Genomic DNA, 57671 nt, shown 5'->3' on the forward strand with positions numbered 1-57671 from the left:
TTAATCGAATTCGTGATGTGACCGGTAAACCGGTTGGCTTTAAAGCAGTACTTGGTGATGACAAGTGGCTTGAAAAGTTTCTTGATCTGGTTGTCAGGCGGGGAGAAGAAGAAGCACCGGATTTTATTACTATCGATAGCGCTGACGGCGGCACGGGAGCTGCACCCCAGCCGCTCATGGATTACGTAGGGCTAGCTTTGAAAGAAAGCCTGCCTTTGCTGGTTGATATGTTAATTGAGCGTGGTCTGAAGAAACGTATAAAGGTGATCGCCTCCGGTAAGCTGATTGTGCCATCTAAAGTGGCCTGGGCGTTGGCTTCGGGGGCTGACTTTGTGACCTCTGCGCGCGGTTTTATGTTCTCTCTGGGTTGTATTCAGGCGTTGCAGTGTAATAAAGATACATGTCCCACAGGTATCACCACACATAATCCGCGCCTGCAGCAGGGATTGGATTCAACTGACAAAGCTGAGCGGGTTGGTTGCTATCACAAGTACATTAGTTATGGTGTTGGACTGATTTCCCACTCCTGTGGCGTGAAGGAGCCTCGAAAACTGCGTCGCCATCATGTGAAGATAGTATCTGAAAATGGGCTCTCTATTGCGATGGATAAGCTACATCCTGTGCCGGAAGAAGGCTCACATCCTTTATCCAGAGGGGATACCGACAGGGCTGCAAAGTAGGCATTCTGTAAGGGCTTTACTGGTATGTAGAAAGCGCTTTGGCTTAGTTTTGCCGATTCTTGCATACGTATTGCAGCAGTCTGTAATAACCTTATATGAGGGGGGGAATCAAAATAGCAGTATTTCGTTCATTAATACGACAACACAAACGCTTCAAATCGGTAATAGCTTGCCGTCCGGTAAAGTACAAGGTTCTCAACCTGCTCAGGAAAGACCGTCTTTACGGGGGCAAAGTCAGTTGATCCTACCAATATGAGTTGAAATGATGCGGCTGCTCTGGGTGATGCACTAACTCGTTCCGGTAATACCGATAGGTTCCCTATCCTGACGGCAATTTTGACCATGCAGGACACCGAAAAAGGTATAGGTGTGCTGGTAAGTATGGTCTGAGTGGCCAGGCCGCCGAACAGGTTCTGCTAGTTAGATCGTGCGCAAGCGCCGCTGCTAGTGGCTGGAAGAAGCAAAAAAAACGCGCCGTTGGGCGCGTTTTTATTTGTAATGCCGGAATTTGCGGCGAAAGCTGGCGAGTCCGTTGCGCCCGATCTTTTTTAATGCTTATTTAGACTCGGCACGACCGGTAAATTTACGTTCTTCTACGTTTACTTTAATCCTGTCGCCGGTTGAAATGTGCTCAGGCACTTGTACTGTTAAGCCGGTTGAAAGCAGGGCTGGTTTAGTTCTGGCTGTTGCAGACCCGCCTTTAATTGATGGGTCGGTCTCAACAATCTCGAGTTCAACGGCTGCAGGCAGGTCAAGTGCAACCGGGGCGTCATTGACGAGAATGACATGCAATCCTGGAGTGTTTTCAGTAATGAACAATAACTCATCCGCAATGCTGTCTTTGTTGAGGCTGTATGACGAATAATCTTCGCTGTCCATAAACACATATTCATCGCCATCGGAGTACGAGAACGTCACCGCGCGTCGGATCAGGTCGGCAAGGGTTAACATATCTGAATCTTTATAGGTTTCATCTATCTTGCCGTTGGTTGCAACGTTGTACATGCGCATGCGGTAGAGACTGCCACCTGCGCGGCCTTGTGGCACTGAGCGCTCAATGTCGCGAACAATATAAGCTTCACCGTTAATTTCGATAGCTGCGTTTTTCTTTATTTCACTTGCTTTCGGCATGTTAACTCGCTCTGGGATAGAAGTTCAGAAGTAATATCATTAGCGCTTAGTCTATAGGAAATCGCAAATGGATAGTTAGGATTTCTGCTTCATGATCTGAACTAGTGATATGTATTCGTCCCGTGAGCTCTGCCGATTGGGGTTATACCACCCACACCGTCCTTAAGTGTGGGCTGTTTTAAATGGAAAAAGGTTTTGACTCGGTTATATCAGGTTAATTGATATTCACTTCGCCATGGGTCGAGATAACTGCTTCACCGCCTATACGAACGGTTAGCTGCTCCTCTTCTTTATGGTCAAACTCTACGTTCAGGATACTTTGACGGGAGTCTGAATAGCCGCGTTCTACTGAGTACATATTGGTGCCTTTGCGTGCTTTTTTGTCTGCGCATAAATATGCACTAAACGCTGGTATTACTCCGCCTACTGCTGGGTTGGAGTTGTTGGCGATTTCAGGGCCGATCAGGCGGAAGTGGAAGTCGGCGGTATTAAGTTCTGTTTCAACGCAGAATATTAGTATTTCTTCTACCAGAGAAGAAGCGGCAGAAGTGCGACCCCAGGCTGCGAGATTAAATTTTGCTTGTTTCAGTGCATCTAAGCTACGCAGTGGTACGATCAGGTAGCGGGTATCGGTAGCCACTTGCATCGATTTGTATTTCAGTTGTTCGATATCATTAATGGTTAGCATCAGCATATCGGCAATTTCTGCAATCGTCGGAGTGTAATGATCAACGAAAGGCTGCACTGTCAGAGATACTTGTGAAAAAACAGGCTCTTGCTGTTTTTTATCGACATGGGCTTCGATATAACCGGAATTATGTTCGAATACAAAGGCATCGCATTCGGCAGCAGTGGCGTCCAGTTTTGCCAATACATGTGCAGCAGCGACGGTTGTATGGCTACCGACAGGTACTTCTCCGTGTGGGGTGAAGACTCTCAGTCTGGGCTTATTAACCTCTTCAGATGGATGAACAAATACGGTTTGTAGATGATTCATCTCCTGTGCCAGTTGCAGCATTTTCCGATCTGACAAGCCTGTAGCCTTGGGGAAGACCACTATTGGTGCGCCGCTGAACTTTTTATTGGTAAAAACATCGGTTGTAAAATACTGGTAATCCATCGCTCGGCCCTTGGTTTTATTTCGTAGAAACAGTTCGTCAATACTCTTTATAAAAATCACTATCTTGGTGCACCAGAAAGCAGCACCGCCCGATTTCGAGCAAAAAATAGTCAAAGTTGTAGGAATCATTCACTATTTTGTTACATATGAACAAAGCAAGACCTGTTCCAACTACCGTTTAATGGAGTTAAAGAGCCTTGAGTGCCTGGTTTAGGGCGGGTGGTTGGGCTGCAGGTTTTTGCCGAAAACCGTATGCTGTAGTGCTGGATCGGAGGGTAGCCTCCTGTTGCCAGGCCTCACAATCTTACGGAGTATAAGGTGGCCACCAGGGAATGGGTTAAAGGTTTTTTCAGTTACAACTTGTTGGGCTTCGCTTCTCTCAGGCCGCCTACCATTCTTACAGGGAGCAAACCTGTCATCTGGATATCTATCTGCATAAAGAAGGTTTTTAATGCTTTTTCTAGCCACTAGCAGAAGGCATGCCTTCCGATCTGGCAAGCGGCGAAGCCGCGTTCTGGCAGCTTTTATGTTTTGATACCGCTGCAGTTTTAAGGATATACAACTGTGGCGTTATTCATTCAGTTTGCTCATGAAGAGCCCCGGGGTGATGCCTATTACTGACTTGAACTCCCTAATGAAGTGCGCCTGGTCGTAGTAGCCGCTGATGAGTGCTATGTCACTCAGACTGCTGTTATGGCGTTGCGTGCGGATCAGTTCACGGCTGTTCCTGACCCGTTGCAGTTTGTTGTACTGCTTTGCAGTCATGCCAACTTCGCGTTGAAAGAGCCTCTCCAACTGGCGCTGGCTGATTGAGCATGCTCTGGTCAGTTCTTCAATACTGGCCTGTCCTTTGTGCAGGTTGAGCCAGTTTAGTGGTTGTCTGATATCGATGGCGCTGTTTGTGGTATATCTCAGGCAATCAGATAAATGCTGTTCAATAACTGAAATCCGGTCGATCGTCTGATCCTGATTAGAAGGCTGGTCGAAAAGCTGATCGGCCAGATCGACGGTTGAAAATCGGGTGGCGAAAGAGAGTGGGTCGCTGAGGTGGGAGCGAAGTTCAGCCAGGGGTTGTTCCATGAATGGGTAAGCCATTCCCGGGTGGAAACGTATGCCGATCGCATCAACATCGTTGTATAGGTTCAGTGCGGAAGTCTGCTGTGTCGGGCCACTGAACAGGTAAGGGGTTTTAAATGCTTCGCCATTCAGTGACCAGACAGAGCCAAAATTGAAAACCAGGCCCGCACCGCCATCGGGATGCAGAAAAAAAGTAGGCAGTGCTGTACCACCAGCCGGCCGCTTTATGCTCCAGTAGCTCTGGACATAGGGGCGAAGCAAGCGGCCAGGCTGAAATTGCCTGAAGTTTATCTGTGAAAGCTGTGAAATAGCGTGATGAGGCATGGAGGTTTTTTGCATAGAGTCAAAGTAGCACCTTTTATGCTGGTTGTACTAGCGGCATTGAATGGGTTGTGATCAGGGCAACTACGAATAGTTGCCGCTTGTTAGATAAAGGGTGTTAATCGCTTAATGGCCGCCCGGTTGATAGCTGCCCGGCTCGGAACGGAAGCTAATGGCTAAACGGTTCCAGCTGTTTATTGTGCAAATCACTAATGTCAGGTCGACCATCTGTGATTCGCTGAACTGCTGGTGAGTAGCTTGATACAGATCATCGTCGATATTGTTTTCTGCGATAAGGGTGTTTGCTTCAGCCCATGCCAGCGCGGCGCGTTCCTGCTGAGAATAAAAAGAGGTCTCGCGCCATGCGCAAAGCAGGTGGAGCCGTTGTTCGGTTTCACCGGCAGCTTTAGCTTCCTTGGTATGCATATCGATGCAATAAGCACAGCCGTTTATTTGAGATACCCTCAGTTTGATTAGCGTGATGAGAGTGTTGTTAAGGCTTCCCCGCTCAGCGCAGCTACCAATATATTGTTCAAGGTTTAACATCTGCTGCAGCCCTTGCGGTGCGGCGCTAAAAAAGTCGATACGTTGGCTCATCATATTGCTCCTGATCTGTTTAGGTTGAGCAGTAGATTAGCTGTGTCATTAGTTGGCGTATTGTATCTTTTCGACATGCAGGGCTGTTTTTCGAGCTTAATATTCAACGCTTGACTCATTTATTTATTAGACCAAGGTCTATACCTGAATGGTTCTGATGGGTTATTCTAAAAACGACTATTCAGGAGTAGGTTTAGGTTATTTGGATCTAAAAGATCGGTGGGGCTGTTGCAAGGGCGTTACCGTTTCCCAAAAAGTTACCGAAACTATGTGTTCGAGATAGGTCAGGTTAGTGCTTCTCCTGAGGGGTGAAGGGGCGAGTATTAACCTGACATTATTTTGAGGATTACCAATGAAAACTATCGTTATCGTAGGAGGAGGCGCCGGTGGGCTTGAGCTTGCAACGCGACTCGGGCATAAGCTAGGCAAGAAGAAGCAGGCCAATATTATTCTGGTTGATCGTAACCGTACCCATATCTGGAAGCCGTTGTTGCATGAAGTTGCCACCGGTTCTTTAGACATTAACAGTGATGGTGTTGTCTATCGCGCGCATTCCAGTGCCCATCACTATCAGTTTCAGTTGGGCGCTATGCTCGGTTTAGATAGGCAACAAAAGACTATCAGGTTGCAAGCGTTGAATGACGAGCAGGGCAGGGAATTGCTGCCTGAGCGCGATCTGGCGTATGATACGCTGGTGATGGCGGTGGGAAGTGTGAGTAACGATTTCGGTACGCCCGGCGTTGCCGAACATAGTTACTTCCTTGATTCGCACCAGCAGGCTGAGAACTTTCATCAGGCGCTGCTGAATCAGTTTCTGAAGATCAATCAGCAGTCCTCCGAAGCCGAGTTGCGTCTGGCAATCGTCGGTGGTGGCGCTACCGGGGTTGAATTGGCGGCAGAGCTTAATCATGTGGCTGACCTGTTACAAGTTTACGGTATGCCGGATATGTCGGCTAAACGTCTCAGAATCGATCTGATAGAGGCGGGGCCAAGAATACTGCCAGCGTTGCCGGAGCGTATTGCCGCAGCAGCTAAGCGCGAGCTTAATAAGCTGGGTGTAACTATCCATGAGCGGGTGCGAGTAACCAGTGCCGATGAACATGGCTTTATAGCCAATGAGGGTGAGTTGATCGCAGCAGACCTTAAGGTTTGGGCTGCCGGTGTAAAGGCGCCTGATTTTATTCAGCGGATAGATGCATTTGAAACAAACCGTAATGGCCAGATCGTGGTAAAGCCAAGTTTGCAGAGTACGGTAGATGATGATGTTTTTGTGATCGGTGACTGCTGTTCCTGTGAGCAACCGGATGGAAGTTGGGTCCCGCCGCGGGCGCAATCGGCCCATCAGATGGCGAGTCAGGTGTATAAGAATATTATGCTGGGTCGGCAAGGCAAGTCACTGCAGAGTTATGTTTATAAAGACCACGGTTCGCTGGTTAATCTGAGCCGTTATAGCACTGTGGGAAGTCTGATGGGGAATCTGACCAAGGGCTCGATGTTTGTCGAAGGGCGTCTGGCAAGGTTGGTGTACATCTCTCTCTATCGGATGCATCAGGTGGCGATACACGGTTGGTTGAAAGCCTCGGCGGTGTATTTTGCACAGAAGATCGGCAGTAGTGTTAAGCCTAAGATGAAATTGCACTGATCTATTATTCTTTCATTTATCACGTCCAATAAAAAACCCGGAGCAGGTAACTGTTCCGGGTTTTTTAGTTTAGCTCAAAGCTAAGTATTAAGCGTTAGCCGCTGCCAGTGCTGCGTTCAGGGTAGCGCTAGGGCGCATAACCTTCTTCACATTGTTACGGTCAGCGTGGTAATAACCGCCCAGTTCAGCAGGAGTACCCTGGACTTCACTCAGCTCAGCAAGGATCTTATCCTTGTTTTCAGCCAGTGTTTTAGCCAGAGGAGCAATCTGTGCTGCAAGTTCTGCATCTTCAGTCTGCTCAGCGATCGCTTGTGCCCAGTACAGTCCCAGGTAGAAGTGACTGCCACGGTTATCCAGCTCGCCGGTTTTACGTGATGGAGATTTGTTATTCTCCAGCAGTTTGCCGGTTGCAGCATCAAGTGTTTTAGACAGGATAGCGGCGCGTGGATTGTTCTGTTTGATACCCATGTCTTCCAGCGATACCGCCAGAGCCATGAACTCACCCAGAGAATCCCAGCGCAGGTGGTTCTCTTCTTCAACCTGTTGTACGTGCTTAGGTGCAGAACCGCCGGCGCCTGTTTCGTACATACCGCCGCCTTTCAGCATCGGTACGATGGACAGCATCTTAGCAGATGTGCCCAGCTCCATGATTGGGAACAGGTCGGTCAGGTAGTCACGCAGTACGTTACCGGTTACAGAGATAGTGTCGTTACCATGGAACATACGGTCCATGCTGTAACGGATCGCCTGGTTGTAAGTCTTGATGTAGATTTCCAGACCGTCAGTGTCGTGATCCTGCAGGTAGGTATTAACCTTCTTGATCAGCTGTGAGTCGTGGGCACGTTTGTGATCCAGCCAGAATACTGCAGGCGTGTCGGACTGACGGGCGCGGGTAACCGCCAGCTTAACCCAGTCACGTACCGGCTCATCTTTGGTCTGACATGCACGCCAGATATCGCCTTTCTCAACTTCGTGCTGCATCAGAACGGTACCGTCTGCTGCTACAACACGCATGGTGCCGGCTTCAGTTTCGAAAGTCTTATCGTGAGAACCGTACTCTTCCGCTTTTTTAGCCATCAGGCCGACGTTTGGTACTGTACCCATCGTAGTAGGATCGAACGCACCGTTGGTCTTACAGTAGTTGATCATCTCCTGGTAGATACGGGCGTAAGTGCTTTCCGGCATTACCGCTTTAGTATCTTTTGGCTTGCCGTCAGGACCCCACATCTTACCGCCGTTACGGATCATGGCAGGCATAGAAGCATCGACGATTACGTCAGAAGGAACGTGCAGGTTGGTGATGCCTTTAACGGAATCTACCATCGCCATTTCCGGACGGTGCTCGTGGCAGGCGTGGATCGCTTCTTCGATCTCTTCGCGCTTAGAGCGTGGCAGGCTGGCGATCTTGTCGTAAACGCTACCGATACCGTTGTTCGGGTTTACGCCCAGCTTGTCAAACAGTTCACCGTACTGCTCAAACAGCTCTTTGTAGAATACGGTAACCGCGTGACCGAAAACGATCGGGTGGGAAACCTTCATCATGGTCGCTTTAACGTGCAGGGACCACATTACGCCGGTTTCTTTAGCGTCATTCATGGATTCTTCAAAGAACTCACGGAGTTCCTTGCAGCTCATGCGCATGCTGTCCAGAATCTCGCCTTTTTCCAGAGGCAGTTCTTTCTTTACTTCAACGTTGCCTGCCTGATCGACGAACTCAATGCGAACATTTCCAGCTTCTTCAGTAGTGATTGACTGTTCACTGGAGAAGAAGTCACCGCCGCGCATGTAATCGGCGTGGGTGCGGGAAGCTTTGCTCCACTTACCCATTGAATGTGGGAATTTACGTACAAAGGCTTTAACTGCGCCTGGTGCACGACGATCAGAGTTGCCTTCACGCAGAACAGGGTTTACTGCGCTACCAAGGATCTTACCGTAACGATTCTGAATCTCAGTGTCGGATTCTGACTGAGGTGCTTCTGGGTAGTCAGGGATATCATAGCCCTGAGCTTGCAATTCAGCGATACAGGCTTTCAGCTGCGGAATAGATGCAGAGATGTTTGGCAGCTTGATGATGTTTGCACTTGGGTCCTGGGTCAGTTTGCCGAGGAAGGCAAGGCCGTCATCTGCTTTCTGGTCGTCTTTCAGATTATCGGGGAATGTGGACAGTATCCGACTTGCCAGAGAGATGTCACTAATCTTAACGTCGATGCCTGCAGCAGCAGTAAATGTTCTTACAATAGGTAGCAGAGAACAGGTTGCCAGAGAAGGTGCTTCGTCGGTAAGGGTGTAGTAAATCGTTTGATTATTTGTAGTCATTGTATCCCCTTTTGTTTCGGCTGGTAGCCAGAGGCTTAAGAAAGACAACTTGTGATTGTCTTATACACGAGAGTTTAAGCCTTTGGATTATTTTTTCCGCGCGCATATTATACGTTAAAAAACTACCAATACTGAAGTGCAATAGCGCTGCTACCGGGGAATTATCGACTAAATGATAGTATGGTTGTAGTTTTACAACGCTGGTGCAGCAAAGCCTTTCTATTATGGAAATAAAAAAGGGACCTGAAGAGGCCCCTTTTTATAGATGGATATCTGATCAGCGGTTAGCCAGTACCGGCTTCAGCTTCTCATTCATCTCGAGCAAGGTCTTTTCGGTGCTTTCCCAGTCGATGCAGGCATCGGTAATAGAAACTCCGTACTGCAGGTCTTCAGGGTTTTCGGTCATCTTCTGGTTGCCCCAGCCCAGATTACTTTCCACCATCAGGCCGACAATAGACTTGTTGCCATCGATAATCTGGTTGGTCACGTTTTCCATAACCAGCGGCTGCAGTGCAGGATCTTTGTTAGAGTTAGCGTGGCTGCAGTCGATCATGATGTTCTTGGTCAGACCAGCTTTGTCCAGTTCCTGTTCGCACAGGGTAACGTTGACTGAATCGTAGTTTGGCTTACCGTTACCGCCACGCAGTACTACGTGGCCGTATTTATTGCCTTTTGTCTTAACGATAGAGCACTGGCCCTCTTCGTTAATACCCAAAAAGTTGTGTGGATGAGACACAGATTCCAGCGCGTTAATAGCAACAGTAAGACCGCCATCAGTACCGTTCTTGAAGCCAACGGCACCAGACAGGCCGCTGGACATCTCGCGGTGGGTCTGTGATTCAGTGGTGCGGGCACCGATCGCCGACCATGAGATCAGATCATGCATGTATTGTGGTGAGATCGGATCCAACGCTTCAGTGGCCAGTGGCAGGCCTGCTTCGGAGAGTTGCAACAGCAATTCACGGCCGATATGCAGACCTTCTTCGATCTCAAAAGAGTCGTTCATGTGCGGATCGTTGATCAGGCCTTTCCAGCCAACCGTCGTACGGGGCTTCTCAAAATAGACGCGCATAACCAGATAGAGAGTGTCTTGTACTTTGGCGGAAAGCTCTTTCAGACGCTGGCCATATTCGATAGCGGCTTTAGTATCGTGAATAGAGCATGGGCCAACGACAACAAACAGACGCTTGTCTTCGCCCTTCAGAATATTTTTGATGACCTGGCGACCATCCATAACGGCTGCAGCGGCTGCTTCACTCAGAGGCAGTTTGGCTTTCAGCTGGTCCGGTGTTACCAGTACTGTATTACTCTCAATATTGAGGTTTTCGACTCGTTTATCAGACATCGTTCTTTCCTATAGCGTCTGCGACAGATGCTTGCCGGAACGCCGTTAGCGCGTAGTTATATATAAAGTTACATAAAGGACATCCTTTTTAACACATATACCGGGCAGGGTTAAGTGCTGCTGTGCAGCATGAGGTGATACAATCGTCGTAAATCGATTGACTGCACATGGTATAAAAGGTTATTGGCTTATTCTAATAAGTTTTATAGCGTTGAATTTTGCTAACAGATCGAACTCCGGGGCCGTTATGATGTCAATTGGCTCACAGATCTGACTTATAAATTAAGGGCTTACAGTGTTCGTAACATATAAGAACTCCATTATCAGCTATTTTGCGACGCTCTTGTCGCTGCTATTAATAACCCTTTCGCCAGTTGCGCAGGCCGGGTTGTTTGATAATGCTAATCCATTCAGTTCCGGTGATGGCCCGGTTGATGTTGAACAGGCCTTTGTTTTTGAATATGAACAGCCGACGCCGGGGCAGCTGAAACTTATCTGGCAAGTGAAGGACGGATATTACCTGTACCGCGATAAGATCCAGCTGAGTGAGAGTGATCAGCTGACAGAGTCAGGACGTCAGTATTCGCCATCCAAACCTAAGGACGATCCACTGTTTGGTCAGGTCGAGGTTTATTACAACCAGGCGCTGGTTGATATTAATTTCTCGAGCAGTAGTGACAAGGCGGTTGATGAGCAACTGACGGTCACTTACCAGGGCTGCTGGGATGGCGGTATCTGTTACCCTCCGGTGACTAAGCAGATCAACCTGGCGGCGGTGCCTCCGGCCGGAAGTGTGACGATAGTGCCAGCTGTTGTTGATTCCACCGATGTTGATACAACTACGCCGACCAATGCTGGCGGCAGTTCAGTTACGCGTGATCAGCCAATCGTCAGCGAGCAGGACCAGTTTGCCCGGATGTTATCTTCAAGCAGTGTGTTACTGACTCTGGGGGCATTTTTTGTGGCGGGTTTAGCGTTAGCGCTGACCCCCTGTGTCTTTCCTATGATTCCGATTCTTTCCAGTATCATTGCAGGGCAGGGGCACAGAGTGACCGCGGGCCATGGTTTTTTCCTCTCTCTGGTTTATGTGCTGGCGGTTTCGGTTACCTATACCATTGCCGGTGTGATCGCCGGCCTATTCGGTGAAAACCTGCAGGCGGCTTTCCAGAACGCCTGGATTATCGGCTTCTTCAGTTTGATCTTTGTTTTGCTTTCGCTTTCTATGTTCGGTTTTTACGACTTGCAGCTACCAAACAGTTGGCAGAGCCGCCTGAATAAGATGAGCAACCATCAGAAAGGCGGCACCCTGATGGGGGTTGCGGTGATGGGCTTCCTGTCAGCGCTGATTGTTGGACCTTGTATGGCAGCACCATTAGCTGGGGCTTTGATCTATATCGGTCAGACCGGTGATCCGCTACTAGGTGGCGCGGCACTGTTCAGTCTCAGCCTGGGTATGGGCGTGCCACTGCTTATTGTCGGTGCCTCTGCGGGTAAATTACTGCCAAAAGCTGGCGGCTGGATGGATAGCGTCAAAGCCGGTTTTGGTGTGATGATGCTATTGCTGGCGGTGTGGATGCTTGATCGGGTTATTGCAGACAATGTTGCACTGCTGCTGTATGCGGTGATTCTGTTGGTAGCCTCTGTACATATGAAAGCGCTGGATCGTTTGAAAGATGGAGCGTCCGGCTGGAGTTTCTTTTGGAAAGGCATTGGCGTGGTGTTAATGCTGTATGGCGGTACGCTGTTTATTGGTGGCCTGACCGGCGGCAAGAGTTTGCTAACCCCGTTGCAGGGGGTGACTGCCAGTTCCGGTGTGCAGGCTGCTGCAGATAAAATGTCTTTCATTACGGTGACCCGGCAGCAGGAGCTTGATCAGTATCTGGCCAACGCTACGGCCAAAGGTCAGCCGGTGATGCTGGATTTCTATGCTGACTGGTGTATCTCCTGTGTTGAGCTTGATCTGGTTACCTTTGCTGATAGTGGCGTTCAACAGTCGTTGCAGGATTTTCTACGCATTAAAGTCGATGTTACTGCGAATGATAAAGAGTCGAAGCTGCTGAACAAAAACTACAGTGTAATCGGGCCGCCGGCCCTGATCTTCTTCGATAAGACTGGCCAGCTGAAGCCGGATATGACACTGATCGGCGTCATCGATCCTCAGGTTTTTGTTAAACATGTCGCTATATTAAACCGCTAGGGAGTTTTGGTTGTGCAGCGGCTGTAGCTGTCTGATGATCCTCCCTGAAAATAAGATAATTCATGGAGGATGTTATGTATAAGAACCTGTTTGCTGTAACTGCGTTGTTAATTGGCTTGTCAGGCAGTGCCCTGGCTGTTGATCCGGATAGCGGCAAAGAGTTGTACGATGAGGTGCAGATAGAACGCACTTATCAGGGGGAGCATCGTACGGATATAACCTGTGAAACTTGCCACGATACCGCCTTTTACGAGCGTTCCGATCGTAAGGTAACCACTTACGCCAAGCTGGAAGCCCAGGTTGAGGGATGCAATACTAACCTGGATGTTGGCTGGTTCCCGGAAGATGTCGCCGACGTGGCGGTATATATGAACCAAGAGTTTTATAAGTTTACTGTGCCTGCCGAGTGATTTGTAGGTTGGTCTGAGCGGAGCGATGCCCAACAACAGTCTTATGTAATGCTGGGTTTCGTTGCACTCAAACCAACCTACGGCCCTCCTGACTGTGGGAGGCACGCCCTCGTGCCGATACTGTCGCTCTCACAAATACAAAAAAGGCCTCTTAAAAGAGGCCTTTTTTATGTCTGTCGTTTTAAGCAAAAGTCATTTCTGGCACGTGATCCGGAACAATCAGCTTGCCTTCAGTCTTTTCGATGATCTCTTCCACAGAAACGCCGGGAGCGCGTTCGATCAGGTGGAATGCGCCATCTTTGATTTCCAGATAGGCCAGATCGGTCAGTACCTTCTTGATGCAGCCCTGGCCGGTCAGTGGCAGGGAGCAATTAGTCAGCAACTTAGACTCGCCATGCTTAGATGCATGGGTCATGGTAACGATGATATTGTCAGCGCCGGCAACCAGATCCATCGCGCCGCCCATGCCTTTGATCAGCTTGCCAGGGATCATCCAGGAAGCGATGTTACCGTTAACGTCGCATTCGAATGCGCCCAGTACGGTCAGGTCGACGTGACCACCACGGATCATGGCGAAAGACTCAGCAGATGAGAAGATAGATGCGCCGGTGACGGCGGTTACTGTCTGCTTACCGGCGTTGATCATATCAGCGTCGATCTCATCTTCAGTCGGGAATTGACCCATACCCAGCAGGCCGTTTTCAGACTGCAACATCACTTCCATACCTTCAGGAATGAAGTTAGCGACCAGGGTAGGGATACCGATACCCAGATTTACATAAAAACCATCTTGCAGTTCGCGGGCAACACGTTGTGCCATCTGTTCACGAGAGAGTGACATAATTTTCCTCATCTCCATATCGGGTGCGCAGTAGGGCGCAGCCATTATGTTAGTTAGTAATTTACCGTTATTGAGAGGTTCAGGGATTAACCCTGACGCACAGTGCGCTGCTCGATGCGCTTCTCAAATGAGCCTTTGATTACCCGGTTAACGTAGATGCCTGGCGTTTGAATCTCTGTTGGATTCAGCTCACCTGGTTCTACGATCTCTTCTACTTCAACCACGGTGATCTTGCCGGCAGTTGCTGCCATCGGGTTAAAGTTCTGGGCAGTGTCGCGGTAAACTACGTTGCCGTAGGTGTCTGCTTTCCAGCCTTTTACAATGGCAAAATCGCCAGTAATGGATTCTTCAAGAATGTAGTTACGGCCATTGAATTCGCGAACTTCTTTACCCTCGCCAACAGGGGTGCCATAACCGGTAGCGGTGAAAAATGCCGGGATGCCAGCGCCGCCGGCGCGCATCTTTTCTGCCAGTGTGCCCTGAGGCGTAAGTTCAACTTCCAGTTCGCCAGCAAGTAGCTGCTTTTCGAACAGGGCGTTCTCACCGACATAAGAAGAGACCATTTTCTTGATCTGGCGATCAACCAGCAGTACGCCGAGACCGAAACCATCGACACCGCAGTTATTCGATACAACAGTAAGACCTGTAGTACCCTTCTTTTTGATCTCTGCGATCAGGTTCTCAGGAATACCGCAAAGGCCGAATCCGCCAGCGATAACAGTCATGCCATCTTCCAGGCCTGCCATCGCTTCTTCGTAGCTGTTTACAACTTTGTTGAAACCAGACATTAGTGCCACTCCACTTTAGGTGCTTTCTTGTTATAAGGCGGTATCTGGCAGGGACTGCTCCGTAAAACGGAACACCAGATACCTGTTTAAAGAATGACTTAAGTCTCATATACTGCATCTTATTTATCAAATTTAATGATTTTACAGTTTTATAAAATTTTTAAATAAATAGATAAGGGTCATACTGTTGTTGTGGCTGTTGTTAGAGACAAAGGAGCTCTATGAATATCACTCTGAAACAGGTCAGGGCGTTTGTGGCAGTCGCCCGTACTCAAAGCTTTACTGAGGCTTGTGCTCAGGTGTATCTGTCCCAGCCAGCGTTGAGTATCGCCATAAAAAACCTTGAAGAGGAGGTGGGTGGCGCGTTGCTAAGTCGAACGACCCGGGCGATCGCGCTAACCCCTGAGGGTGAGGAGTTCTACCCTGTAGCGCAGCGCATGCTGATGGAGTGGGACGTAGCGCTGGAAGATCTGCAGCAGCGTTTCGCCCTGAATCGTGGTCGGGTAATGCTGGCGGCGATGCCCTCATTTGCCAGCAGTATGTTGCCGAATATAATTCGTGATTATCGTCAGCTTTACCCAAATGTCAGTGTCACTGTGAATGATGTAATCGCCGAAGATGTAGTTGATATGGTGCGCAACGGTGTAGTAGAACTCGGTATAACCTTTGATCCCGGTCGCTCGGAAGACCTGAGTTTTAGTCCGCTGTTTGATGATCGTTTCGTCGCTGTTGTGTCACCGCTGGATGAGCTGGCAGAGTTAAAGGTCATTCCCTGGGAGTTGCTGCTCAAAGGGGACTTCATCGCGTTGCAAAGGCCCTCTAGCATCAGGCTTTTGATTGAGAATAAACTGCGTCAGCTCGGGCTACAGGTTGCGCCAGAGTTTGAAACCCATCAGTTGGCGACCATTGGACGCATGGTGGCAACCGGGCTTGGTGTCAGTGCGGTACCTTCGCTTTGTCTGCGGCAGATGCGTGAGTTGGGAGCCGAGTGCCGAGAGCTGAATACACCGGTGATGTCGCGACAGGTGGGTATCGTCACCCGCAGACGCTATCCGTTGTCGACAGCAGCGCAGAGTCTGCAGGATATTGTTCAGCGTTCAGCAATGGATCTGACCGAGCATATTCAGCTGTAGGGGTTGTGCCGGTATAGCCTCCTTGGGAGTCTGGGGGTATAGATTTCCTGATTACAGTTCACTTTTTAATAACGATAAAAAAAGAGCCATAAAGGCTCTTTTTTTTGTAGCTGTGATATCAGCGCAGGAAATTCATGCTGAACTCTTTGAATTCAGGTGTACCCGACTGCTGCATCCACTCAAAGCCAACCATCTCTTTAGTGACAATATGGATACCGCAGGTGCGCATACGCTCCAGTGCCATCGCTTTGTCTTCCGGATTGCGGGATGACACGCAATCGGCAACTACGTAGACTTCGCGGGCTTGCTGTTTTAGCTGAATGGCGGTCTGCAGGACACAGATATGGGCTTCCATACCGGCGATAACCACCTGATTGGGGCGGATGCTATTAATCTTTTCATTACAGGAAGGATCAGACATACAAGAGAAGTGCAGCTTTTCCATATAGCCATCCTCCGGTAGCACATCGCGCAGTTGCTCTACTGTACGACCCAGTCCCCGTGGATATTGCTCTGAAGTCAGCACCGGAACTTTAGCCAGTTTAGCGACTTCAGCCAGCCAGCGGGTGTTGGCGACCAGAGTCTCATTGTCATGAACTGCAGGCACCAGCTTTTCCTGAATATCGATAACCAGCAGGCAGGATGAGTTAGGGTAGATCAGCATAGAGGTTCTCCAGCACTTATGGATTCCAGTTTAGGGGCGTCAGGATATACCCTGATCTTTAGTTTGGCTATCTCTCTGGTATTGGATATCAGGATTTAGCTGTAGCCGTAGCCGGTTTAACCAGCACGGCAAAACTCAGTAAGGAAAAACAGCCCATTACTGCGATGGTGACGGCCATAGTAGTTGGCGTTCCACTGTGATAGTGGCCAACCACAAGGCCTGCGGTTGCCGCAATAAGCGACTGAATAAAGCCAAGCAGTGATGAGGCCGTGCCGGCAATCGCGGGAAATGGTGCCATCGCGCCGGCCATAGACAAAGGCATAACGATTCCCATAGCAATCATAAACAGCACTTGCGTTGCTATCGTCAGCCAAAGGTTATGAATATCAAGCAGGGCCGGGATTAGCATAGCCAATCCAGCGACTGCACCCAGTAGCGTGCCACGCTGCAGTAAAGTGTTGATACCAATAACCGGGCCTATTCGCTGGGCAATCTGGGTGCCGGTCATATATCCACCGGTAACCAAGGCATAAAACCAGCCATAGTGTTCTGGTTGAATCTTAAAATAATCGATAAGAACAAAAGAGGAGCCGGACAAAAAAGCAAACAGTCCGGCGTATACGCAACTGCAACTTAAGCTATAGCCCAGGTATATCCGGTTTTTAAACAGGGTACTGTAATTGCTGAGGATTGTGGCTGGTTTAAGTGAGCTTCGGTTTTCCGGGCTGAGAGATTCGGGTATTTTCAGAGTAATCAGCAGTATAGCTGCGATGCCATAGCAGGTGAGGAATATAAAGGTAGAGCTCCAGTCGAACCAGATCACCATATAACCACCGATAATCGGTGCGATGGCAGGCGCCAGTGCCATTATTGTGCCCATCATCGAAAGTACTTTGGCGGAATTAACCGGGCCGTGAATATCCCGCACCATGGTTCGGCCCAGTACCGGGCCACCACAAGCCCCCAATGCTTGCAGGAAGCGGAACAGGATCAGTTGTTCAATGGTTGTTGCCTGGGAGCAGCCGTATGAGGCTAGTGTAAATAAAATCAGCCCCGCCAGTAACACCGGCTTACGACCCAGGCGATCTGCCAAAGGTCCATAAATTAATTGCGCTACTGCAAAACCATAGAGAAAAACCGATAGAGTGACCTGTACCCGTTCAGTGCTGGTATTAAATACAGAGGTCAGATCCGGCAGGGTCGGCAGGTACATATCAGTCGATAGCGGGCCCAGCGCAACCACGGCGGCCAAAGTGACGATAACAGCGGTTGATTGCGGTTTAAACATTCTGGCTCCGTGGCTGATGAAATACTGCAGGCTGGGCATTGTGTCAGTTTTTACACTTTTGGCAATTATTCATCAGTGGCATAGCCGGTACAAAGTTACCGTTGGAACAACAGTATTTCACATAAGAAAAAAAATGGCAGGCCAACGGCCTGCCAAAAGGGCATAGTCTTTAAATTAGCTTCTGTATAGAAGCGCCTTAAAAACCAAGTGAAGATTGGTTGTGGAAACCAAACGGTAAAAACCAAATTTTAAAACATGTTTCTAAAGCATAAAGCTCCGGCTGATTAAGCCGGAACCATTAGCCTTAAGCAGGAACAGCCAGCCCCATACGACCCAGCAGGTCATTGACCTGGCCTTCCCAGGCGGTCAGGCGGGTATCGTTGCTCTGTTTGATCAGGCCATACTGCTTAAAGCGGGCAGTGTGTTCAGAGTCAGCACGACCAAAGGTCGCAGCAACACGAGGGTACCAGTAATCGACAGCGGCTTGTGCTGCGGCAGTGCCGTTATGGTCGATCGCATCCTGCAAGCCTTTTTCACCCATTTCGATATGTGCTTGCTCAGACTTAACGATCTCAACCATCGCTTCAGCTAGTGGTGCGTAAGATGCGTGGCGCAACTCACCAAGCTGCACACTGGATGCGGTGCCCATCAGGGTGTTCAGTACCAGCGCGTCGACCCAGCCTTCCAGCGGGTAGTGGAATACGTTCAGACGCTTGTCTCCACCGATGCGGCGGTTGCCAAGATCGACGGTGCGATCCAGGCGGGACGCCCAGGCATGCGAGGAAACATACAGGCGCGGCTCGACATTAAAGTCCTTAAGCAGATCAAGTACTTTTTCAGCATGATCAAAACGGTCAGCAACGATCTGGGCTGCGGTACGACGCTCACGCAGGCCCGGACCATGGTTGATCATGTTGGCGAATCCTGCGGCACCAGCCAGCTGGGAGTCAACAAAGACCACCATCAATCGCATCAGCTCGGAACGATAGCCTTTAGGCAGTTCCTCACCACGTTGAATCATTTCATCATTGCTGATGCGTTCCATCAGAGCTTTGTCATCCATCGCCATAGAAGCCTCTCACATTATTCGCAGTGCGATCAGATTAGAGCAGAAATCTGTTCTATCTGATGTTATTTAGCAGTCTGTGCTGTATGCAGTGACAGACTGGTTATGTTCGATGCCTACAAGATTAACGCAAAACCACAAAGAGATACAATAACAATGTTTATAAATATTCTTTCCGTATCACTTTGTTTGGTGTATCTTTAGTTCCAATCGAATAAAAGTTATCTGGCTATACTGCTGAACTGCTCACTTGAGGGGCTCAATAAGGCAGGTTGCACAGAATAGAAGATGCGAGAGGAACTATGGCTGATATCGCAATCCTGGTAGGAACTGAATCCGGAAACGCCCAGATGGTCGCGGATACCCTGAGCGATGAGCTGGGTATCGATCATGATGTAGTGGTACATGAAGAGCCGGAACTGGACGAGCTTGATCTGGCCAGCCGTGAGATTCTGATTATCTGTTGCTCCACCCACGGCGACGGCGAGCTGCCGGATAATATCATCCCATTGCATGACGCCCTGAAAGAGGGGGATATGGACCTGTCCCACCTTAAGTACGGTATCGTAGCCCTGGGCGACCAGACCTACCACCAGACTTTCTGTCAGGCCGGTAAGGACATGGATGCGGTATTTGCCGCCCGCGGTGCACTGCGTGTCGGCGAGCGTTTAGAGATCGATGCCTGTACCCAGCCGCTGCCAGATGAAGACGCATTAGACTGGGCGAAAGAATTTATGTCGGAACTTTAATGCTCAGAACTTTTTGAGATGAAGTAATCGAAAAAATACGCTACAAATATACTTATAAAATACAGTGAGGCTGTGTCATCGACACGGCCTTTTGCTTAGAAAGCCGGTAGGCAAGCGTGAAGCCGGTTTTCGCAACATAGAAAAAGAGAATTATTATGAGCCAGTCATTGTTTGAGCAGCATCAGGAAACATTACAAGGTGCACTGAAGGCGATCCGTACCCGTGATTACTGGAGCCCGTACCCGGAGAGCCCGAGCCCGCGCAAGTACGGCGAGACCGCCGACAAAGATGGTCAGGCGGCGTTTAAAGCGCACCTCAATGGCTCATTTGAACTGAAAATGCCGGGTATCACCGGCGAAGCGGGCAGCGAAGTATCGCCTTACGGTTTCGATCTGGGCGTGAAGTACCCGACCGTTGATATCGATGTGCTGCTGCCAGCGATGAAAGACGCCCAGAAAGCCTGGCGCGATATCGGTGTCGATGCCCGTGCCGCGATCTGCCTTGAGATCCTGAAGCGCATCAACGCCCGCAGCTTTGAAATTGGCTACGGTGTGATGCACACCTCCGGTCAGGGCTTCATGATGGCCTTCCAGGCCGGTGGCCCGCATGCCCAGGACCGTGGTCTTGAAGCAGTGGCTTACGGCTACGAAGCGATGACCAGCGCACCGGGTAGCGCTACCTGGACTAAGCCACAGGGTAAGCATGATCCACTGGTGCTGGATAAGAAATTTACTGTCGTTGGTCGCGGTGTCGGTCTGGTAATCGGTTGCTCGACCTTCCCGACCTGGAATACCTATCCGGGTATGTTTGCTTCCCTGGTTACGGGTAATCCTGTTGTCGTTAAGCCACACCCAGCCGGTATCCTGCCAGCCGCGATCTCTATCCAGATCGCACAGCAGGTACTGGAAGAGCAGGGCCTGCCGCCACATATCGTATCCATGGTAATCGATGCTGATCCGGCACAGCCATGCACCAAAGAACTGGCTCAGCACGCTGCTGTGAAGCTGATCGACTTTACCGGTAACACCGCCTTTGGTGACTGGCTGGAGCAGAACTGCCCGCAGGCACAGGTGTATACCGAGAAAGCCGGTGTGAACACCATCATCGTCGATTCCACCGACAACTTTAAGGGCATGATCCAGAACCTGTCGTTTACCCTGAGCCTGTACTCCGGGCAGATGTGTACCACGCCGCAGGATATCTTCATTCCGGCGGGCGGTATCGAGACGGATCAGGGGCACAAGAGCTTTGATGATGTTGCTTCTGCACTGGCAACCGGTCTGGACAAGTTCTTGTCTGATCCGGAACGTGCGGGCATGGTACTGGGCTGTATCCAGGCTGACGTCACCGATAAGCGGGTCGACAATGCCAAAGCACTGGGCAATGTAGTACGTGACTCTGACCGTCCGGTGAATCCATGGTTCAAAGAGGCGCGTATGCGCAGCCCGCTGCTCCTGAGTATCGATGCGGACAAAGAAGATACCTATATGGAAGAGCTGTTCGGCCCGATCACTTTCCTGATCAGGACCGAAAGCACGGACCACTCAGTACAGCTGGCGCATAAAGCAGTCAGCAACCACGGTGCGATCACCATGGGCTGCTACTCCACGACTGATGCGGTACTGGATCAGATCGAAGAAGCAGCGCTGGATTGCGGTGTAGCCCTGTCCAGCAACCTGACCGGCGGAGTGTTCGTCAACCAGAGTGCGGCATTCAGTGACTTCCATGCCACTGGCTGCAACCCGGCGGCGAACGCTTGTCTGTCAGACCTTGCCTATGTAGCAAATCGTTTTCGCGTAGTTCAGAGCCGTAAGCATTCTGCTTAGTTGAATTAGCGTCGAATAGGGGTATTCCTGTATATTAAAATCAGCTAAAGTAATGGCTGAAGCAGAGATACCAGAATATTGAAAAGGGAGCTTCGGCTCCCTTTTTTTGTTAAAAAGCTGGGTATATTTACCAGAAGCAGGGATAAAATCATGAAAGTCTATTCAATCGATGGCATTACCCCGGTCGTTGACCCGACCGCATTCGTACACCCGACAGCGGTGTTGATCGGTGATGTAATAGTCGGTCCCGGTTGCTACGTTGGTCCGGCGGCTTGTCTGCGGGGTGACTTCGGTCGTCTGGTACTCAAGAAAGGCGCAAACCTGCAGGACACCTGCGTAATGCATGGTTTTCCAGGAGCAGATACTATCGTCGAAGAAGATGGCCATATCGGCCACGGCGCAGTGCTGCATGGCTGTGTAATAGGTAAAAACGCACTGGTCGGTATGAACTCTGTAATCATGGACGGTGCGGTGATTGGTGAATCCTCAATTGTCGCTGCAATGTCTTTCGTCAAAGCCTCAATGGACGTAGCGCCACGTACACTGGTTGCCGGCTCTCCGGCCAAAGTAATCAAACAGCTGACCGACAAAGAGATCGACTGGAAATCTGCCGGTACCCGTCAGTACCAGGATCTTGCGGTACGCAGCATGAATACTATGCAGCAAGTCGATGCGCTGACAGAAGTCGAGGCGGACCGGCCACGATTGCAGGTAGGGATGGACGGCGTAATTCCGAAGTATAAATCTGACAAGTAGCCAGAACGCTGCAAAGCAGCTGCTAGAAGGCAGTGGCTAGAACGCTGCAAAGCAGCTGCTAGAACGTGCTGCGCGCTTGTTAGTGGCTAGAAAAAGCGAAAAGCCTTCTTCATTACTCTGGGGAAGGCTTTATATTTTAGGCTTCGTAAGGGACGGCGGATTAACTGTACTCCAGCCCTGATTAGCGCTTCTCTATATTGTTACGTGTATAGGTTAATCTCAGGAGTTACTCCTGCCAGTTGAAATTTCTTCAGAAATTCAAGGGCTCCCTCTAATGTATCCGTCGATAACGCTTTCGTTCTGGCAAATTCGATCTGGCTTTTTAATGAATCGAACATATTAAATGGCTCATTCATGATTGGATCGGTTTCAGTGGCCGTGCGCAAGTTACCGTTTTCATTTACCAAAATCATTGATTGCGCCATAAAGAACATACCAAGCTCGGTATCACCGGAACGAGCTAAGGCATCACCTAAAGCGGCGGCATCATTTCGACTCATGTTTGTAGGGTCAATGGTTTTTGCCAGTTCTCGTGTCGATGGCCTTTCTTGTGCGGGCTGTGACGATTGCACTTTATTGGGCGACAAACTGTTGTCCTTTTTAAGTGCTTGTGTCGCCAGAGCTGTGTACGAAGCGCTATTAATTTGCATGTTTGCTCCTGATGATCCAGTTGGAGTACCTGACAATGGACGATACAGCCGTGCCTTAAGCGCTTATTCGTCGGTTCTTTATGTGTGAGTGTTAATTGGCGGTTGCGGTCTGTAACCATGTTTTTGTTCAAATATGTCTGCTTCAGTGGGGCCTGTTCCGGCAGGGAAGATGCTGATATCCAGTGCAGCGCCATATTTGCTTTTTAATGCCGCTATCACTTCATATTGACTCGAGCCTGGTTGAACAAGTCGTCCATCACTGCCCTTGAAAAAAGTCTGGAAACCGTTATCGCCAAAGGTTGCAATTATCTCGCCTTGCAACTCAATAACTGTATTTTGCGGGGTGTTAATCTGCTTTTCCCACAGTTCACGCGATACCTGCCGGTTTTCATCCAGCTTATGAAGGGAAAGGGAGGTCGGAAGTTTGTCTGATAAATCGATCGGCCCTTCAGGGGGAGTAATCAAACGTACGTTCGGACTGCTGATGGCGATAGGTCCCATTATTGGCATGTCTAAATCCTGATCTGTAATTGCTTTTGCTTTCAACCACAAGGCGATATCCGTGCCAGATTAGTATCGTGATGTTAGAGATGCAGCAACAGGGGGCTGAGAGGGATTGTACCGATAGATTTGCTCTTTTGACGGCAGCAGCTTGCCCTATTGGCGGCAGGGGTTTTCCTCTGCAAAAGAAGCTTTTGAGTGGCTAGACCAAAAGGGCAGTGGCTAGAACGCTGCAAAGCAGCTTCTAGAACGCGCTTCGCGCTTGCTAGTGGCTAGAAAAAGCGAAAAGCCTTCTTCATTACTGTGGGGAAGGCTTTTTTGGTTAGAGCTTCGTAAGAAGGGCGGGTGGTATCGATCAGGATGAAGTTATTATTGCTCAGTCAGTTTTTTCTCGGTGCCGCGCATGCGGTCGTAATTGAGTAATACCCAGAAGCTCAGGCCTACCATGAAACCACAGAAAGAGAATAGTTGGAAAGTGGTGTAGAAGCCGGTTGAGCCAGTTACTTCCGCTGCTGGCCAGATAAGAAGCATTGGGATATCAGCAACAAAAATTCCGCCAATAGTCAGGGTGAAAAAGTTAACCTTCTTCTTTTTCAGAATCAGACGGTAAAAGCGATAGCCGATGAAAAACATATACAGGTACGCCACCGGAATACTGGCAAACGCCACCCCTAAGAAATAGCCGATAAAGGTCAGAATACCGGCATCCATGTTGAAACCAGAGATATCTGCAAAGTAAGCGTAGATTGTAAACGCAAAAGGCGTTATCAGCGGCGAAAGGGCCAGGGCTTTACTATCGTTCATTATTCACGTCTTCTTTGTCAGGCTTGTTCAAGCGAAATTTTTTTCGTAAGCGCATTTATAAAAGTGAATTACATATTACCGGAAGGGAGGTTGCCTGTCGCTGCTATTAAGAGGTACCTCTTGATCTGGGTCGTTGAAAGTAGCGGAGGCCAGACCGCCGCGACGCGTCTTGCTGGATGAAGAGCAGTGGCTAGACTGGAAAACAAGTTTTCCTCGCTAGAACGTTACTGCGCAACTTGCTGGTGGTTAGAAAAAGCGAAATCTAACTCAGACTGCTATTAACCAGGTGTTCGATAAACTGGGGTAAAACCAGTGCGTTGATGATGTCGGATAAATCCGTCACCCCCATGCTGTCTTTGCGTTTGAGGCCGCTTCCACCTATGGCATGAACTGTACCGCAAAGGGGGAAGCGGGTGTCAGGCTGCAACCCTTAAGTATCGATCCTAGTTGGCTTGAACCGACGCGGAGCAGTCAGAGGCGGTTCCTGTTTCACAAAGGATATATGTATCGCCAGCACTTCCTGTGTTGTCCTTGTAAGAGCCGTCATTCGTGGTGACCGCTATGGAAGAACCGTTACGGGAGATCTCGACATTATCCGTGCTGGCTCCATCCCAGGTCAGGTTAACAAACTTCTTGTTTCTGCCGCCTTTTTCGCTTGCTGTCAGTGTGATATCACCTGAAGGCGGTTCGTTGCTATCGGTGGTGTAAGTACCTTTCAGTGCCACTGAAGGAACGTTATAAAAAGCGTAGACCGCGAGATACCAATCGCCTGCAGCTGGCGAGGCAATGGTGCAGCGCTCTTCACTGTTATAAGAGTAGGAGCTGCAATCAGCGTTATCGATAGGCAATGGGATCGCAGTTGGATCGACCATTGGGGTACCGCCATGCTTGATATACAGGTCGCCATCACCGGAATTCTTATTGCGGCCTTTTACTGTGCTGCGCAGCACCACATCCAGATTAGTCGCGCCTGGGGCAACATTGATTATCCAGCAGTTCCATTCTCCGGCATCGGCACTGAAACTGCCTGTTGAGACCCCGTTGTTGAGGGGCGGGAGCGGAATATTTTCAGCGGTGTCGCACACCGGGCCTGGGGGCGGTCTTGGTATACCAACCAGTGCAAATGACTCATTGATATTTGTAATGTCAGTGTTGGAATAACCCAGCAAACCGGCAGCCGTCAGTACTCCATCGTAAGCAGTATCAAATGTTTCGCTTGGGCCCCAGATATGCCTGTTGGCATAGGCAAAGAGTTCGAACGTTTTACGCACATCCCAGCCTTCAGTATTCGCCAGGAGGTAGAAGGCCTTGTTGTAAACGCCGCTGGAATGATGCACGTCCATGCCACTGAAATAGTCGGAGGCGTGGCCGATTGAAGAGCCATCTAAAGGCGGGTTGGCCATATAGCGTAGCGCCTGATTCGGAGCTTGGAAAATATCGGCGCCGACCAGAAAGTCTTCGTCCTGGTTCATAAAGAATTCAGCGGCTTCACCTGCCATGTCGGAGAACGCTTCGTTGATACCACCTGACTGGCCGGAATAGATCAGACCCGAGTTTTGCTCGGTGTAGCCGTGACTCACCTCGTGAGCGGATACATCCAGGCTGACCAGAGGGTAGAATATCGTGGCACCGTCACCAAAGGTCATCGATGAACCATTCCAGAAGGCATTCTCGTAGTTGTTACTGTAGTGGACTCGCATCGTTAACTGGAATGTCAGCGGGGCTTCGCCCAGCCATTGGTTATACATATCAAACACTACACCGCCGAAATAATGGGCGTCATTCAATGGGCTGTAGGCGCCGTTGATCGCTTTGTGGGTGTTCTCATGGCAGCTAAACGAGAAAGGGGTTGAACCGGTAGTGCCGTGATCCAGGTCCACTGTTTTAACGTTCGCGTTGTCCATCGTACAGGTAGTTGTGTCCTGAGCTACATCGAGGAAGCCTAAGCCTCCCGTGCCATAGTAGTAGGGACCATCGGGGTCCGTCTTCTCGTTACCGCCGGGGCCTGTGCCATCTGCATGGGTCAGCCCTTCATATTCAAAAATTACTTGTCCACTGTGAGCATCGACGATGAAGGTTGGGCGTGTCGGGTCTCCGCCTTCATCAGTATCTGCAAAAAAACTTATCGCATAGGCGAGCGTTGGGAACTCTCCATTAAGATAGATCACCAGCCCGGACGACGAGTTACTGAATGTAAGTTCAGCAAAGCTGTTTCTCCGCTTTTGAGCCAGGTTTTTCATGGCGTTGAGCGCATCACTTTGCTTAAGACTGGGAGTGGTATTGGTTATTCCATCGGTAAGATTGCGAATTAATCGCCCGTGCACGTTAATCGTTCTGCCGGACTGGTCGCGGCTAATAACTACGGCTTCTCCCCACACCGGGACTCCCATATAGGTTTGCTGATAGCGGCTATGGCTAAAACCTTGTTGGTCGGTTTTTTCTTTGGCCAGGGCCAGCGTTTCGTGTTGCGCCAGACCGAATGCAGCGTGAAGATTGGGGGAGTTACGAATTTGTTGCAGTACCTGAGAGTTGTTGCTCAGTGTCTGACGTTCAGCGGCGAATGTGGAACTACTTGTAAGCGTTAACAGAACGGTGAAGAGCAGGAAAAACATTTTGGAAAACACAGCGACTTCTCCTGAATGCCGGTTACCAACGGCACGCACAAGCGGTCTCATTACCCAAGGGCAGCCTGCCCCCCCCTTGGCAACACTATTATTGTTAGAATATTCCTGCAGTATAGTCTGGATTTTGCCGCGTGATTACGGATCTGAATATGCTATATAGCGAGCAGAGCGCTAATGATGATCAGCGATTCTATAGTGAAAGATTCGTTATTCGTGGCTCGAACGCAGCAAATAAAATAGTTGCTCGTTGTTCGAACACAACAAGTTGCTTGCTCGTTGCTCGAAAAAACTTAGGAGCCTTCTAAGCCAGCATTAGTCTGCTGGGGCTCACTCCATCACGCTGTAAGAATAGTAGGTTGATCTGAGAGCAGCGAAGCCCAACAAACGGTAGCTCGTGGCTTGAACGCAGCAAAGAACGCTGCTTGCTCGTTGTTCGAAAAAACTTAAGAGTCTTCTAAATCACATTAGTCTGATGAGCTCACTCAATTACTCCGTAAACAGAGTTTGCATCAGTCTGCTAAAGCATCATTCGGATAAAGCCTTCGCAAGTTTCCTTTTCTCCGCCCGGATGCTGATAAAGTTACCGATCAGCATAATCAATGCACCGCATAAAATTGCCCAATCCAGGGGCTCGCTGTAAAGCAGGTAACCGACGCCGGCGATCAGCGGCAGGCGTAAAAAGTCCATCGGAACTACCACTGTGGCGTCCATTAGCTGCATCGCCCGGGTGATGCAGTAGTGTGCGGTCAGCGCGGTTACGCCAACCAGCAGAATCCAGGGCCAGACGGCCAGGGCGGGGGATTGCCAATCATATAGCGCTGCGATAAGCCCTATGGGTAGTTGCACAACCGTCATGTAAAACAAGATACACAGAGGGCTGTCTATATGGGCAAGCCTTTTGGTTTTGATGTAGGCGATGCTGTAGCAGATGGCTCCCGCCAAAACGGCCAGTGCCGCAGGTTCCATGACCTCCATTCCCGGGCGTAATATGATCAGCATTCCCGTAATTCCCAGACCGATGGCGATAAGGCGGGGGCCGGACAGTCTTTCGCCCAAAATAAATACAGCCAGTATCGCGGTCCATACCGGTACGGTGAACTCAATCGCGAAGACCTCGGCCAGGGGGATGAAGGCCAGGCCGTAAAACCAACCGAACTGTCCGCCAAAATGAGCGATATTTCGCAGTATATGGGTCTTTGTCGCGCCAGTGCGAATTTGATGCCAGCCTTTAAGGTGTAGCAGGTAGCCAATGATCAGCAGGCCGATTACGCTACGGAAAAAGAGAATCTGAAAGGTGCTAAGTTCTCCGGCCAGTTCTCTGCCAGCGATAGCCATTAGCATAAATGAGGCTAAGGTTCCCACCATCCATAAGGCGGCGATTGCTGCCGGGTTTCTATTGTTGTCCAAGGTCTTGGCATCCTGACGGTTTGTTTAACAACTTCATAACTAGCCATAACTACAGCCATAACTACAGCCATAACTACAGCCATAAATACAATGAGCAGTTATTCATCTGACGAGCGAGAGCATAACAGAGCGAAATAACAGAACCTATGAAACCAGAGAAAGTGATGCATCCGGATCATCACTTTATTTGAATCTTGAGTTACTGGCAGAGTGCCAAAACAAAGTATTCACAACCAAGAAGGAAGATTTTTCGTGCCAGCTTTTATGGCTGGTTTGGACGAATAAGCGTGTAGATGGTGATACAGATAAAAATGCCGAACAGTGGCAGGAGAACATAATCCAGATAGACCGCAATAGATATTAAACCGACGACTTCGAGCAGTAACACCAGAACAGGTGTAAAACAGCAGAGCCCGGTGATAACTGTGCCAATGAGACCTGTTTTGAGAAGGGATCTGTTCGTGTTTTCCTGCGGCATTTTGATTCACCTGTTGGCATAGCTTATGTTTCCTGCCCGGACGTGCTGCAGTGTGAGCCTTGTTGTATCGGTGGGCAGGGAGCAGTGCCATATGAACAGTATACGCAGCAGTCACCCTGTTTAGGTTTTAGCAGGGAGCCGCAACTTTCACACTCATAGAGCCACTGGCAGGCATCTGTCGGCATGGTTTCTGTTTTTGCATGGCTGCAGTGGGGGCACTTGATGGTCGATTCTAAAATAATCTTGTCGTTCATAATTATTCCTAAAGCGAGGAACAGTTATGCGAAGCTTGCCTGACAGTCATTGTAGAACGGGCATCGGTATCAAGGAATATTGGAAAGAAGGTATATAGGTATACAACCCGGTATGCGACGGTTAACCGAGTTCTTTTTTTGTTTCAGCTTTTGTTTTCGCTTTTGTTTTAGCTTTTTGTCCCTAAAGACAGATCAACTAACGTGCTGAATTTCTTGCGTTTGTTCTGATCTGAACTAGCCTGAAAGGCTTCGTTTGTGGTCTGGCGCTAAAAACTACTACTAGAAACTACTACTAAATAAGTATTTTTTCTGTGCCAAGGAAGGATATCTGGAGCAGCGTATTGATCGCTAATATGGCTCCATCAGTAGTCAATCAACCCGGTGTCTCCACTGGGCTATAACAAAAAAATGAGGCTTAGACACATGATCTATTCACAGCCAGGAACCGAAGGTTCCGTCGTTTCTTTTAAAGATCGTTATGCAAACTTTATTGGCGGCGAGTGGGTTGCCCCGGTAAAAGGTCAGTACTTTCAGAATACAACTCCGGTAACCGGCGAAGCGTTTTGTGAAATCCCACGTTCTACTGAAGAAGATATTAATCTGGCGCTGGATGCAGCCCATGCGGCTAAAGCTGCCTGGGGTAGCACGTCAGTGACAGAGCGTTCCAACATCCTGCTGAAGATTGCCGATCGTATCGAGCAGAACCTTGAGCTGCTGGCTGTTGCTGAAACCTGGGATAACGGTAAGGCTGTCCGTGAAACTCTGGCTGCTGACGTACCATTGTGTGTCGATCACTTCCGCTACTATGCCGGTTGTATCCGTGCTCAGGAAGGTTCTATCGGTGAGATTGATCAGAACACAGTGTCTTACCAGTTTCATGAGCCGCTGGGTGTAGTTGGTCAGATTATTCCATGGAACTTCCCGCTGCTGATGGCTGCATGGAAACTGGCGCCGGCACTGGTTACCGGTAACTGTATCGTACTGAAGCCTGCCGAGCAGACGCCGGTTTCCATCCTGAAACTGATGGAAGTGATTGGTGACCTGCTGCCACCTGGCGTACTGAACGTGGTTAACGGTTTCGGTAAGGAAGCAGGCGAAGCGCTGGCGACAAGTACCCGTATCGCTAAGATCGCATTCACCGGTTCGACTCCTGTTGGTTCGCACATTCTTAAGTGTGCTGCTGAAAATATTATTCCGTCTACCGTAGAGCTGGGTGGTAAGTCACCAAACATCTACTTTGCCGATGTAATGGATCAGGAAGATGAATTTGTAAGCAAAGCGGTTGAAGGTGCTGTACTGGCATTCTTTAACCAGGGTGAAGTCTGTACTTGTCCTTCCCGTTTGCTGGTTCAGGAAAGCATCTACGATCAGTTCATTGCTAAGGTCGTAGAACGTGCACAGCAGATCAAGCGTGGTAACCCGCTGGATACAGAAACAATGGTCGGTGCTCAGGCGTCCCAGCAGCAGTTTGAGAAGATTCTGTCTTACATGGAGATTGGTAAGGAAGAAGGTGCTGAGTTCCTGATCGGTGGCGAAGCGCATGCAAACGGTGGTGAGTACGACTCCGGTTACTACATTCAGCCTACGCTGATGAAGGGCCACAATAAGATGCGTGTATTCCAGGAAGAGATCTTCGGACCTGTCGTCGCTGTAGCAACCTTTAAAGATGAAGCTGAAGCGCTGGCTATCGCCAACGATACAGAGTTTGGTCTGGGTGCCGGTGTCTGGACCCGCGATATGAACCTGTCTTACCGCATGGGTCGTGGTATCGAGGCCGGTCGTGTATGGACTAACTGTTACCACCTGTATCCTGCTCACGCAGCGTTCGGTGGCTATAAGAAGTCCGGTGTTGGTCGTGAAACACACAAGATGATGCTGGATCACTATCAGCAGACCAAGAACATGCTGGTGAGCTACGATATCAACCCACTGGGCTTCTTCTAAGCCGGTCGGTTGCAGCTGCAAAGCTGAAGCAATTTAACGGGGCTGTTTATCTGCCCCGTTTCTTCGTCTCCTTTCGTCGTTGTTTGGAGATTCGCACTTGCAACGGGCTGTTCATAGCTTGTGTTGCACTCTGCACCTGCCCTTAAGCGGCCTCCATTACTGCTTATCGGGAGCCCCTTTGTCAGGGGATTTGTCGGTGTTCTTTGGCGGCCCTGCGGGCCGTCTTTTTTCGTCAGGCTATCTTATAGTTTGTTCTTGAAAATTTATCCCTGAACCGTCTTAAACAGGCTTTTTGCTTTCTCTAGCCATGAACCGGGTTGACCATCTTGCCCAAGATGGGTAACTGAGTTATTGATTTGAATATGATTTTTAGCTCTTGCTGGTTAAGCTGAAGCCGTCGCCCAGAATATAGTCGGGATGGGTTTAGTTATCAGGTACAGGACAGCTGTATGGCTATTGGCAAGGAATATCGTAAGCCGAATCTGGCCCTTATGTGGGGCGTGTTTAGCGCGATTGTAATTCTGCTGGTTACACTGGCGGCCTATTTCCTAATCTCAAATCACCTTAAGAGCCAGCAACGCCTGGGCGCGCTGCAGCATTCTATCGAAGTGCAGATCAATAAGCGGCTACAGATAGAGGTCGATGACGCAGCCGCCTTCATTGAACAACAATATAGCCAGGCAGAGCAGATTCTCAGGCAGGAGTCACGTAGTCAGGTGAAACAGGCGCTGGCGGTTGCCAGGTCTGTTTATGAGCAGAATAAAGGCAGTCATAGTGAAGCCGAAGTAAAGCGGATGATCCTGGAGGCGTTACGAGGAGTACGTTTCTTTAGTGGGCGGGGTTACATTTTTATCGGAGATAAAGATGGCAATAGTTTGTTATTACCTCCCTCTCCTGGTCTGGAAGGCAGCTCGATGTATGACCTTAAAGATGACCAGGGTAATTTTTTTGTACGACGCTTTATCGAAATTATTAACTCGAAAAGTGGCTCTGGTTATGCCGAGTATCGCTGGTATCCGCCGGAAGATAAGACCCGGATGCAGGATAAAATTACTTATATCGAACGTTTTGAACCCTTTAACTGGCTGGTCGGCGCCGGGGATTATCTGTACCAGATTCAGCGTGATCAGCAGCGGCGGATACTGGATCATCTGAATACGATCAGCTTTGGCGATGACGGCTACCTGGCTGTACTCGACCGTGATGGTTTGATGTTGTCTGGGCAGGGGATCGATAACTTTGCCGGGATGCATCTGTCTCAGTTACCTCGTGGCAGGGATAAAGATGCCTTGTCACAAATTATGTTGCAGGCTGACACCGAAGGCTTCCAGCGGGCAGATTGGTATCGCCTGGATGGTTCCCTTGGCAAAGACCAGCTGCTCTATTTCAAACCGTTGTCACTGTGGGGCTGGACCATTCTGGCAGGGGGCTATTCAGATGCCAATCTGCAGTTGCTGGAGCAGGAGCGGATCGGCCTGAATCAGCAGAAAAGTCAGGACAGTGGCCAGCTGTTGATATATCTGATGTTTATTCTGGGGCTTGCCGGGTATGCCATTCGACGCTATTCGCTTTGGCTTAAGCAGAGCTTTGTTGCATTCCAGAGTGATATCGAGCAGCAGAATCAGATTTTGCGGGCGAATGAAAAATCTCTCGAGGTCAGCGCCCGTATTGTCGATGCGGCCCATGAGGGGATTATGCTGACGGATGCTCAGAATCGGATTATCCGGATTAACGATTCTTTTACCCGGATTACCGGTTACAGTTTTGATGAAGTTAAAGGGCGAAGCCCCCGCATACTCTCATCGGGTCGTCAGGATAAGGGGTTCTATGAAGCGATGTGGCAGACATTGCAGAGCACTGGTAAGTGGCATGGAGAGATGTGGAATCAGCGTAAAAACGGTGATCTTTTCCCGCAATCATTATCCATAACCACCTACTGTAACGCGGCCGGTGAGATCGAAAACTATATCGGGACTTTCACCGATATCAGTCAGCGTAAATTGTTCGAAGAGCAGATGGAGCATATGGCGCAGTATGACTCGCTGACCGATCTGGCCAACCGGCGCATGTTGTCAATGCGCATGTACCATGAGATCGCCGTGTCGAAACGGGATCCTGATTATCGTCTGGCGGTGATTTTTATCGATCTGGATCATTTCAAACAGATCAACGATACCTACGGCCACGGTATCGGCGATCAGGTGCTGATAACGACCGCACGTCGTCTGAGTGATGAGGTGCGCGAGGTGGATCTGGTTAGTCGTCTCGGTGGCGATGAGTTCGTCGTAGTGATGGGGCAAACCGGAAAAAATATACATGCCTCGGTCGCAAATTTTGTAGAACGTATTATCAATACTTTATCCAGTCCGATCACTCTCGCCGGTGAGGCGTTACAGTTGACGCCTACGATAGGTATTGCTGTATATCCTGATGACGGAATGGATGAGAACACTTTGCTGAAGAACGCTGATACTGCGATGTATCAGGCCAAGCAGAAGGGGCGCAATACCTATCAGTTCTTCGCTCAGAGTATGAGTGAAGCGGTCGGTAACCGACTGGCGATGGAGAAAGAGTTAAAGCAGGCGGTCAGTCAGCAGGCTCTGCAGCTGTATTACCAGCCCCAGTACAGTATGCAAGGTGGCAAACTGGTCGGCTTTGAAGCACTGTTACGTTGGCCCGACAAAATGGGCATGCTACTAATGCCGGAACAGTTTATCCCGTTGGCCGAAGAGACCGGTTTGATCGTGCCTTTAGGTGAGTGGGTGCTGAAAACGGCATGTCTGCATGCGCAGCAATGGTCTGAACCAGGCGCCGAACAGCTGTCTGTTGCGGTAAATGTTTCAGGCCGTCAGCTGAGCGCAGAGCTACCGAAGCAGGTGGTTCAGGCGATAACAGAGAGCGGTATTACCCCGCAAAGACTGATACTGGAGATCAAAGAAAGTGCGCTGATTGAGCAGGATCTGGAAGCTATTCAGGATATTCTGCAGCAGATTCACCGGCAGGGTGTGCGCATCGCCATCGATGACTTTGCGACTAAGCATTCAAGTCTGGGTTATCTGGCCCGGTTGCCGATTGATCAGTTGAAAATCGATCGGGGCTTTGTTCGACACCTGCCAGGGAGAGCTGAAGACGCTTCTATCGCCACTTCTATTCTGAGTCTGGCCCAGAAACTGAACATCCGGACGCTTGCCGAAGGCGTCGAAACACCGGAGCAAAGAGACTACCTGATCGCTTCAGGTTGTGATGAAAGTCAGGGTTTTCTCTATTCAAGAGCGGTACCTTTAGATACCGTAATTGCGTTGATTAAGCGCGAGCATGTCCGAAATAGTGTGTCTGACAGGGAGCTGGTTTGACTCTGCCCGAATGTTATTAATGATCAACTAAAGCGTACGGAAAAACCGGCGCCAAGATGAGGTAAGCAGTATGCCTGTAGTATGGAAGCAGCAACTCGCCACCGGTAATGACCTGATCGATCTGGATCACAAATATCTGATCGCCTTGTTTAACTCAGTAGAACTGGCGCTGAGTAAGCCGGAAAATCTCAAGTTTCTGCCGATATTTTTTCGCCAGCTGGTGGATTACACCCGCGAGCATTTCGAACGGGAAGAGAAAATTCAGCTGAAGATCCGATACCCCTATTATGCCGATCATAAAATTGAGCATCAGAATATAGTTGACCACCTGGAAACAATCTACAGCAAAATTCATGAAGTCGTCGGTGTCGGCGATGCGATGGCCAGCCCCGATGAGATTCATGCCAAGCTGGATGCTGAGATTATCAGTCTGGCACGGGAGTGGGTGATTGAACATCTGGTTAAAACGGATTCAAAGATGGCGCAGTTCCTGCGTAAATATCCGGAAGACCTCAGCTAAAAAAACGTTCAGATTCAGCTGCCTGAAAGATGCCGGGCTGTTACAATTACCTTAATATTCCGGCCGGGCTGAACTGTGTTAATTATATCGAATGCTGTAACTCTTTCTGACGATGATATAGAACTGACGGCCATCCGGGCCCAGGGCAGTGGTGGTCAGAACGTCAATAAAGTTTCATCTGCGATCCATCTGCGGTTTGATATCAGGGCCTCTTCGCTGCCTGAGTTCTATAAAGAGCGGTTGCTCAACCTGAAAGATCAGCGTATCACCAAAGATGGCGTGATCATCATAAAAGCACAGCAGTTTCGCACCCAGGAAAAAAACCGTGAAGACGCTTTAAATCGCCTTCAGGCGTTGATTAAAAGTGCTTCAGTGGTACAGAAAACCCGCCGCGCCACTAAGCCTACTAAAGGCTCGCAACGGCGCCGCATGGACAGTAAGACTAAGCGCGGTAAGGTGAAGTCCCTGCGCGGCAGAGTGTCAGATTAAGCAAACAATCAAAATCAGTTTTTAAGGATTAACGATGAAGAAAACAGTTAAATCAGTCGCGCTGGCGACCGTACTTGGGTTCTCTCTGGTGGCACTGCAGGGCTGTTCGCCGGAAGTCGGCAGTAAAGAGTGGTGCGCCGAGCTGAAAGAGAAGCCGAAAGGAGAATGGTCGGGCAATGAAGCGAAAGACTTTGCCAGGCACTGTATTTTGTAATCTGAGATCCTGGATTTAATAAAAAGCCGCCCTTTTGTATTCGAAAGGGCGGCTTTTTTATGTACTGGATGTACGGTATGCCGCGAGCACATGGATGTGCAGGAGCGGTGATGTCTGCAATACGTCTGAAAAGCTACGACTAAAACAGGAGCTGTTTTAGTTCCAAAGTACCATATGGTCGCGCCGGGATGCTTCATATTATGTTTAGAGAGTCATCTGACTCGAAAATCTAATAATTATAGAGGTGTATGACCATGTGGACTAAACCAGCTTACACAGACCTGCGTATCGGTTTTGAAGTAACTATGTACTTCGCAAACCGCTAACAGGTTCGCAAGCTCTGCCACTGGCGGAGCTTTATTCCCGCCCATCCGGGCAAAGTGCAAAACAACGACAAGAAAATAATAACAATGAAAATACAAGTTTTAGGGTCTGCTGCCGGCGGAGGCTTCCCGCAGTGGAACTGTAATTGTCATAACTGTAGCGGCATGCGTGCCGGTACTCTTAATGCCAAAACCCGCACTCAGTCATCGATCGCGATCAGCGTGAATAATGAAGACTGGATACTGTTTAATACTTCGCCGGATATCCGCCAGCAGCTGGCTGATTTTGCGCCGATGCAACCGAACCGGGCGATCCGGGATACCGGTATTGCAGCCATCGTGTTTATGGACAGCCAGATCGACCATACCACCGGCCTGCTGATGCTACGCGAAGGTTGTCCGCATGAGGTCTGGTGCACCGATATGGTGTATCAGGACCTGACCAGTGGCTTCCCTATTTTCAATATGCTGGAGCACTGGAATGGTGGTATTAAACGCAATCGTATTCCGGTGGGTGAAGCTGATAACAGCTTTGTTATTCCAGCGGTGCCAGAGCTTAAATTAACTCCGGTGGCCCTGCTCAGCAGCGCACCACCGTATTCACCGCATCGCAATGACCCTCACCCGGGGGACAACATAGGTATCCTGATAGAAGATACCCGCAGCGGTAAAACCTTGTTCTATGCCCCTGGCCTTGGCCAGATCGAACCCCATCTTAAACCCATCATGAAAGATGCCGACTGTCTGTTGGTAGACGGCACTATCTGGCGTGACGACGAGCTGATTACCTCCGGGGTCGGCGATAAGTTGGGTGTCACTATGGGCCATCTGGCCCAGTCCCGTAATGAAGAGACGGGTGAGGGTGGCATGATCGAATTTCTGGATACGCTGGATAAGCCCCGGAAAGTTCTGATCCATATCAATAATACCAATCCGATTCTCGATGAAGATTCACCGGAGCGTGCTGAGGTTCAGGCCCACGGTATCGAAATCTCCTGGGACGGAATGAGTATAGAGCTGTAACAGAAGATTCACCGGAGCGTGCTGAGGTTGAAGCTGATATCGAAGCGCGTGCTATTTAAATCTTTTGGGACGCAATGAGCATAGAACTGTAACAGAGGTTGCGACGATGAATGCACAAGTGAAAGAAAGCCTGCCACCGATGAGCCGTGAGGAATTTGAACAGGCACTGCGCGCCAAGAGTGCGCTGTACCATACCCAACATCCTTACCATATCGATATGTATGACGGTAAGTGCACTAAGGAGCAGATTCAGGGCTGGGTGGCAAACCGTTTCTACTATCAGATATCAATTCCGGTGAAAGATGCCGCTATTATGGCGAACTGCCCGGATCGTGAAGTGCGTCGCCACTGGGTACAGCGGGTACTTGATCACGATGGTTACGATGGTGCAGTTGGCGGTATCGAAGCCTGGTTGCAACTGGGTGAAGCGGTTGGCCTGACCCGACAAGAGATCCTGTCGCAGGAGCATGTGTTGCCGGGTGTGCGTTTTGCTGTCGATGCCTATGTTAATTTTGCCCGCCGTTCGACCTGGCAGGAAGCGGCCAGCTCATCCCTGACCGAGATGTTCGCGCCAACTATTCACCAGAACCGTCTGGATACCTGGCCGACTCACTATCCATGGATCAAGGCTGAAGGCTACCAGTATTTCCGTAACCGGCTGACCGAGGCGCGCCGCGATGTGGTGCATGGACTGGAGATCACGCTGGATCATTACCAGACCCGGGAGCAGCAGGAACGCATGCTCAACATTCTGCAGTTTAAGCTGGATGTACTCTGGAGCATGCTTGATTCGATGACCATGGCCTATGAGCTTAAGCGTCCGCCGTATCACACGGTAACCGATGAGAAGGTCTATCATTCAGGTCTGTTCGCATGAATGCCGCAGCGGTTAAGAGCAGCGCAGAGATCGACTTTGCGCTGGTGCCAACCCTGAATACCATGTTTCGCATGCAGTGGGAAAAAGCCCAGGACTGTTATGTCCTGCTCTATCCTGAAGGGATGGTTAAGCTTAATGGCGCCGCTGGTGAGATTCTGGCGCAGGTTGATGGTCAGCGTAGTGTGGCTGATATTATCGCAGTACTGCAGGCAAAATTTCCTGACGCTGAAGGGATAGACGGCGACATCCTGCATTTTTTAGGAGAAGCCCGTGAGCAACTCTGGATCACCTTGTAACGCTCAGCCTTCGCTGGGCAGCGTACCGCAACACGGCCAGCCACTTTGGCTGCTGGCCGAACTCACCTATAAATGTCCGTTGCAGTGTCCTTACTGCGCCAACCCGCTGGATTTTGCCAATCGTACCGATGAGCTAACCACTCAACAGTGGCTTGATGTCTTCGCTCAGGCGCGTGAGCTTGGCGCTGCGCAGCTGGGCTTTTCAGGTGGCGAACCTTTAGTCCGCCAGGATCTGGCGGAACTGATCGGTGGCGCCCGGGAGCTGGGTTATTACACTAACCTGATCACCTCCGGTGTCGGGCTCAATGAACGTAAGATCGCCGATTTTCGTGACGCCGGGCTGGACCATATTCAGGTCAGTTTTCAGGCCGCAGACCCTGAAGTAAATAATATGCTGGCAGGTTCTGCTAAAGCGTTCCGGCAGAAGCTGGCGATGGCCAAAGAGGTGAAAGCCCAGGGTTATCCGATGGTGCTCAACTTCGTTACCCATCGCCATAATATCGATCAGATCGACCGCATTATCGAGCTTTGCGTCGAGCTGCAGGCAGACTATGTCGAGCTGGCGACCTGTCAGTATTACGGCTGGGCCTATGAAAACCGTGACGACCTGCTGCCGACCCGGGCGCAGCTGGAACGGGCGGAACGGATCACCAACGAATACCGCGACCGGCTGGCGAAAGCGGGTAATCCGATCAAGATTATCTTTGTCACCCCGGACTATTACGAGGAACGTCCTAAAGGTTGTATGAACGGCTGGGGTCAGGTGTTCCTCACCATAACCCCGGACGGCACGGCGTTGCCTTGCCACAGTGCCCGTATGCTGCCGATCGAGTTTCCCAATGTGCGCGAACAGAGTATCGAGCAGATCTGGAACCAGTCCAACGGCTTCAATCATTTCCGTGGCTACGAATGGATGAAGGAGCCTTGTGCCTCCTGCGATGAAAAAGAGAAAGACTTTGGTGGCTGCCGCTGCCAGGCCTTTATGATGACCGGCGATGCCAACAATACCGATCCGGTGTGTTCTAAGTCACCGCACCATGACCTGATCCTGAATGCCCGGCAAGCAGCTGAAAATACTGAAGGCAGAGATAATTCTGAGCCGGTATTCCGCAACGAACGCAATTCCAGAGTATTCTGTAAGGGCTAGATGTAATAGAGAGTAATTAATTGCCGGAGCCCCGGATGACGACAGAGTATGGTTTTTTTGATTCCGCCTTCAGTGCCGCCGATGCCGTAGCCGGTTCCGTTGAACAGGGCCAGCTGGTGGCTGGTGATGCGGGGCTGTTCTGGGTTGAGTTTCGACCAGAAGATAACGGACGCACGGTGTTATGCCAGCGTAGCTGGCAAGGTGAGCTGCAGGACCTGACACCGCAATCATTCACTGTACGCAGTCGGGTCTATGAGTATGGCGGCAAAAGCTGGTGCCTGCTGGATACCAGTTCCCATTATCAGCTGGCGTTTGTTAACGGAGGCGATCAGCAGATCTGGCTGCAATCGCTGACCGATAGTGGCGTATCGCAGCCAAAACAATTAACCGATGCAACAGAGTGTCGTTATGGCGATCTGATCTGTGATCCACAGCGCCAGCGCATCATTGCCGTACAGGAAAAGGCGACCGTTGATCCAACGCAACCGGAACACTCGCTGGTGGCTATCTGCCTGCAATCCGGGGCTGTCACCTGTTTGTGTGAAGGGCAGGACTTCTATGCGTCTCCGACTCTCAGTGAAAACGGTAATCAGCTGGCCTGGATCAGCTGGAGTCATCCCCATATGCCCTGGGTCAGCACCCGGTTGTGGTTAGCGACTCTCAACGCTGATGGTTCGGTTATGAGTGAGAAACTGGTTGCCGGAGAAGGGCGTTCAACTGAATGGGCTAAAGAGTCCTCAGCTGAACTGGATAAACAGTCTTTGCAACAGCCCAGATTCCTGCAGGACGGAACGTTGAGCGCAATCTCTGACAGCAGTGGTTGGTGGAATTTATACCGTTATCTTTGTTGCGCTTATATCGAAACCGAAACCGCAGCAGGAGCTGTTACAGCTGCGTTAACGTCAGGTAGCCAGGGGGTCAAGGCGTTATGGCAGAAGCCGGTCGAGTTTGGTATCGCCCAGTGGCAACTGGGCGTCTCTACCTGGGACTGGCTTAGCGCACCGGGAACAGAGAGTAGTGATACGCTATGGCTGGTGGCCAGTTATCTGGAGCAGGGTAAGGGCTGCCTTGGCATGCGCCCGATATCCGGCAACAGATACGAGAATGACCGCACTGTGTTGCTCGCTCCAGAGTTTTCGCTGTTCCGTCATATCAGTTGCTACCAGGGTAAGATCTACTGTATTGCCAACAGCGAGACCCGAACCCCGGCGATTCTGGAAATAACCCCTGATTTTGAAAGCTCAGCGCAGGTTCGGGTTCTTTGCGGTAACGAACTTATTACCGGGCTGCGCCGGGTGAGCGCGCCTGAAAGTATCAGCTATCCGGTTGCTGCTGATGAAGTTGCTCACGGCTTTCTTTACCTGCCTGAAACGATTGCTGAGAGTGCTAAAAAACCGCCATTGATCGTCTTTACCCATGGTGGACCAACCGGTACCACCTATCCGGTATTTAATCCCAAGATCCAGTACTGGACCGAGCGGGGTTTTGCCGTGGTCGATCTCAACTATCGCGGCAGCGCCGGTTACGGTCGGGGCTACCGGCACCGGCTGGCCGGGCAGTGGGGGGTAACCGATGTCGAAGACGCCGTGGCCGCTGCGGATTATCTGGCAGTGGAGGAATTGACCGATAGCCACAATGTATTCATTCGTGGCGGCAGTGCTGGGGGCTATACGACGCTCTGTGCGCTGGCGTTCAGTGAGCGTTTTCGCGGAGGAGCCAGTTATTACGGCGTCAGTGATCCGCTGACCCTGACCCGGGACACCCATAAGTTCGAAAGCCACTACCTTGACTGGCTTATCGGTGATCCTGAAATCGATGCAAGGCTATACCGAGAGCGCAGCCCGCTACTGGCTGCTGATCGCATTACCTGCCCGATGATCTTCTTCCAGGGCGGGCAGGACAAAGTGGTGGTGCCGGACCAGACCGAACGTATGGTCAGAGCCTTAAAGCAGAACGGAATTTCAGTGGAGTACCACCTCTATCCCGATGAGCAACACGGCTTTCGTTCAAGTGAAAATCAGATCAGTAGTCTGGAAGCTGAGCTGGCATTTTATCGCTCTCTCCTGAGGCCCTGATAATTCTCCATTGCCGGGTTTTGTTCTGGTACAATGCGCGCTTTATAGGCGGTCTGGCTAAGCAGACCGAGCCAAACGCCGCTGCAGAACAGATTTCAGCACAGGCTGTCAGAATCCGGAGTGACCATGAGTACAGAGCAAGCTTTGCAGGACCGCAGTGAAAACAGATGCGAACTATGTGGCGCGACTGATAACCTGAGCTTGTATGAGGTACCGCCAAACGGTAAAGGCGGCGTTGATGATTCCGTACTAGCCTGTGGCACTTGTAAAGACCAGCTCGACAATCCGGCCAATACTGACGCTAACCACTGGCGTTGCCTCAACGACAGCATGTGGAGCCAGGTACCAGCCGTACAGGTACTGGCATGGCGTATGCTGACCCGTCTGCGTAGCGAGGGCTGGCCGCAGGACCTGCTGGATATGATGTACCTGGACGACGAACAGATGATCTGGGCGCAAGCGACCGGTGAACATCTGGATGATTCTGAGAAAGTGATCCACCGCGACAGCAACGGCGTAGTACTGGAAGCGGGCGACAATGTGGTTCTGATCAAAGACCTGGACGTAAAAGGCGCAGGCTTCACCGCCAAGCGTGGTACCGCAGTACGAGGTATCTCACTGGTACCGGACAACGCCGAGCAGATTGAAGGCCGGGTTAACGGTACCCGCATCGTTATACTGACTAAGTTCGCCAAAAAGTCTTAAGGGCAGCGGCTAGAACGCGGCTGGGCCGCGTGCTAGAACGGAAGACAAGCCTTCCTGCTAGTGGCTAGAAAAAGCCTTTTAAAAACGCGCCGCAGGCGCGTTTTTTGTGGGCAAAGACAAAAACGTAGCTCGTTGCTCGAAAGAGCCTTCTAAACTACATTGTTCTGCTGGGGCTCACTCCATTGCTTCGTAAGAACTGTAGGTTGGTCTGAGTGAAACGAAGCCCAACAAAACGTAGCTCGTTGCTCGAACGCCGCTGCGCAGCTTGCTCGTGGCTCGAAAGAGTCTTCTAAACTACATTGTTCTGCTGGGGATCACTCCATCACTCCGTAAGAATCGTAGGTTGGTCTGAGTGAAACGAAGCCCAACAAAACGTAGCTCGTAGCTCGAACGCCGCTGAGCAGCTTGCTCGTGGCTCGAAAGAGCCTTCTAAACTACATTGTTCTGCTGGGGCTCACTCCATCACTCCGTAAGAATCGTAGGTTGGTCTGAGTGAAACGAAGCCCAACAAAACGTAGCTCGTTGCTCGAACGCCGCTGCGCAGCTTGCTCGTGGCTCGAAAGAGCCTTCTAAACTACATTGTTCTGCTGGGGCTCACTCCATCACTCCGTAAGAATCGTAGGTTGGTCTGAGTGAAACGAAGCCCAACATTCGCCGGTCCCTCGGTAAAGCCTTCTTAGTCATCTCTGTGCCAGACCGTAACTTTATTATTTCGTAAAGGCTGCCGACCATTGTAGGAGGCGCGCCCCGCGGCGATAAATTCCACTCAGCGGGTGCTTACAGAGGCCTGTTGACGGAAACAGGAACATCCAGCCCGGCTGTCTGAATGCGTTAGGATACTTCCGCCCTAATGCGTAAGGGAGTGAAGGGCCAAGACCTTCAAGGTTATCCTGTTTTTGAAGCCTTATACTTTTTCTATTATCTGCCGGAGTGGTTGTTCCAGTGAACGGCTCATCAAAGTTGTTCTGTCTTTGTTTCCCTTGCCGTCACGCACGGTAATGCTATAACGCTGCAAATCCAGGCCCTTAATACGCAGTCTGAGGCACTCTGTAATCCTTAACCCACTGCCGTACAGAATAGAAAAGATACTCTGGTTCCGTCCTTTCAGATAATCGAATATTTTCTGTACCTCGGTAGCATGAAGCACAACAGGTAAACGTCTTTGGCGCTTTGCGTATTTGAATCCTAAATTACCAAGAGGTTTCTGTAAGAACTGGTTATAAAGAAAAGCCAGTGCATTAAGTGCTGATTTCTGCGTATTTATCGCAACGTCTCTTTCATTAGCAAGGTAAGAGAGAAAACACTTAACCTCATCAGGGCCAAGCTTATCGGGTTGTTGTAGTTGATGAAAACGAATGTAGAAGCGAATCCAGTATAAGTAGGTTTTTTCTGTTCGCAGACTGTATCCCTTCATCCGCATAGCCCTGCTTATGCTGTGTAAAAATGGACTATTGCTCATACCGATTCCCTCCGGCCTTTAAATGCAACTTAACTGTATGTTTATACAGTTAAGTTGCAGCCTGGATCATAAAGTGCGCGTTTGCACGGAAACACCGCGTAAAAATGCGCGTTTGTATCTGGCAGTTTTCAGCAAAGTTATTTAGTATCAGGGAGTTACAATATTGCGCATCGGAACTTATGCGCAACGCAGTACAGAATAACGCGCATGCGCGTTTTCATGGAATCATGGGAGATGGATTTTGCTAGCTAAGCCTTTAGTATCAAATAGTTATTGCTATCTATCAGAGTCCTTAACTCCGTACATATGCGCATGCGCACAACTAAGCTTTTAAGTTCCAAGGAAGTGTAGATGTCTATAAGGAAAATTGAGCCAACAGACTTGGCTCGTGTGAACTCAATATGTATTAATGCGTTTATGGGAACAGTGGCGTCTACGCTAACCGAAGAAGGTATTGAGACATTTCAAAATATTGCATCCGTAGATGGCTTCACAGATCGGATGGAAGCAGATAATGAAATGTTGGCTTACGAAGATAATGGCGAGGTTGTAGGAATTATTGAACTTAAGGAGGGCCGTCATATTGCGATGTTATTTGTGTCTCCCAGCTCTCAGAATAAAGGTGTGGGTCGCTCTTTAATTTCAGCAATTCTCCCACATGCACGGAGTAATCTTCTGACAGTGAGTGCGTCGCTTACATCTATTCCCGCTTATTTGAACTACGGATTTAAATGTACTGGAGAGGTTGGAGAATCTGCGGGGCTAAAATACCAGCCTATGGAAATGGAGCTTAACAAGTCAATGCAGCCGACCGCTGAAGCGTCAGCTGATTGAGGCGTTAAAACTATATTGTTGCAGGGCCATATCAATGAATAAAAGTACGCTATTTGAGTTAACCCTTTTTGATCCTGAGAATACTCTTATTGCCTTGCTTGAAAAGCGGGGCATAGAATTTCGAAAGGTACCTGTAACACGAAAATTTGTGGTTGCGATGGACGAAACTGTTGAAGTCGTCAGTAGTGATAACAGTGAAGCCCTGATTGAAAATCTCGTGTCGGTATTCATTGAATGGCTTGAAGAAAAACGATACCGGAAATTGCAGGTTCAGTTAGTAGACGGAAGTATTGTGTATATTGATGAATGCGACATTGAAGGCGTTACCAGCATACTCAAAAATTCGTTGAAAGTGAGTGCATTTGATCCAGAATATAACAACCGAATACTTAATAAGTAGCAAGATCACCCTTAGTCTTGCTACGGGGATCATAAACTACCGCCAGCAAACTGGCTCGGAACTCAGCCACTGCGCGGCTTCGTCCCGTTATCATCGGCGTTAATTATGCCAACGGGCGTCCTCATTGACTGATCTTTGGTGTGTCACCGTTGGTACCGAATAAGTGCCGATGCGCTAATGAAATCATACATATTTCGGAACGCCGCCTGGATTCAGATTTACTCTGCCCTTACCTTAAGCTTTTTTGACAAACTTTGCGGTCACCATCATCTCTCCGGCGCCATCAATTTTGCAGTCAAGTTGGTGGTCCTTTCCTTCAACGATTCGTCGTATCATCGCTTTTGTACCGATCTTAAGCACCTGGGAACTGCCTTTTACCTTGAGGTCTTTAATAAGAGTGACCTTATCGCCATCTTGCAACAGCGTGCCGTTGGCATCTTTGATGTTCAAGGAGTCTTCTTCGGCAAGTGCATCCGACGGGTTCCATTCATGTGCGCATTCTGGACAGATCAGCAGATCCTGATCCTGGTAAACGAATTCAGAATTGCATTTCGGGCAGGGAGGAAGGGACATACAGTATTACTTCTTTAAATGAGTTTGGTGTGCATGGTAATAGGACGGTTCTGTTTTGGCGAGTATTTTTAACTGAATTCAGTGTATGCCAATCACCAGTTGAGCTAATTACTTCCTTGCATAATTCACATTCAGATGAGAATAAAACAAATCCACTGAGTCCATAGTTAGAAGGCGTGGAAATACTACCCATCAATAGAGCGTATGACTCAAGTAAATTTGAAGTGGCTGATAATATGTATGAAGGTATCAGGAAGTAGCTTTATGCTTTTCCCAGCCACTCAGGTTGGCTTTTCCTCCGTTCTATCGAGTCGCGTTTTTTTGCAGCAATCTATCGACTTTGCACTGTAATAGTGCGCGAGCGGCTATGTTTGCCTTAATTGACAGAGCTGGTTTGCTGCTTTGATATTTCTGCTAACTTATCGTTAACCTGCATAAGCCGGGTAGTTGCGGGGGTAGGTCGGCCTTTATGGTTCTTTTATTTCCTGGGCTGTATTGATTGGTGTAGATCTTGCTGCGTTTTAGGCAGGATCCACCAGAACTGCAGAGGATTAAATATAGAGCAAGCCGGTGGCGAGCTTTCTCCTGTATTGGGAATTAAGCGGGTTTCTGTCATCCGGATTGGAGACGCAACTTTGTTCAGAAGGTAACTGCCGGGTAGAGGAATTAAAGAGAATGTCTGCAGGTGATGCAAAAAAAATTGTTATAGCGGGCCGCTCTCCGCTTTATCGGGAAGGATTGAAAATAGTTTTGTCTGCAGATAAAGCTTTTCGATTCAGGGAAGCGGGAAGTCTGGCTGAGTTGGTTAAATGTAATAGTCAGGTTGATGACCCGGGATTGATCATTCTCGACTGGTCTTTATTCAGGTCTGAAGAGCCGGACCTTCTGATCAGTTTTATCTTTAATAGTGTTGCGCCGGTGTTGCTACTTTGTAACCAGCCGGACCGCTTTGTATGTCAAAAAGCTAAGGCCTGTGGGGTGCGTGGGGTGATCTGTAAGACATCCTCCGGAACCGATATAAGGCGAGCAGCAAAAGCTGTATTGGAAAATCAATCGGTCTGGCCAGATGAGAGCAGGTTGTCTTTGCGAATAGGTGATGCAGAGACTGCCAATATGCGGGTTATTGAGAGAATGCAAACCCTGACCCCTAAAGAGAGGGTGGTGTTGGATTGTATAAGAGAAGGTGCGTTATATAAGCAGATCGCGTATCAGTTAGGCGTGCAGGATTCGACAGTTAAGTGTCATGCAGCCAGTATTATGCGAAAAATGTGTTCACGAAACCGCACCCATCTGATATCGCTGCTGCATAATGCAGTGCCTCAGCATGACCCGGTGCAAGCTCCAGCCTCTGATACACAATAACTGGGGTCAGCCAGAGTAAGATTAATTTTCGATTTTTTGAAAACTCACGCATGTAATGCTCTTACGAAGACCGTTGGGTAGCCTTTCCAAAAAGCGTTATTAAGAAGGCTTTTAACGCTTTTTCTAGCCACTAGCAGAAAGGTGTGCCTTCCGTTCTAGCTACTAAAGTGTTGCAATGCCTTTTTCTGTAGAGCTTCCCGCACAACAATTACACAACGCATTTCGCTTAAATACTGGCTTATCACAGGAGCGCTTGTGGAACTCGCATGTCTTTACCTGGAAGGTGTACTGATCCCTGAAAACTGGATCGATTTTGCTGAAGAATCCGGAATTTGAAGGTTGGGACCATGCTGATAAATGGGGCGTAACTGATAAGCAGGACCGTCCTTTGGCTGTCACCACGCACAAATGAAAAGCCATTACCCGTAGTTTCAATGCGTCTTCAGTACTGCCTGGAATCCGTTATGTGCTCATTGGAGCCTGTGATTCGCAGGATAAATATGGTGGTCTCATTGTGGTTATTGATCTGCCAGATAAAACGACACTTAGTTGATTCGCTGAATTTTTTTAGTTGTTCTTGTACTTGCAAAAAGCATCAGAGTAAGAGGGGGGCTGAATACAGGGCTGTACGCCAATTTGAGATGTATCTGTCTGTACAGCAATAACTAATCAATGTAATTATTAAAGCCGGGAGTCGCTTATTCAGCGTGGATAGTCGACTTAACCGTAAACTTTTTAAGGCAAAAAAATTGGACGCAAAAGATATTGATCTGATAAGAGATGCGGCTCTGCTATTGGAAAAAGAACATTTGATCAAAGCGTTACATTTAATGCAGTTAGCGAAAAAACTCAGACCTGAAGGGGCTTTTATTGCTGCCAAGTGTGAAGAATATTTAGCAAAGAATGCATCTGGTTTTCGCTTTAGTCTGGAAATATTTAGTCTTAACTATCTAAGCCGCAAACTTTTCAATGCAAAGGAATTGGACGCAAAAGATATTGATCTGATAAAAGATGCGGCTTTGATATTGGAAAATGAACATTTGACCAAAGCTTGGCAGTTAATGGAGTTAGCAAAAAAACTCAGACCAGATGGGCCTTTTATCGCGGCTAAGTGTAAAGAATATTTAGCAAAGATAGCATCTGGTTTTTGCTTTAGTCAGGAAACTTTGAGTCTCGATTACCGAAACAAATATTTGTTATCGAATGCTGTAAATCCGTCACGAGATAAGTTTGTTGTGAGTGCCGATATCAACGATATTTACAGCGGTTTGGGTTGCATGCTGCTGGTACTGGCTCCGGCATGGAAATATGCCAAGTCTACCGGCAGGATACTGATTATTGATTGGCGCAATAGTCCTTATGTACGTTCAGACTCCAGTGTAAATCTATTTTCAAGGCTGTTTGATCCCTCTGGACTGACTGCCTCGGGCGTGAAAGTGATTGCAGATGATCAGGTAGATACGATGTTGCTTCCTAACTCACTCCTACTGTCGAGAGTTGAGCAGGAACATGAGTCAGGAATCCTTGTTTCATGTAATAAAAAAGGCATTAACAACGATGACATGATAAGCCTGTTGCAAGAGGGGGTAGACTCACAGGCAGCTACTTTTCTACCTTCGCTCGGTGTTATGTATAGAATCGCAACTAAGCATAGCCCTCTTAATCAATCGGGATCTTCGTTCTGTACTTTTGAGGAGGCTGCAATATTGTACGGCTGCCTGAAACCAAGGCCTCAGATTCAGCAACAGATTGATTTTTATAGTGATACATACTTTTCAGAAAATGCTGTTATCGGCCTGCATATCAGGCATGGTAATGGGGAAGAGTTAGTGCGTAAGCATTTCTCTGGACGTGTGATTTCAGGGTTTGATGACTTCATCGATAACCTGGTATCAAAGATCGATACAATTGCGCGAAAACAAGGGTTAACTCAATACAAGGTGTTTCTTTGTACTGATTCTGATCAGGTAGCTTTAGCCTTAAGAGATCGAATTCCGGATCTGCTAACACGTGATATATGGCGCCCTGAGAATGACAAAGGAGTTGATTTTGATCATCCCTTCGAATCATCTGAAGAAGGTGTTAAAACAGCTGCGAACGCTCTGATTGATATGCAATTGCTGAGTAAATGTGATGTGGCCATTTTAACTAGGCCTACAAGCTTTGCTTGCCAGGTGCCTTATCTGCAAGAGAAACCCAATGCGTTGTTTCTCGATAGTGAAGACTTTAACCAAATATAATGGAGCGGGTAATGGATTGGACAACTCAACGGTGCCTGGTGACGGGGGGAGCCAGTTTTATTGGCAGTCACCTGACAGAAAGACTTGTTGCGCTGGGAGCGAAAGTACGGGTCATTGACAACTTATCCAGTGGTAAAAGAGAACATTTATCCGGAGTTCTTAATCAGATTGAATTCGTCCATGATGACTTGATGAATCTGGAAGTTGCAAAGCGTTCAATGCAAAATATTGACCGGGTTTTTCATCTTGCGGCAGATCATGGTGGCAGGGGATATATAGCTGCTCATCCGGCTAACTGTATTGGCAATATGGCACTTGATAACATCGTATTTAAAGCTGCAGCGGAGGATGATGTTGAGCATATTACTTTTACCAGCTCAGCCTGTGTCTATCCTACGGATATTCAAGAGGATAAAACGTTACTAACAGAATCTTTAGTGTCCTTTGATCACCGGGGCGGAGCCTTTGCTGACGAGGAATATGGTTGGGCAAAATTAATGGGTGAGCTTTCTCTGCGTGCCCATTACAAGCAAAATGGTTTGAAAGCAGCAATTGCAAGGCTTTCAACTGTTTATGGTCCGCGTGAAAATGAAAGTCATGCTCTGGTTGCACTGGTAGCGAAGGCTTTTATCAAGCAGTCTCCTTTCGAAATATGGGGTGATGGAAATCAAACCCGGGGCTTTACATATGTCAGTGATATAGTGAATGGATTAATTCTGGCATCAGAAAACATTATGGATGCCAGTGCGATTAACCTGGGCACTGATGAATTTATCAGTCTGAATAAAATAGCATCAATCATCTTTGAACAAACAGCCTGGTCTCCGCCTGATGGTGTTAAACATCAGCGTGATAAACCTGTCGGTGTTCTACATCGGGCCCTGGACTATAGCTATACACAGTCCAAAACTGGCTGGACACCTCAAATGAGTCTTGAGCAGGGTATTGCAGATACAATAAAGTGGTATTTTGCAAATAACGAAAGTAGCAAAGTAAAACAAAATTTCGAGAAAAGGTTGCTTGCCAGATAAGTACGATTAATAGCATCAGGCCTGCGCTCAGGAGGAATAAGAAATAAGAGGGGTGGCAGATGAAAATAAATTTATCTGCCCTCTGAATGATCTTACGAAGAGTGTTTGGGGGGCTTTCTAATAAATTCTATTTAGAAGGTTCTTTATGCTTTTTCTAGCCACTAGCAGGAAGTGTGCCTTCCGTTCTAGCGAGCAGAACTTGTTCGGCGTTCTAGCTACTGGTCGCCCCGGCGTTGCAACAACTGCCTTTTCCGGTAGAATCCTCCGCACTATAACTAATAACTAAATTCGCTTTTAATAACATACAACAGGAGTCGCTTGTGGAACTCGCATGTCTTGACCTGGAAGGTGTACTGATCCCTGAGATCTGGATCGCTTTTGCTGAAGAAACCGGAATTGAAGAGCTTAAGGCGACTACCCGCGATATCCCAGACTACGATGTGCTGATGAAGCAACGTCTGCGTATTCTGGATGAGCATGGTCTGACCCTGCCACAGATTCAGGCAACCATTGATCGCCTGTCACCGTTGGAAGGTGCCCGTGAATTCATCGACTGGCTGCGTGAGCGTTTCCAGGTGGTGATCCTGTCCGATACCTTCTACGAGTTTGCTGCGCCACTGATGAAGCAGTTGGGTCATCCGACGCTGTTGTGCCATAAGCTGGAAGTCGACAACGGTGGCCGTATCACCGATTACACCCTGCGCCAGGTTGATCCTAAGCGGCAGTCTGTTCGCGCATTCCAGTTGCTGAACTACCGTGTCATCGCTGCCGGTGATTCTTACAACGATACCACTATGCTGACCCAGGCTGAGTCCGGTATCCTGTTCCATTCACCACAGAATGTAATCGACGAGTTTCCGCAGTTCCCGGCGGTACATAGCTTCGCGGATCTGAAGCAAGAATTCCTGAAAGCTAGCAACCGCGAACTTAGCCTGTAAAGGCTTAAGTTGCCAGACCGCTGAGCAAGCTCAGCTAGCTAGAACGGAAGGCCAGCCTTCCTGCTAGTGGCTAGAAAAAGCTATTCCCGCGTTGCGTGAATAAAAAAACCGCCTACTGGCGGTTTTTTTAGTTTTGAATTTTGGGTTTTGATTTTTCTAGCCACTAGCAAGCGCGTAGCGCGTTCTAGCTAGCCGCGCAGCGGTGGTCTAGCTCCTCTAGAGCGTCTGCTCTAATGCCTTAAGCAGGTTGTTAACCTTGTTATAGGTTTCCTGATACTCATCGGCGGTTTCTGAGTCGGCGATGATGCCGCCACCCGCCCAGCAATGAATCTTACCGTTCTGGCAGAGCAGGGTGCGGATGGTGATGCTGCTGTCCATCTTGCCGCTGAAGCTTAGATAGCCGATGGAGCCGCAGTAGATGGAGCGGCGATGGGGCTCAAGTTCTTCGATAATCTGCATCGCCCGAATCTTCGGTGCACCGGTGATTGAGCCCCCGGGAAAGCTGTGTTCCAGCAGGTCCAGTGGCGTTTTTCCGGCATCCAGGCGGCCGGTAACAGTGCTGACCAGATGGTGCACGTTGGCGTAGGATTCAACTGCAAACAGCTTGGGTACCCGTACGCTGCCGTGTTCACAGACCTTGCTGATATCGTTGCGTAGCAGATCGACAATCATCAGGTTTTCAGCCCGGTCTTTTTCGCTGTCATGCAGAGCCAGCTTGAGTTGTGCGTCGGCTATTGGATCGTCGCCACGGGGGCGGGTGCCTTTGATCGGCTTAGTGGTGACTTTGCCATTGTCCGCTTCGACAAACTGTTCCGGCGAGAGCGATAGGATTGCGCCTTGCGGTGTTTCCATATATGCGGAATACGGGGTGGGAGCGTGTTCACGCAGCAGGCTGTAAGCCTGCCATGGGTCGCCTTCACAGTCTGCAGTGAAGCGTTGCGCGAAGTTTACCTGGTAGCAGTCGCCGGCCTGAATATAGTCACTGATACGATCCAGTGAGGCGTAGTATTCCTGCTCGCTCATATTGCTGGTAAATGCAGAGCTGAGGCGGAATTCAGTTAGCTGTTTGGTTGTGTCAGACACAGATTCAGATTCGGCTTGTTGCAGTTGTCTGGCCAGAGCATCAGCGTTTGGCTCGCTGACCAGCGGTGTGGTAACCAGATAGCACTGTTGTAGTTCATGGTCGGTAACAATGGCCCAGCTATAGATAGCGGCCTGCATATCCGGCAGGTCGATATCGTTTGCCGTTTGTTCCGGCATGACTTCGAGGCTGCGGCCCAGGTCGTAAGCGAAGTATCCGATCATACCGCCACAGAAAGGCAGTGCTTTGATCGCATCATCTTCGGGAGCGGGGCAGTGCTGTTGATAGCTATCGTACAGGGCACGCAGGTGACTGAACGGGTTGCCTTGCAGCTGCTCACTGCTATCCGGTTTGATCAGGGTGGTCAGTTTTTCGCTGAAGCTGAGGCGGGCTACCGGGTCTGCCGCGATAATATCGTAGCGTCCATAGGGGCACAGGGGCTTGCCGCTGTCGAGATAGACCGGCGCCGCGAAGTGACGAATGCGTTCAAAGTAACGCTGACTGTTTTCCAGATAGGGGAGTGTGAAAAGTCTGTACACTCAGCATACCTTCATTTAGGGAGGGCGCATCAGTGATGCATCCTCTGGCCTTTTCGTCCCAGTGCAGTGAGATGAGCCGCTTCAGTTTCTCCGCTGCAGCCCCAGATTCAGACAGATGCTTGCAACGGCGGTAAAAAGGGCGATTGTAACCAGCCAACTGTTTGAAAGCGAGGCCGTTGTTTGTTATTTGTTGCGCCTTTGAGGTATTAAATACCTCTGCAGAATATTATGCTGTAGCAGCGTCGGCTTCATGCCGGTTCGCGACATCCATTTTTAAAAAATTCAGCAGATCAGATAATCATCGATGAAGCACCCTTATAAAGTCAGTTTGCATCAGCTCAATCTGCCCGATCAGCAGATCCACTATCGTTTGTATAAGAATCATGAGGTAACGCCTGCCCGGCGGTTGGTGCTGTTGCATGGTGCCGGAGTTGCGGGTGTGGATACCTGGGATATGATGGTGGCAATGCTGAAACACTGGGACGAGGTGCTGGTGCCGGATCAGCGCGGTACCGGACAGACCCGCTACCCTGATGGTGAAGAACATCCGTTTACGGTGACCGAGCTGGTTAATGACCTCAGTGCGCTGGTGGATCATCTGGGTTGGTGGCAGTTCGATCTTGGCGGTTACTCGATGGGAGGGATGGTCTCTCTACTATATAAGCAGCGTTATCATGACCGGGTGCAGAAACAGTTTCTGATGGAGGCTGCGGTGCTGGACCGGCCCTGCTGGGAATCAACGGTTAATCTGCGGCTGCAATACAGCGCGGCGGCGGAGCACCTGAAAGGTGATGAAGCGGAAACGGGTATCCGGACATTCCTTGATACGATTTCACCGAATCGTAAAGTGGCCCCTCAAGCCGAGTTGTTGACAATCCAGCGCCTGGGGATGCGTCCGCTGGGTTTCGCCAATGCGCTACATTGTGTCACGGATGCGATCAATACGATCAACCGGGAAGAGCTGGTAGCAGCCCAGGGTGATGTAACCAGCTTTATCGGGGGCCACAGTGTCGATCTGATGCATCAGTATCATCGTGATCTGGCGGAGCGAATGCCTAACTGGCACTACTTTATGGTAGCTGGCACTGATCACTCGCTGCCATTTCAGAAACCCCGTCAGATAGCCCGGACGATGGCTGCTGAACTGGAGCGATATCTTCAAATATAGTCCTTCTGAAAGATGCCTGAGGCCCCGTTTTACGGGGCTTTTTTGATTCTGCTTGCAGCATTAGGAAATACCCCTATACTTTTGTAGCATGTCGACAGTTTAAACCTTTAGCACTGTTGACGGTGGGTTTATTGCGCTGTATTGTTGTTAGCAGATTAAGATTGTCGACAATCTAAAGAGCGGGTCGAAATGGCAGAATTAGCAGAGATCAACGACAGTTCAAGTGAGATTCGCACCCTGGCCGATCAGGTGTGTGCCAAGCTGGTAACCGCCATTGTGCGGGGCGATATTCCACCGGGCCATAAGATCAGCGAGCCTGAACTGGCGCGCACTTACGGCATCAGTCGTGGCCCGTTACGCGAAGCAATTCGCCGTCTGGAAGGCCTTCGTTTAGTTGTTCGTATTCCTCATGTTGGTGCCCGCGTGGTATCCCTGACCCCGGAAGAACTGGTTGAGATCTATCGGGTGCGTGAAGCACTCGAAGGCATGGCCTGTCGCCTGGCTGCTGACAATATGTCGACAGATGAGATCGGCAGTCTGCGCGATCTGCTGTATCTGCATGAAAAGAATATTCAGGAGATTGATGGTCGATCCTACTTCCAGAAAGAGGGTGATCTCGATTTTCATTACCGTATCGTACAAGGCAGCAAGAACGAAAAGCTGCTGGAGTTGTTAGGTGGCGAGCTGTACCACCTGGTACGTATGTACCGTTATCAATTCAGTGTCTCTAAATCCCGTCCGCAACGTGCCCTGAAGGAACACCATCGCATCCTCGATGCGATCGAAGAGAAGGATGGCGAACTGGCAGAACTGCTAATGCGTCGCCATATCAGCACGGCACGTCGCAACATTGAAGAGCGTCTGAACCCCACGAATAAAGAAGAGAGGGAGTAACCTATGACTACTAAACTGACCGCTGGCGGCCGTTTCCGTAAAGCACTTGCCGAGTCTAAACCACTGCAGATCGTTGGTACTATCAATGCGTACCACGCAATGATGGCAGAGCGTGTTGGCCACAAAGCGGTCTACCTGTCCGGTGGCGGCGTTGCTAACGCATCTTACGGCCTGCCTGATCTGGGTATGACCTCAATGAATGACGTGCTGGAAGATGTACGTCGTATCACCAGCGCCGTTGAAACACCACTGATTGTCGATATCGACACCGGTTGGGGTGGTGCATTCAACATCGCACGTACAGTTAAAGAGATGATCAAGGCCGGAGCCGCTGGTTGTCATATTGAAGATCAGGTAGCGCAGAAGCGTTGTGGTCACCGTCCTAACAAAGAGATCGTTTCTAAAGAAGAGATGGTCGATCGTGTTAAAGCAGCAGTTGATGCCAAGACTGACGACGATTTCTTTATCATCGCCCGTACCGATGCGTTCCAGATGGAAGGTCTTGAAGCAGCGGTAGACCGTGCTAAAGCCTGTCTGGAAGCGGGTGCCGACGGTATCTTCGCTGAAGCGGTTCACACCCTGGAAGATTACCAGGCCTTTGCCGATGGCATTGGCGGTGCACACCTGCTGGCTAACATCACTGAATTCGGTGCGACACCGTTGTATAACACTGAAGAGTTGGCGCAAAGCGGTGCGACTATGGTGCTGTACCCGCTGTCTGCATTCCGTGCGGCTAACCTGGCAGCACTGAATGTATATGAAGCGCTGTTGCGCGATGGTGATCAGAAGGCTGTTGTTGACACTATGCAGACCCGGATGGATCTGTATGACTTCCTCAACTATCACGACTTCGAGCAGAAGCTGGATGCGTTGTTTGTGGAAGGCAAGAATAAGTAATTAAAAGCTATTGCGCTCGATAGGAGGGTGTTAAAAATATCTTTCGATATGCTCACTTACAAATGTAAGCTCCGCTATCTCAAGAATTTTTGCCTACTCCTATCTTCGCTCATAACGCTTTTAGGTTAATAAGCCGCATTAGATGGCGGCTTTAGAGAAAAGATAACTATATCGAGAATACTGTAACGGGAGCCGCCATAGGGCAGGTCTTCCGGAAGCAGAAAGGAGAGATAGGATGGCAGAAGCTAAGAAACTAAGTGGTGCAGGTCTGCGTGGTCAATCCGCAGGTGAAACCGCACTCTGTACTGTTGGTCAAACCGGTTCAGGTCTGACTTACCGTGGATACGATATTAAAGAGCTGGCTGATAAAGCTGAGTTTGAAGAAGTAGCGTACCTGCTGCTGTACGGCAAGCTACCGAACCAGGGTGAGCTGAATGCCTATAAAGTTCGCCTGAAAGGTATGCGTGCTCTGCCTGACGCATTGAAAACCGTATTGGAACAGATTCCTGCAGACGCACATCCGATGGATGTTATGCGTACCGGTTGTTCTATGCTGGGTAACCTGGAAACCGAGATGGATTTCACCGAGCAACACGATCATATCGATCGCATGCTGGCGGCGTTTCCGGGCATCATCAACTACTGGTACAACTTCAGCCATAACGGCAAGCGTATCGAAGTTGAAACCGATGCCGATTCTATCGGTGAGCAGTTCCTCTGGACGCTGCATGACAAGAAGCCTGAGCCGCTGCATGTAAAAGTAATGCACGCATCTCTGATTCTGTATGCAGAGCATGAGTTTAATGCTTCCACTTTCACCGCGCGTGTTTGTGCATCTACCTTGTCTGATATCCATAGCTGTGTAACTGCTGCAATCGGTTCCCTGCGTGGACCACTGCACGGTGGTGCTAACGAAGCGGCGATGGCGATGATCGAGAACTGGCGTTCTGCTGATGAGGCAGAAGCTGAAGTAATGGGCATGCTGGAACGTAAAGATAAGATCATGGGCTTCGGTCATGCGATCTATCGTGAATCCGATCCGCGTAACGCGATTATTAAAGAGTGGTCTAAGGAGCTGTCGGCACAGGTTGGTGATGAATACCTGTATGACGTTTCTGAGCGTGTAGAAGCGGTTATGTGGCGCGAGAAGAAATTGTTCTGTAACGCCGACTTCTTCCATGCGTCTGCTTACAACTTCATGGGTATTCCTACCGCGTTGTTTACGCCGATCTTCGTTTGTTCCCGTGTTGCTGGCTGGACCGCTCACGTAATGGAACAACGTGCCAACAACCGGATCATCCGTCCGTCTGCTGACTACACCGGCCCGGATAGCGCCGAGTGGGTTGATATCGCTGATCGTGCCTGAACGCCTAGAAAGACACTGATTTAAGCACTGCTTTAAGCCCCGGGGTACGAGCTCTTGCTAAGAGCTCTGCTTCTGCGCGGCATACAGGGAAGGGGGCAACTCCTTCCCGGATTCAAATTTCAAGATACAGGTGTTATATGAACACTGAATACCGTAAATCATTAGCCGGTACCGATCTGGATTACTACGACACCCGTGCGGCGGTCGATGCGATTCAGACAGGTGCTTACGCGACATTGCCATACACCTCCCGTGTATTAGCGGAGCAGTTAGTACGTCGCTGTGATCCGGCTACGCTGACCGACTCCCTGAAGCAACTTATCGAACGTAAGCAGGATCTGGATTTTCCCTGGTATCCGGCGCGTGTTGTGTGTCATGACATCCTCGGTCAGACCGCACTGGTTGACCTGGCAGGTCTGCGGGATGCTATCGCTGATCAGGGTGGTGATCCATCGGAAGTAAATCCGGTTGTACCTACACAGCTGATTGTTGACCACTCGCTGGCGGTTGAAGCGCCGGGCTTTGATTCGGACGCATTTCAAAAGAACCGGGATATTGAAGATCGTCGAAACGATGACCGTTTCCACTTCATAAACTGGACTAAAAAAGCCTTTAAAAACGTCGACGTTATCCAGCCGGGTAACGGTATCATGCACCAGATCAACCTGGAGAAGATGTCTCCGGTGATTCAGGCGCGTGATGGTGTAGCGTTCCCGGATACCTGTGTCGGTACCGACAGTCACACGCCGCACGTTGATGCGCTGGGTGTAATCGCCATCGGTGTTGGTGGTCTGGAAGCTGAAACCGTGATGCTGGGTCGTCCATCCATGATGCGCCTGCCGGACATTATCGGTGTTGAGCTGGTGGGTAAACGCCAGCCAGGCATTACTGCCACCGATATCGTACTGGCGATCACTGAGTTCCTGCGTAACCAGAAAGTAGTTTCTTCTTACCTGGAATTCTTCGGCGAAGGCGCTAAGAACCTGACCATCGGTGACCGTGCCACTATCTCTAACATGACGCCGGAATTCGGTGCTTCTGCCGGTATGTTCTATATAGACCAGCAGACTATCGATTACCTTAAGCTGACCGGTCGTGAACCGCAGCAGGTAGCATTGGTAGAGCAGTACGCTAAAGAGACCGGTCTGTGGGCTGATGATCTGGTTGAGGCTAAGTACGAGCGTGTATTGACCTTCGATCTGTCGACTGTATGCCGTAACATGGCTGGCCCTTCTAACCCGCACCGTCGTTTGCCGAC

At 49.6% G+C, this 57671-nt stretch carries 52 protein-coding genes and 1 pseudogene (2 of these 53 cut by a window edge); 32 read left to right on the forward strand and 21 right to left on the reverse strand.

Annotated elements, in window-relative coordinates; translation table 11 throughout:
- On the forward strand, positions 1-680 hold the 3' end of the coding sequence (locus ACQUQM_RS05505) for an FMN-binding glutamate synthase family protein (RefSeq protein WP_432473484.1). 850 nt of this gene lie to the left of the window's left edge; 680 of the gene's 1530 nt are visible here — the last part of the coding sequence; its start codon lies off the left edge, out of view; the stop codon is at positions 678-680.
- A 555-nt stretch (positions 681-1235) separates the two neighbouring features.
- On the opposite strand, the gene efpL is transcribed toward ACQUQM_RS05505, so the two are convergent.
- The 4 genes from efpL to ACQUQM_RS05525 all read right to left on the reverse strand — a co-directional run bounded on the left by efpL (position 1236) and on the right by ACQUQM_RS05525 (position 4929).
- Positions 1236-1811: an elongation factor P-like protein EfpL gene (gene efpL, locus ACQUQM_RS05510; protein WP_432473485.1), complete on the reverse strand. Its 576-nt coding sequence runs from the start codon at positions 1809-1811 to the stop codon at positions 1236-1238.
- A 214-nt stretch (positions 1812-2025) separates the two neighbouring features.
- Positions 2026-2931: a PhzF family phenazine biosynthesis protein gene (locus ACQUQM_RS05515; RefSeq protein ID WP_432473486.1), complete on the reverse strand. Its 906-nt coding sequence runs from the start codon at positions 2929-2931 to the stop codon at positions 2026-2028.
- 570 nt (positions 2932-3501) lie between these two features.
- Entirely contained in the window at positions 3502-4347 is an 846-nt protein-coding gene (locus ACQUQM_RS05520; protein ID WP_432473487.1) for a helix-turn-helix domain-containing protein, read from the reverse strand.
- Positions 4348-4455: 108 nt separating this feature from the next.
- A complete protein-coding gene (locus ACQUQM_RS05525) occupies positions 4456-4929 on the reverse strand; it encodes a carboxymuconolactone decarboxylase family protein (RefSeq protein WP_432473488.1) in 474 nt (157 codons plus the stop codon).
- A 349-nt stretch (positions 4930-5278) separates the two neighbouring features.
- Here ACQUQM_RS05525 and ACQUQM_RS05530 point away from each other — a divergent pair, with 349 nt between their 5' ends.
- Complete coding sequence (locus ACQUQM_RS05530) at positions 5279-6568, forward strand: NAD(P)/FAD-dependent oxidoreductase (protein ID WP_432473489.1); 1290 nt, start codon at positions 5279-5281, stop codon at positions 6566-6568.
- 87 nt (positions 6569-6655) lie between these two features.
- On the opposite strand, the gene ACQUQM_RS05535 is transcribed toward ACQUQM_RS05530, so the two are convergent.
- Complete coding sequence (locus tag ACQUQM_RS05535) at positions 6656-8884, reverse strand: NADP-dependent isocitrate dehydrogenase (RefSeq protein ID WP_432473490.1); 2229 nt, start codon at positions 8882-8884, stop codon at positions 6656-6658.
- A 277-nt stretch (positions 8885-9161) separates the two neighbouring features.
- The gene (locus ACQUQM_RS05540; RefSeq protein ID WP_432473491.1) at positions 9162-10229 is read right to left on the reverse strand and encodes a 3-deoxy-7-phosphoheptulonate synthase; all 1068 of its coding nucleotides are present in this window, start codon (positions 10227-10229) and stop codon (positions 9162-9164) included.
- 295 nt (positions 10230-10524) lie between these two features.
- Between ACQUQM_RS05540 and dsbD the strand changes: the two genes are divergently transcribed.
- Complete coding sequence (gene dsbD, locus ACQUQM_RS05545; RefSeq protein ID WP_432473492.1) at positions 10525-12426, forward strand: protein-disulfide reductase DsbD; 1902 nt, start codon at positions 10525-10527, stop codon at positions 12424-12426.
- A 74-nt stretch (positions 12427-12500) separates the two neighbouring features.
- On the forward strand, positions 12501-12836 hold the full coding sequence (locus tag ACQUQM_RS05550) for a hypothetical protein (protein WP_432473493.1): 336 nt from the start codon (positions 12501-12503) through the stop codon (positions 12834-12836).
- Between the two features lie 181 nt (positions 12837-13017).
- Here the strand turns inward: ACQUQM_RS05550 and ACQUQM_RS05555 are convergent, their stop codons facing one another.
- Both ACQUQM_RS05555 and ACQUQM_RS05560 read right to left on the reverse strand, forming a co-directional pair.
- The gene (locus ACQUQM_RS05555; RefSeq protein WP_432473494.1) at positions 13018-13677 is read right to left on the reverse strand and encodes a CoA transferase subunit B; all 660 of its coding nucleotides are present in this window, start codon (positions 13675-13677) and stop codon (positions 13018-13020) included.
- Between the two features lie 86 nt (positions 13678-13763).
- The gene (locus tag ACQUQM_RS05560; protein WP_432473495.1) at positions 13764-14465 is read right to left on the reverse strand and encodes a CoA transferase subunit A; all 702 of its coding nucleotides are present in this window, start codon (positions 14463-14465) and stop codon (positions 13764-13766) included.
- Positions 14466-14686: 221 nt separating this feature from the next.
- On the opposite strand from ACQUQM_RS05560, the gene ACQUQM_RS05565 reads away from it, so the two are divergent.
- The gene (locus ACQUQM_RS05565; RefSeq protein WP_432473496.1) at positions 14687-15598 is read left to right on the forward strand and encodes a LysR substrate-binding domain-containing protein; all 912 of its coding nucleotides are present in this window, start codon (positions 14687-14689) and stop codon (positions 15596-15598) included.
- A 118-nt stretch (positions 15599-15716) separates the two neighbouring features.
- Here ACQUQM_RS05565 and ACQUQM_RS05570 read toward each other — a convergent pair whose 3' ends face one another.
- The 3 genes from ACQUQM_RS05570 to ACQUQM_RS05580 form a co-directional block, all read right to left on the reverse strand.
- Positions 15717-16262: a hydrolase gene (locus ACQUQM_RS05570; protein WP_432473497.1), complete on the reverse strand. Its 546-nt coding sequence runs from the start codon at positions 16260-16262 to the stop codon at positions 15717-15719.
- Positions 16263-16350: 88 nt separating this feature from the next.
- The gene (locus ACQUQM_RS05575; protein ID WP_432473498.1) at positions 16351-17550 is read right to left on the reverse strand and encodes a Bcr/CflA family multidrug efflux MFS transporter; all 1200 of its coding nucleotides are present in this window, start codon (positions 17548-17550) and stop codon (positions 16351-16353) included.
- A gap of 304 nt (positions 17551-17854) precedes the next feature.
- Entirely contained in the window at positions 17855-18613 is a 759-nt protein-coding gene (locus ACQUQM_RS05580; protein WP_432473499.1) for a Phenylacetic acid catabolic protein, read from the reverse strand.
- A 305-nt stretch (positions 18614-18918) separates the two neighbouring features.
- Between ACQUQM_RS05580 and ACQUQM_RS05585 the strand changes: the two genes are divergently transcribed.
- The 3 genes from ACQUQM_RS05585 to paaY all read left to right on the forward strand — a co-directional run bounded on the left by ACQUQM_RS05585 (position 18919) and on the right by paaY (position 21947).
- A complete protein-coding gene (locus ACQUQM_RS05585) occupies positions 18919-19365 on the forward strand; it encodes a flavodoxin domain-containing protein (protein WP_432473500.1) in 447 nt (148 codons plus the stop codon).
- 155 nt (positions 19366-19520) lie between these two features.
- On the forward strand, positions 19521-21191 hold the full coding sequence (gene paaN, locus ACQUQM_RS05590) for a phenylacetic acid degradation protein PaaN (RefSeq protein ID WP_432473501.1): 1671 nt from the start codon (positions 19521-19523) through the stop codon (positions 21189-21191).
- A gap of 150 nt (positions 21192-21341) precedes the next feature.
- On the forward strand, positions 21342-21947 hold the full coding sequence (gene paaY / locus ACQUQM_RS05595; RefSeq protein ID WP_432473502.1) for a phenylacetic acid degradation protein PaaY: 606 nt from the start codon (positions 21342-21344) through the stop codon (positions 21945-21947).
- Positions 21948-22147: 200 nt separating this feature from the next.
- Here the strand turns inward: paaY and ACQUQM_RS05600 are convergent, their stop codons facing one another.
- From ACQUQM_RS05600 to ACQUQM_RS05630, 7 genes are all read right to left on the reverse strand, one after another.
- The gene (locus tag ACQUQM_RS05600; protein ID WP_432473503.1) at positions 22148-22597 is read right to left on the reverse strand and encodes a hypothetical protein; all 450 of its coding nucleotides are present in this window, start codon (positions 22595-22597) and stop codon (positions 22148-22150) included.
- A 78-nt stretch (positions 22598-22675) separates the two neighbouring features.
- Entirely contained in the window at positions 22676-23149 is a 474-nt protein-coding gene (locus ACQUQM_RS05605; RefSeq protein ID WP_432473504.1) for a hypothetical protein, read from the reverse strand.
- 318 nt (positions 23150-23467) lie between these two features.
- Positions 23468-23902: a hypothetical protein gene (locus tag ACQUQM_RS05610; RefSeq protein WP_432473505.1), complete on the reverse strand. Its 435-nt coding sequence runs from the start codon at positions 23900-23902 to the stop codon at positions 23468-23470.
- A gap of 443 nt (positions 23903-24345) precedes the next feature.
- Positions 24346-26526, reverse strand: a complete 2181-nt coding sequence (locus tag ACQUQM_RS05615; RefSeq protein ID WP_432473506.1) for a M4 family metallopeptidase — start codon at positions 26524-26526, stop codon at positions 24346-24348.
- A gap of 525 nt (positions 26527-27051) precedes the next feature.
- Positions 27052-27933: a DMT family transporter gene (locus ACQUQM_RS05620; RefSeq protein ID WP_432473507.1), complete on the reverse strand. Its 882-nt coding sequence runs from the start codon at positions 27931-27933 to the stop codon at positions 27052-27054.
- Between the two features lie 262 nt (positions 27934-28195).
- Positions 28196-28411, reverse strand: coding sequence for a mercury resistance system transport protein MerF (gene merF, locus ACQUQM_RS05625; RefSeq protein ID WP_432473508.1), 216 nt, complete (start codon positions 28409-28411; stop codon positions 28196-28198).
- Positions 28412-28434: 23 nt separating this feature from the next.
- A complete protein-coding gene (locus ACQUQM_RS05630; protein ID WP_432473509.1) occupies positions 28435-28665 on the reverse strand; it encodes a GDCCVxC domain-containing (seleno)protein in 231 nt (76 codons plus the stop codon).
- Between the two features lie 423 nt (positions 28666-29088).
- Between ACQUQM_RS05630 and exaC the strand changes: the two genes are divergently transcribed.
- The 12 genes from exaC to ACQUQM_RS05690 all read left to right on the forward strand — a co-directional run bounded on the left by exaC (position 29089) and on the right by ACQUQM_RS05690 (position 41631).
- Positions 29089-30609, forward strand: coding sequence for an acetaldehyde dehydrogenase ExaC (exaC, locus tag ACQUQM_RS05635; RefSeq protein ID WP_432473510.1), 1521 nt, complete (start codon positions 29089-29091; stop codon positions 30607-30609).
- Between the two features lie 449 nt (positions 30610-31058).
- Positions 31059-33962, forward strand: coding sequence for a bifunctional diguanylate cyclase/phosphodiesterase (locus ACQUQM_RS05640; protein WP_432473511.1), 2904 nt, complete (start codon positions 31059-31061; stop codon positions 33960-33962).
- 70 nt (positions 33963-34032) lie between these two features.
- Complete coding sequence (locus ACQUQM_RS05645) at positions 34033-34482, forward strand: bacteriohemerythrin (protein WP_432473512.1); 450 nt, start codon at positions 34033-34035, stop codon at positions 34480-34482.
- Between the two features lie 75 nt (positions 34483-34557).
- The gene (gene arfB / locus ACQUQM_RS05650; RefSeq protein WP_432473513.1) at positions 34558-34971 is read left to right on the forward strand and encodes an alternative ribosome rescue aminoacyl-tRNA hydrolase ArfB; all 414 of its coding nucleotides are present in this window, start codon (positions 34558-34560) and stop codon (positions 34969-34971) included.
- A gap of 34 nt (positions 34972-35005) precedes the next feature.
- The gene (locus tag ACQUQM_RS05655; RefSeq protein WP_432473514.1) at positions 35006-35185 is read left to right on the forward strand and encodes a DUF3012 domain-containing protein; all 180 of its coding nucleotides are present in this window, start codon (positions 35006-35008) and stop codon (positions 35183-35185) included.
- Between the two features lie 254 nt (positions 35186-35439).
- Positions 35440-35511 (forward strand): pyrroloquinoline quinone precursor peptide PqqA, encoded by a 72-nt coding sequence (gene pqqA / locus ACQUQM_RS05660; RefSeq protein ID WP_003243383.1) that lies wholly within the window; start codon positions 35440-35442, stop codon positions 35509-35511.
- A gap of 84 nt (positions 35512-35595) precedes the next feature.
- On the forward strand, positions 35596-36531 hold the full coding sequence (pqqB, locus tag ACQUQM_RS05665) for a pyrroloquinoline quinone biosynthesis protein PqqB (protein WP_432473515.1): 936 nt from the start codon (positions 35596-35598) through the stop codon (positions 36529-36531).
- Between the two features lie 106 nt (positions 36532-36637).
- Entirely contained in the window at positions 36638-37408 is a 771-nt protein-coding gene (gene pqqC / locus ACQUQM_RS05670; protein WP_432473516.1) for a pyrroloquinoline-quinone synthase PqqC, read from the forward strand.
- Positions 37405-37704, forward strand: coding sequence for a pyrroloquinoline quinone biosynthesis peptide chaperone PqqD (pqqD, locus tag ACQUQM_RS05675; RefSeq protein ID WP_432473517.1), 300 nt, complete (start codon positions 37405-37407; stop codon positions 37702-37704). Before pqqC ends, pqqD begins: the two co-directional genes overlap by 4 nt.
- The gene (gene pqqE, locus ACQUQM_RS05680) at positions 37679-38851 is read left to right on the forward strand and encodes a pyrroloquinoline quinone biosynthesis protein PqqE (RefSeq protein ID WP_432473518.1); all 1173 of its coding nucleotides are present in this window, start codon (positions 37679-37681) and stop codon (positions 38849-38851) included. Before pqqD ends, pqqE begins: the two co-directional genes overlap by 26 nt.
- A 35-nt stretch (positions 38852-38886) precedes the next feature.
- A complete protein-coding gene (locus tag ACQUQM_RS05685) occupies positions 38887-40926 on the forward strand; it encodes an alpha/beta hydrolase family protein (protein WP_432473519.1) in 2040 nt (679 codons plus the stop codon).
- Positions 40927-41052: 126 nt separating this feature from the next.
- Entirely contained in the window at positions 41053-41631 is a 579-nt protein-coding gene (locus ACQUQM_RS05690; RefSeq protein ID WP_432473520.1) for a PhnA domain-containing protein, read from the forward strand.
- 904 nt (positions 41632-42535) lie between these two features.
- Here the strand turns inward: ACQUQM_RS05690 and ACQUQM_RS05695 are convergent.
- A complete protein-coding gene (locus ACQUQM_RS05695; protein ID WP_432473521.1) occupies positions 42536-43090 on the reverse strand; it encodes a phage integrase N-terminal SAM-like domain-containing protein in 555 nt (184 codons plus the stop codon).
- A gap of 351 nt (positions 43091-43441) precedes the next feature.
- On the opposite strand from ACQUQM_RS05695, the gene ACQUQM_RS05700 reads away from it, so the two are divergent.
- Both ACQUQM_RS05700 and ACQUQM_RS05705 read left to right on the forward strand, forming a co-directional pair.
- On the forward strand, positions 43442-43924 hold the full coding sequence (locus ACQUQM_RS05700) for a GNAT family N-acetyltransferase (RefSeq protein ID WP_432473522.1): 483 nt from the start codon (positions 43442-43444) through the stop codon (positions 43922-43924).
- 34 nt (positions 43925-43958) lie between these two features.
- Complete coding sequence (locus ACQUQM_RS05705) at positions 43959-44324, forward strand: hypothetical protein (RefSeq protein WP_432473523.1); 366 nt, start codon at positions 43959-43961, stop codon at positions 44322-44324.
- A gap of 234 nt (positions 44325-44558) precedes the next feature.
- Here ACQUQM_RS05705 and ACQUQM_RS05710 read toward each other — a convergent pair whose 3' ends face one another.
- The gene (locus ACQUQM_RS05710) at positions 44559-44897 is read right to left on the reverse strand and encodes a zinc ribbon domain-containing protein YjdM (RefSeq protein WP_432473524.1); all 339 of its coding nucleotides are present in this window, start codon (positions 44895-44897) and stop codon (positions 44559-44561) included.
- A gap of 675 nt (positions 44898-45572) precedes the next feature.
- On the opposite strand from ACQUQM_RS05710, the gene ACQUQM_RS05715 reads away from it, so the two are divergent.
- From ACQUQM_RS05715 to thrH (ACQUQM_RS05735), 5 genes and pseudogenes are all read left to right on the forward strand, one after another.
- Positions 45573-46259 carry a LuxR C-terminal-related transcriptional regulator gene (locus ACQUQM_RS05715; RefSeq protein ID WP_432473525.1) on the forward strand — a complete coding sequence of 229 codons (687 nt, stop codon included), beginning with the start codon at positions 45573-45575 and terminating at the stop codon, positions 46257-46259.
- Between the two features lie 255 nt (positions 46260-46514).
- Positions 46515-46592: pseudogene (gene thrH, locus ACQUQM_RS05720) on the forward strand (bifunctional phosphoserine phosphatase/homoserine phosphotransferase ThrH); the annotation flags it as partial.
- Between the two features lie 416 nt (positions 46593-47008).
- Positions 47009-48499 (forward strand): nodulation protein NodZ, encoded by a 1491-nt coding sequence (locus ACQUQM_RS05725; RefSeq protein ID WP_432473526.1) that lies wholly within the window; start codon positions 47009-47011, stop codon positions 48497-48499.
- A gap of 11 nt (positions 48500-48510) precedes the next feature.
- Positions 48511-49530, forward strand: a complete 1020-nt coding sequence (locus tag ACQUQM_RS05730) for an NAD-dependent epimerase/dehydratase family protein (protein ID WP_432473527.1) — start codon at positions 48511-48513, stop codon at positions 49528-49530.
- Between the two features lie 320 nt (positions 49531-49850).
- Positions 49851-50468 carry a bifunctional phosphoserine phosphatase/homoserine phosphotransferase ThrH gene (gene thrH, locus ACQUQM_RS05735; RefSeq protein WP_432473528.1) on the forward strand — a complete coding sequence of 206 codons (618 nt, stop codon included), beginning with the start codon at positions 49851-49853 and terminating at the stop codon, positions 50466-50468.
- Between the two features lie 216 nt (positions 50469-50684).
- Here thrH (ACQUQM_RS05735) and pabB read toward each other — a convergent pair whose 3' ends face one another.
- Positions 50685-52088, reverse strand: a complete 1404-nt coding sequence (gene pabB, locus ACQUQM_RS05740; protein ID WP_432473529.1) for an aminodeoxychorismate synthase component I — start codon at positions 52086-52088, stop codon at positions 50685-50687.
- Positions 52089-52392: 304 nt separating this feature from the next.
- Here pabB and ACQUQM_RS05745 point away from each other — a divergent pair, with 304 nt between their 5' ends.
- The 5 genes from ACQUQM_RS05745 to acnD all read left to right on the forward strand — a co-directional run.
- Positions 52393-53256 carry an alpha/beta fold hydrolase gene (locus tag ACQUQM_RS05745; RefSeq protein WP_432473530.1) on the forward strand — a complete coding sequence of 288 codons (864 nt, stop codon included), beginning with the start codon at positions 52393-52395 and terminating at the stop codon, positions 53254-53256.
- A gap of 189 nt (positions 53257-53445) precedes the next feature.
- Positions 53446-54150: a GntR family transcriptional regulator gene (locus ACQUQM_RS05750; protein WP_432473531.1), complete on the forward strand. Its 705-nt coding sequence runs from the start codon at positions 53446-53448 to the stop codon at positions 54148-54150.
- Between the two features lie 3 nt (positions 54151-54153).
- Complete coding sequence (gene prpB / locus ACQUQM_RS05755; RefSeq protein WP_432473532.1) at positions 54154-55047, forward strand: methylisocitrate lyase; 894 nt, start codon at positions 54154-54156, stop codon at positions 55045-55047.
- A gap of 235 nt (positions 55048-55282) precedes the next feature.
- Positions 55283-56413 carry a bifunctional 2-methylcitrate synthase/citrate synthase gene (prpC, locus tag ACQUQM_RS05760; protein WP_432473533.1) on the forward strand — a complete coding sequence of 377 codons (1131 nt, stop codon included), beginning with the start codon at positions 55283-55285 and terminating at the stop codon, positions 56411-56413.
- Between the two features lie 137 nt (positions 56414-56550).
- Positions 56551-57671 carry the start of a Fe/S-dependent 2-methylisocitrate dehydratase AcnD gene (acnD, locus tag ACQUQM_RS05765; RefSeq protein ID WP_432473534.1) on the forward strand. The gene runs 1486 nt beyond the window's last position, so 1121 of the gene's 2607 nt are visible here — the first part of the coding sequence; its start codon is at positions 56551-56553; the stop codon falls past the right edge of the window.

Origin of the sequence: Amphritea sp. HPY, from assembly GCF_050870985.1 — a bacterium.
GTDB lineage: Bacteria > Pseudomonadota > Gammaproteobacteria > Pseudomonadales > Balneatricaceae > Amphritea.

What these genes read in the sequence shown, in the direction of transcription:
- efpL (WP_432473485.1), bottom strand. Translation starts at nt 1,811, where the DNA reads ATGCCGAAAGCAAGTGAAATAAAGAAAAACGCAGCTATCGAAATTAAC.
- ACQUQM_RS05515 (WP_432473486.1), bottom strand. Translation starts at nt 2,931, where the DNA reads ATGGATTACCAGTATTTTACAACCGATGTTTTTACCAATAAAAAGTTC.
- ACQUQM_RS05520 (WP_432473487.1), bottom strand. Translation starts at nt 4,347, where the DNA reads ATGCAAAAAACCTCCATGCCTCATCACGCTATTTCACAGCTTTCACAG.
- ACQUQM_RS05525 (WP_432473488.1), bottom strand. Translation starts at nt 4,929, where the DNA reads ATGATGAGCCAACGTATCGACTTTTTTAGCGCCGCACCGCAAGGGCTG.
- ACQUQM_RS05530 (WP_432473489.1), top strand. Translation starts at nt 5,279, where the DNA reads ATGAAAACTATCGTTATCGTAGGAGGAGGCGCCGGTGGGCTTGAGCTT.
- ACQUQM_RS05535 (WP_432473490.1), bottom strand. Translation starts at nt 8,884, where the DNA reads ATGACTACAAATAATCAAACGATTTACTACACCCTTACCGACGAAGCA.
- ACQUQM_RS05540 (WP_432473491.1), bottom strand. Translation starts at nt 10,229, where the DNA reads ATGTCTGATAAACGAGTCGAAAACCTCAATATTGAGAGTAATACAGTA.
- ACQUQM_RS05550 (WP_432473493.1), top strand. Translation starts at nt 12,501, where the DNA reads ATGTATAAGAACCTGTTTGCTGTAACTGCGTTGTTAATTGGCTTGTCA.
- ACQUQM_RS05555 (WP_432473494.1), bottom strand. Translation starts at nt 13,677, where the DNA reads ATGTCACTCTCTCGTGAACAGATGGCACAACGTGTTGCCCGCGAACTG.
- ACQUQM_RS05560 (WP_432473495.1), bottom strand. Translation starts at nt 14,465, where the DNA reads ATGTCTGGTTTCAACAAAGTTGTAAACAGCTACGAAGAAGCGATGGCA.
- ACQUQM_RS05565 (WP_432473496.1), top strand. Translation starts at nt 14,687, where the DNA reads ATGAATATCACTCTGAAACAGGTCAGGGCGTTTGTGGCAGTCGCCCGT.
- ACQUQM_RS05570 (WP_432473497.1), bottom strand. Translation starts at nt 16,262, where the DNA reads ATGCTGATCTACCCTAACTCATCCTGCCTGCTGGTTATCGATATTCAG.
- ACQUQM_RS05575 (WP_432473498.1), bottom strand. Translation starts at nt 17,550, where the DNA reads ATGTTTAAACCGCAATCAACCGCTGTTATCGTCACTTTGGCCGCCGTG.
- ACQUQM_RS05580 (WP_432473499.1), bottom strand. Translation starts at nt 18,613, where the DNA reads ATGGATGACAAAGCTCTGATGGAACGCATCAGCAATGATGAAATGATT.
- ACQUQM_RS05585 (WP_432473500.1), top strand. Translation starts at nt 18,919, where the DNA reads ATGGCTGATATCGCAATCCTGGTAGGAACTGAATCCGGAAACGCCCAG.
- paaN (WP_432473501.1), top strand. Translation starts at nt 19,521, where the DNA reads ATGAGCCAGTCATTGTTTGAGCAGCATCAGGAAACATTACAAGGTGCA.
- paaY (WP_432473502.1), top strand. Translation starts at nt 21,342, where the DNA reads ATGAAAGTCTATTCAATCGATGGCATTACCCCGGTCGTTGACCCGACC.
- ACQUQM_RS05600 (WP_432473503.1), bottom strand. Translation starts at nt 22,597, where the DNA reads ATGCAAATTAATAGCGCTTCGTACACAGCTCTGGCGACACAAGCACTT.
- ACQUQM_RS05610 (WP_432473505.1), bottom strand. Translation starts at nt 23,902, where the DNA reads ATGAACGATAGTAAAGCCCTGGCCCTTTCGCCGCTGATAACGCCTTTT.
- merF (WP_432473508.1), bottom strand. Translation starts at nt 28,411, where the DNA reads ATGCCGCAGGAAAACACGAACAGATCCCTTCTCAAAACAGGTCTCATT.
- ACQUQM_RS05630 (WP_432473509.1), bottom strand. Translation starts at nt 28,665, where the DNA reads ATGAACGACAAGATTATTTTAGAATCGACCATCAAGTGCCCCCACTGC.
- exaC (WP_432473510.1), top strand. Translation starts at nt 29,089, where the DNA reads ATGATCTATTCACAGCCAGGAACCGAAGGTTCCGTCGTTTCTTTTAAA.
- ACQUQM_RS05640 (WP_432473511.1), top strand. Translation starts at nt 31,059, where the DNA reads ATGGCTATTGGCAAGGAATATCGTAAGCCGAATCTGGCCCTTATGTGG.
- ACQUQM_RS05645 (WP_432473512.1), top strand. Translation starts at nt 34,033, where the DNA reads ATGCCTGTAGTATGGAAGCAGCAACTCGCCACCGGTAATGACCTGATC.
- ACQUQM_RS05655 (WP_432473514.1), top strand. Translation starts at nt 35,006, where the DNA reads ATGAAGAAAACAGTTAAATCAGTCGCGCTGGCGACCGTACTTGGGTTC.
- pqqB (WP_432473515.1), top strand. Translation starts at nt 35,596, where the DNA reads ATGAAAATACAAGTTTTAGGGTCTGCTGCCGGCGGAGGCTTCCCGCAG.
- pqqC (WP_432473516.1), top strand. Translation starts at nt 36,638, where the DNA reads ATGAATGCACAAGTGAAAGAAAGCCTGCCACCGATGAGCCGTGAGGAA.
- pqqD (WP_432473517.1), top strand. Translation starts at nt 37,405, where the DNA reads ATGAATGCCGCAGCGGTTAAGAGCAGCGCAGAGATCGACTTTGCGCTG.
- ACQUQM_RS05685 (WP_432473519.1), top strand. Translation starts at nt 38,887, where the DNA reads ATGACGACAGAGTATGGTTTTTTTGATTCCGCCTTCAGTGCCGCCGAT.
- ACQUQM_RS05690 (WP_432473520.1), top strand. Translation starts at nt 41,053, where the DNA reads ATGAGTACAGAGCAAGCTTTGCAGGACCGCAGTGAAAACAGATGCGAA.
- ACQUQM_RS05695 (WP_432473521.1), bottom strand. Translation starts at nt 43,090, where the DNA reads ATGAGCAATAGTCCATTTTTACACAGCATAAGCAGGGCTATGCGGATG.
- ACQUQM_RS05700 (WP_432473522.1), top strand. Translation starts at nt 43,442, where the DNA reads ATGTCTATAAGGAAAATTGAGCCAACAGACTTGGCTCGTGTGAACTCA.
- ACQUQM_RS05705 (WP_432473523.1), top strand. Translation starts at nt 43,959, where the DNA reads ATGAATAAAAGTACGCTATTTGAGTTAACCCTTTTTGATCCTGAGAAT.
- ACQUQM_RS05710 (WP_432473524.1), bottom strand. Translation starts at nt 44,897, where the DNA reads ATGTCCCTTCCTCCCTGCCCGAAATGCAATTCTGAATTCGTTTACCAG.
- ACQUQM_RS05715 (WP_432473525.1), top strand. Translation starts at nt 45,573, where the DNA reads ATGTCTGCAGGTGATGCAAAAAAAATTGTTATAGCGGGCCGCTCTCCG.
- ACQUQM_RS05730 (WP_432473527.1), top strand. Translation starts at nt 48,511, where the DNA reads ATGGATTGGACAACTCAACGGTGCCTGGTGACGGGGGGAGCCAGTTTT.
- ACQUQM_RS05745 (WP_432473530.1), top strand. Translation starts at nt 52,393, where the DNA reads ATGAAGCACCCTTATAAAGTCAGTTTGCATCAGCTCAATCTGCCCGAT.
- ACQUQM_RS05750 (WP_432473531.1), top strand. Translation starts at nt 53,446, where the DNA reads ATGGCAGAATTAGCAGAGATCAACGACAGTTCAAGTGAGATTCGCACC.
- prpB (WP_432473532.1), top strand. Translation starts at nt 54,154, where the DNA reads ATGACTACTAAACTGACCGCTGGCGGCCGTTTCCGTAAAGCACTTGCC.
- prpC (WP_432473533.1), top strand. Translation starts at nt 55,283, where the DNA reads ATGGCAGAAGCTAAGAAACTAAGTGGTGCAGGTCTGCGTGGTCAATCC.